Source organism: Micromonospora alfalfae, assembly GCF_022230925.1.
Taxonomy (GTDB): Bacteria; Actinomycetota; Actinomycetes; order Mycobacteriales; family Micromonosporaceae; genus Micromonospora; species Micromonospora alfalfae.
This window is the reverse complement of sequence record NZ_JAKKFH010000025.1, coordinates 1-56,107: the sequence shown is the minus strand read 5'-3', so window position 1 is coordinate 56,107 and position 56,107 is coordinate 1. Positions and strand designations below refer to the sequence as shown.

Below are 56,107 nucleotides of genomic sequence, written 5' to 3'. Positions count from 1 at the left end.
ATGGGCGTGCTGGCCCGCGCCCCACTGACCGGCGACGGGGTGAGCCTGGCGGCGGTAGCGAACCTCGTCGTCTGGGCGCTGCTCTTCGGCGTCGGCGCGGCCCGGCTGTTCCGCCGGGACACCGCGCGGGTCTGACCGGCCGCGACCGCTAGCGTGAACACGATGGACCTCTCGACCGGGCAGCCCTGGCCGGTGAGCCGCCACTGGCGGGTCACCGGCTGGCTGCTGGCCGCCGTCTGGCTGTTCTTCCTCAACGTGCCGCTCGCCACCGCGCTGCACCAGCCGGAGCTGTGGCGGCGGGTCCTCGGCGTGGTGGCCCTTGTCGTCTTCAGCGTCGGCTACGTGCTGCTGTTCCAGTGGGCCCGCAAGCTGCGCCAGTCGCTGGTGCCGATCCCGGTCGGCCGGGCGCGGGCCGGGCTGGCGCTGCTGCTCGCGGTGGGCCTGGCCAGCCTCCCGGGCACCGAGGGGGACTGGCTGGCCTGCCTGGTCTACGTGGCCGCGGCGGCGGTGTTCCTGCTGCCGCCGTGGGAGGCGTTGGCCGCCGTGGTGCTCTGCGCGGTGACCCCCGTGGTGGCGTCCTGGCTGGTGCCGGGGTGGGAGGCGGAGAACGGCATCGTCTTTGCGGTGCTGCTCGCCTCGTTCGCCATGTTCGGGGTGTCCCGGTTGGCCCAGCGCAACAGCGAACTCCGCGCCGCCCAACAGGAGATCGGTCGGCTCGCGGTCGCCGAGGAGCGGTCCCGCGCCGCCCGCGACCTGCACGACATCCTCGGGCACTCGCTGACCGTGGTGGCGATCAAGGCCGAATTGGCCGGGCGTCTGATCACTGTCGACAGGGAGCGGGCCGCCGCCGAGATCGCCGAGGTGGAGGCACTGGCCCGGGCCGCGCTGGCCGACGTACGACAGACGGTCGGGGCGTACCGCGAGGTCAGCCTGGCCGCCGAGCTGGCCGGAGCCCGCTCCGCGCTGGCCGCGGCGGGCATCGCCGCTGACGTGTCGGCCGAGGTGCCGGAGCTGCCGGAGGAGTGGGACCGGTTGTTCGGCTGGGCGGTACGGGAAGGAGTGACAAACGTGGTCCGGCACAGCGGGGCGCGGTGCTGCGCCATTCGGGTGCACGCGGATCGGGTCGAGATCAGTGACGACGGTCGTGGCCCGTCCACTCCCGACCCGAGCGGGCACGGGTTGGTGGGCCTGCGGGAGCGGGCGCGGCGGCTGGACGCTGTGGTGACCGTCGGCCGGCGGCCGGCGGGCGACGGTTTTCTGTTGCGGGTGCACGCGCCGGGGGAGGCCCGATGAGCGGCGGCTCCACGCCGATCCGGCTGTTGCTCGCCGACGACCAGGCGCTGGTCCGGGGTGCACTGGCCGCACTGCTGTCGCTGGAGGAGGACCTGACGGTGGTCGCCGAGGTCGGCCGGGGCGACGAGGTGGTGCCCGAGGCCCGACGCAGCGCTCCCGACGTCGCTCTGCTGGACGTGGAGATGCCCGGCCTGGACGGGATCGCCGCCACAGCGGCGTTGCGGGCCGCGCTGCCTACCTGCCGGGTGCTGGTGGTGACCACCTTCGGCCGACCCGGCTACCTGCGCCGGGCCATGGAGGCCGGTGCCAGCGGTTTCGTCGTCAAGGACACCCCGGCCCGGCAGCTCGCCGACGCGGTCCGCCGGGTGCACGCCGGCCTGCGGGTGGTCGACCCGACGCTGGCAGCGGAGACCCTGGCCGCCGGGGTCAGCCCGCTGACCGAGCGGGAGACCGAGGTGCTGCGGACCGCCCGGGGCGGTGGCAGCGTCGCCGATCTGGCCAGGGCGTTGCACCTCTCCGAGGGCACGGTACGCAACCACCTGTCCGCGGCGATCGGCAAGACCGGTGCCCGCAACCGGGCCGACGCGATCCGGGTCGCCGAGCAGAACGGCTGGCTGCTCGGCGAGTGACGGTGTGCGCCGGTGTTCAGGCGGTCGGCGGTGGGGTGGCCAGTTTGTCGACCACGACGACGCTGCTGCCGGGACGGACCTCGGCGAGCAGTTCCCGCTGACCGCTGCGGGTCAGCCGGATGCAGCCGTTCGTGGTGTTCTCGCCCAGCTCGCCGTCGTGGCTCCAGGTGTGCACCCCGATGTGCGCGCCGCGCAGCCCGGACGGCACCGACTCCGGGTCGTCGGGCACCGAACCGAGGGCGTAGATGTCCACCCCGCCGTAGACCTCCTCGGGCGGTGGGGTGCGGCCCAGGATGAAGGTCCGCCCCAGTGGAGTTTCCTGCCCCGACTGGCCGAGGCTGACCTCCCAGGAGCGCACCGCCTTGCCGGCCCGGTACCAGGTGAGCCGGTGGACAGCGCGTTCCACAACGATCTGGTCGCGCAGCGGCACCGTCTCGAACCCGCCCGGCGGCAGCCAGGCGAGCTGGCGGTTTGCCGAGGGCAGCAGAACGGCCGTCCAGCCGGCGCGTCGCTGGGCGATCGGCATGGTCAGTTCGACACCGCTGATGGTCGGTTCGAGGAAGGCGCGCGGGCGACCGCCGGGCGCGTCGTACGCGGCGATCCGGCTGGTCGGGTGCAGGCCGTCGGTCAGCGGTGTGACGTCCATGGTGAACGGATCGGCCGGGAAGCCTCCGGGCGCGGGGTCGTAGTCGACCACCGGCAGCCCGTCCGGGGCGGGTGCGGCCGGGGGGATCGGCTCCTCCGGGCTCTGCTCCACACTGCTCGGAGTGGGGTCGGCTATCACCACGTTGCGGTCGTCGGGGGCCGTCGAGCTGGGGGTGAGGGCCTGGCCGACCAGCAGCGCGGTCACCAGCAGCGCGGGTACGCCGATCGCGGCGGCCACCCAGACGCCCCGGCGACGGTACGGATTCTTTCGGTCAAACGGCACGAAACCACTCTATGGTGGCGAGTGCTCCGGGGCCCCCGGTTCGGCGAGACCCGCCGTCCGGGGGCCCCGGCCGAATCAGATTCGTGCGCCGATGTGGATGGCCACGGCGTCGTGCGCCGGCACGTTCGCCGCGAACCAGCCGCTACCGTCCACGGTGATCACCGGTCCGCTGCACGTGCCGTTCGCGTAGGTGCCGTGGATGACGTCGCAGTATCGACCGGCGGGCAGCCCCGTGTAGTAGGAACGGCCGTTCACCGCGGCGTCCTCGTCGTTGACGGTGAGGAAGCCCTTGCCGCTGCGGCTGAACGCGATGTGGTTGTTGCCGTTGTCGTACCAGTTGGCCACACCGGCACCCTCGGTGGCGTTGCGGAAGCCGACCATGTTGGCGATCACCGGCCAACGGTGTTCGCACTCCCAACCGGAGTAGCAGGTGGTGTTGAGCGTCTTGTTGGCGCCGTCCGACGGAGGGCCGGCGTCCCGGTTGCTGAAGGTGTAGCTGGACATGACGGTCGGGGAGCCGTACGGCCAGGCCAGCATGAAGGCGTTCGCCAGCGCGTAGATGCCCCGGTCGCGGTAGGTCAGCACCCCACCGGAGTCGCGTTGGGTGTCATGGTTGTCCACGAATACCGAAGCCGGGCCGGTGGGCAGGTGTCCCCAGCCCTCGCCGAAGTTGCGCAGGTACGCCAGCCGCTCGGAGCGGAACACCCGGGCCAGGTCCTTGCCGTAGCGGAACTCGTGCACGTCACCGTTGCCGGTGTACTCGGTCGGCTGCACCGGCTCGCCGGCGCCGTAGATGACCTCCTGCACGATGTACGCCGAGCGGGAGAGCTTGCCCCTGATCGCGGCGATGTCGGCGGCCGGCATGTGCTTGCTGGCGTCCATCCGGAAACCGTCGACGCCGAGCGAGAGCAGGTCGTTGAGGTACGAGGCGATCTTCGTGCGGACGTAGTCCGACTCGGTCCTCAGGTCCGAGAGGTTGACCAGCTCGCAGTTCTGCACCTCGTACCTGTCGTTGTAGTTGGCGATGTCGTCGCCGCCGCTGCGTCCACAGTGGTGGAAGTCCTGGGTCTGGTACATGCCCGGGTAGTCGTAGTGCGAGTAGGACGAGCCGGCCCAGCCGGTGCCGCCGTTGTCCTGACCGGACATGTGGTTGATCACCGCGTCGACGATCACCTTGACCCCGGCCGCGTGGCAGGTGTTCACCATCGACTGGAACTGGGCCCGGGTGCCCTTGCGGGACTCGATCCGATAGCTGACCGGCTGGTACGCCAACCACCACTGGTTGCCCCGCACGTGCTCCTGCGGGGGCGAGACCTGCACGTAGCCGTAACCCTTCGGGCCGAGGGTGCTCTGGCACTCACTGGCCACCGAGGGCCAGTTCCACTCGAAGAGCTGGACGATGACCTTCTTGCCGCCGGAGGGGGCGGCGACGGCCGGGGGTGTTGTCACGGCGGTGGGGACGAGCAGGCTGGCGATCAGGCCGAGGGCGAGGAGCGCCGAGCCGCGTCGACGTCGGTGCATGGGGACTCCTGACGGGAGCGGGGGGTGGTGGTGCGGTGGGGGAGTGCCGGCTTGCCGGAATCTTGCAAGCCTGGCTGAAATTTGCTGAAAGGTTACAAGCGTGTTGCAGCGACTGTCAATGCATGGACATTTGTCACTGTCCGGGTCGGTGGGTGAGGTGGGTACAACGCACGGCCCCGCCCCTCGGTTCGATTTCCGCCCAGAAATTTCCGTCGGCGGGTGATCCGCGCGCCCCGCCGGTCCGTACTGGATGGGGGAGCAGGGGTCGGCCGGTGGTACGCCGCCGCGAGACGATCGAGGAGCAGATGGCCCGGGCACAGCAGGACAAGAAGGCGGCGACGGTCCGGACCAGCGAGAGCAGTCGGGGGGTGCGCACCCCGTCACGGTCGGCGAGCGCCCTGCTGATCGCGTCGCTGCTCGCCGCGCTCTGGGCGGCGGTCATGCTGACCGGTACCGGCCAGAAGGCGTACGCGTACGGCTTCTTCTTCACCGAGTTCTTCGCCGGGGTGGTCTCCCTGGTGGCGTTGAGCCTCACCGTGATGCTCGGCCTGCTCGCCACCGACCGGCTGGTGCTGCGCATCCCGCACCGGGTGCTGATGCAGTCGGCGCACCGGGCCACCGGCGTGCTGGGCGTGGCCGGGCTCGGCTTCCACGTCCTCACCAAGATTGCCACCGGGCGGGCGGCGGCGACCGACGCGCTGGTGCCGTTCGTCGGCGGCCGAGGGCTCTACGTCGGGCTCGGCACTGTGGCCGCGCTGCTGATGGTCAGCGTGATCTGGACCGGCATCATCCGGGCCCGCTTCGCCGGCGTCGGTCCGAAGTGGCTGTGGCGCACGTTGCACTCCACCGCCTACGTGGCCTGGCCGTTCGCCATCGTGCACGGCCTCAACGCCGGTCGGGCCGCAGCGCCCTGGGTGATGTTCAGCTACCTGGGCTGCATCCTGCTGGTGGTGCTGGCCCTGCTGGTCCGGTTCTCGGTCAGCATCGGTCGGCGCAGCCGCGAGCAGCACCAGGCAGCGGTGCGCAACGCGGTGATGGTCGGCCGGGCCGAGGAGGCGAAGACCGCCAGATCGCTGCTGGCCGGGTTGGGTCGGCGCAGCAAGGCCGCCGACAAGCGTCCCGCCTGGGCGGACACCACCACCGCCACCTGGGCCGCGCCTGCCGCGCGACGGGACCCCGAACGGTTCACCGTCCCGGTGGTGCCCGAGCCCGGTTCGCTCGTCGAGCCGACCCGGCCCAGCCGACGTCGGCGGGAGGAGGAGCCGGCAGCCCGCCGCGACACCGAACGGTCCTCGCGCAGCCGGCGTGCCGAGGAGAGCACCACCAGCCGATCGGCCCGCCGCAGCGTGGAGGACACCGGCACCCGCCGACGCGACGAGGAGGAGTTGGAGCCGGTGACCCGGCGGCGCGGCTCCCGCACCCGCGACGAGGCAGTGCCGACCGGCCGGCGACGCGCCGACGAGCAGACCTCTGAGCGGTCCCGTCGCCGGTCCCGCAGCGAGGACGACGGCAGCCGTTACTCGGCGCCGCCGCAGCCGACCCTCGACGAGGCCGAGGAGCCGTGGGACAGCCCGCGCCGGTGGCAGGCCGCCGAGCCGATCTCCGCCAGCCCGGTCTCCGCCGAGCCGATCTCCGCCGGCCCGGTCTCCAGCAGCCCGATCTCGTCGGCGCCGCGCAGCGGCAGCGGCCGGCACAGCGCCGACGGCGATCTGCCCGAGGAGCCGGACTACTGGCGTCCGCCGGCCCGGTACGTGCCGGACGAGGTGGCGCCGCCCGTCGACGACACCCCGACCCTCGTCGACCTGGCGTCCCGCCGCGCCAAGCGGGCAGCCGGCGAGGGCAAGTCCAAGCGCCGCAAGGCCAGCGCCGACGCGGTGGACGGGGCGTACTGGGCCGGGCTGCGGGGTGAGGCGAAGTGATGCGGACCGCCGTGCCGCCTGTCGCCTGTGTGGGTGAGCCCCGGCTCACCGCCGGCTTCGCCGAGTACGGCCGACTCGACCTGCGCGCGCACGAGGAGGTGCACGGACCGATCGGCCCGATGGAGCCCGCGCAGCTGCTCCAGCTCGCCGAGGGCATGCAGCTCAAGGGCAAGGGCGGGGCGGGGTTCCCGTTCGCCCGCAAGATGCGCGCGGTGCTGGAGTCCTGCGAGCGGCAGGACCTCGCCGCCGTGGTGGTCGTCAACGCCACCGAGGGGGAGCCGGCCAGCTGGAAGGACAAGGTGCTGCTGACCCGCGCCCCGCACCTGATCCTGGACGGGGCGGCGCTGGCCGCGTACGCCCTGGACGCCGACGAGATCGTGATCGGCGTGGCGGACGACGGGGTTGGCCGGGACTCGCTGATGGATGCGCTCGACGAGCGCCGGATGCCGGTGCAGACGACGATCGTCACGGTGCCGCACCGGTTCATCTCCGGTGAGGGCGGCGCACTCGTCAACGGCATTAACGGGCTGCCGCACATCCCGCCGGGCACCAAGAAACGCTCCAGCGACTCGGGAGTCAGCGGCCTGCCCACCCTGCTGTCCAACGCCGAGACGTTCGCGCAGCTCGCCATCGGTGCCCGACTGGGCCCGTACGAGTACGCGGCGCTCGGCACCGACGACGAGCCGGGGACCGTGCTGCTCACGGTGACCGGCGCGGCGGGCCGACCGGCGGTGGTCGAGTGCACAGCCGGTATGCCGCTGCGCGACGTCCTCGATCTCTGCGAGGTGCCGGACGTCCAGGGCATCCTGATGGGCGGCTACCACGGCAAGTGGATCACCCCGGAGGCGGCGGAGAAGGCCGAGGTCTCCCGCAAGGGGCTGGCCGCCGTCGGCGGCACTCTCGGCGCGGGCATCATCGTCCCGCTCGGTGTCGACACCTGCCCGCTCGGTGAGGCCGCCCAGGTGGTGCGCTACCTGGCCGGCGAGTCCGCCGGCCAGTGCGGGCCGTGCAAGATGGGCCTGCCGGACCTGGCCCGCGCGGTGGACCTGGCCGTCGCCGGCAGCCAACCGGCGGACGTGGTGCGCGCCGCCGCCGGCGAGGTGCGGGGCCGGGGCGCGTGCAGCCACCCCGACGGCACCGCCCGGTTCGCGCTCTCCGCGATCGAGGTCTTCGCCGATGACCTGCGGCTGCACAGCACCGGCGACGGCTGTGGCCGACGGGTCAAGGGCGTGATGGGGCTGCCGGGAGCACCCGACGCGAACCCGCAGAAGCTCACCCTGGACTGGTCCCGCTGCGATGGGCACGGTCTCTGCGCGCACGTCGTACCGGACTTCATCCGGCTCGACGCGAACGGATACCCCGCCTTCCCGGCCACCCCCGTGCCGACCTGGCTGCGCGAGGGCGCGCTGAAGGCGGTCAAGGTCTGCCCGGAGCTGGCTCTCCGACTCGCCAAGGCCGAATAGCGAAGCGTCAGGCCCAGCAGGGGTCCCTTCCGGACCGGAACGGAGAAGCGGATGCGGATCAGCAGGGCGTGGGCAGGGGTCGGGCGGCTTCGCGGTGCCGCCACCGTCGGCGTGCTAGTGGTGGCCCTGTTCGGCGGTGCCGCCTGTACCGGGACCGCGCCGGGTGGGCCCGCCGCCGCCGGATCGGCCCCGGCCTCGACCGGCGCCGAGCCCACGCCGAGCGACGCGACGACCGACGGACCACCTGCCGCCCCGGCGCAGGTCCCGGACGTGCTGCGCTTCACCGGGACCACGCTCGGTGGGGCCGTGTTCGACGCGGCACAGCTCGCCGGCAAACCGGTGGTGTTGTGGTTCTGGGCGCCGTGGTGCGCCACCTGCGCCAGCCAGGCCTGGACGGTGGCCGAGATCGAACCCCGGTACCGGGACACCGTGCCGATCATCGGCGTCGCCGGGCTGGGCGAGCGGAAGGCCATGAAGGAGTTCGTCACCGAGTTCGACCTCGGCGCAGCGCCGCAGATCGCGGACACCACTGGCGCGCTCTGGAAGCGGTTCAAGGTGACCGAGCAGAGCATCTTCGTGATCATCGACCGGAACGGCGCTGTCGTCCACCACGGCTTCCTCGACGGTGAGGCGCTCACCGCCAAGGTCGCCGCACTGGCCGGGGCGTGACCGCCACACTGCTGCTCGCGCTGACCGCCGGCATGCTCGGCGCTGTCAACCCGTGCGGCTTCGCGTTGCTGCCCGCGTACCTCTCGCTGTTGGTCGCCGGGAAGTCGGACACCCGCGGCGCGGTCGGCCGCGCGCTCACCGCGGCGGCCGGGCTGACAGTGGGGTACGTGCTGGTGTTCGGCGCGTTCGGCCTGGCGCTCGCGCCGCTGGCCGGCTGGTTGCGACCCCGGCTGCCGTGGCTGACAGTGGCGCTCGGCGTGCTGCTGGTGGTGGCCGGCTGCTGGTTGCTCGCCGGTCGGCGGCTGCCCGCCCCCGGCTGGTCCGCGCGGGCGCCCCGGCTGACCCGGTCCTGGCCGTCGATGGCGCTCTTCGGCGCGGTGTACGCGCTGGCGTCGCTCGGCTGCGCCATCGCGCCGTTCCTGGCCATCGTGGTGACCAGCCTCCAGGCCGGCTCGACCGGTCGGGGGTTGGCGCTGTTCGGCGCGTACGCCCTCGGGATGGGTCTGGTGGTAGCTGTCGCCGCGCTCGGGGTGGCGCTGCTGCGCGACGGCCTGGTGGCCCGGCTGCGCGTCGTCGGCGCGCTGGTGCCCCGCCTCAGTGGCCTGGTGCTGCTGGTCGCCGGCGGTTACGTCGCCTGGTACGGCTGGTACGAGCTACGCCTGGCCGCCGGCCGCCGCGACGCCCTCCAGGACCCGGTCATCCGAGCAGCGTCCCAGCTACAACACACACTGGCCACCGCCCTAGACACCATCGGCCCAGCCCTGCTCGTAGCCGCCCTGGCAGCCCTGCTGCTAACAGCAACCCTGACCCACCCCCGCCGCCCCCGCCCCCGCCCTCGCCCCCACCCCCGCCCCCGCCCTGTTGATCATGAAGTTATTGCCACGACACGCCGAGGCGAGGGGCAATAACTTCATGATCAACAGGGCGGGGGTGGGGTGAGGTGGGTGAGGTGGGGTGGGGTAGGGGCCCGGTCAGCGGGGGGTCAGGCGGTCGGTGCCCAGGCGGTCCTGGAGGACCTTGGGGATCAGGACACTGCCGTCGGCCTGCTGGTTCTGCTCCAGGATCGCCGGGAAGAGCCGGCTCGTTGCCAGCGCCGAGCCGTTGAGGGTGTGCACGAAGCGGGTCTGCTTGCCGCCCGGCTCGCGGTAACGGATGGCCGCCCGACGAGCCTGGTAGTCGCCGGCCCAGGAGACCGACGACACCTCCTTGTACTTGCCGGTGCTCGGCATCCACACCTCGATGTCGAGGGTCTTCTTCATCGAGGCGCTGGCGTCACCGGCCGAGAGCAACGTGCGCTGGTAGTGCAGACCCAGCCCTTCGACCAGGCTCTCGGCGTGGGCGAGCATCTCCTCCAGCGCCGCGTCGGCCTGCTCGGGCAGGGTGAACTGGAAGATCTCCACCTTGTTGAACTGGTGCCCCCGCACCGTGCCGCGCTCGTCCGAGTGCGAACCGGCCGACTCCCGCCGGTAACACGGGGTGTACGCGAACGCCTTCAGCGGCAGCTTCGGGGTCTCCAGGATCTCGTCCTGGTACGCGCCGAGGATCGCCGTCTCCGACGTGGGCAGCAGGAACTGGCCACGCGGGGCGGACGCCGAGTCCAGGTGGTAGACGTCGTCGTAGAACTTGGGGAACTGCCCGGCGGCGAAGCCGGCCGAGTCCAGCAGCAGGTGCGGCGGGAGCAGGAACTCGTAACCGGCCCTGATGTGCTGGTCGACGAAGTAGTTGAGCAGTGCCCACTCCAGCCGCGCGCCGACCCCGGTGTAGATCCAGAAACCGGACCCACCGAGCTTGACCCCACGCTCGTAGTCGACCAGGCCCAACGCGCGGCTCAGCTCCACATGGTCGCGGACCTTCTCGATAACCGGCGGCTCGCCGAAGGTCTTCACCACCCGGTTGGCTTCCTTGCCACCGGCCACGACGTCGTCGCTGGGCAGGTTGGGCAGCTCACTCATCGCGTCGCGCAGCCGGGCCTGCACCTCGTCCAGCTGGGACTCCAGCTCGGCGAGCTGCTTACGCTCCGCCTCCGGCGCGGCGGCCTGCGGCTCCTCGCCGGCCCGCTTCGCCTGCGCGTACGCCCGGGCCTCGGCCTTGCGGCGCTGCCGCTCGGCGTCGATCTCCGTGATCAGGGCGCGGCGTTCCTGGTCGAGCCGCTGGATCTCGTCCAGGGCACGGGTGACCTCGGCGGGATCCAGACGCTTCGCCAGCGCGGTCGCCACCGCCTCGCGATCCTTCCGGATCAACTCCATGTCGAGCATGCTGCTCCGTACGCCTCCGTCCGGGGTCACAGGTGAACCACCAGATGCTACCGTCGCGGGCTTTTCCTCCCGGGACGGGGAGTGCTGGCCGCCGGCTCAGAGCCGGATCGGCATGAGCACCGAGTAGGTGTCCGCGTCGTCCGGTCGGCGTACGGCCAGCGGTGCGATCGGCCCATCCAGCTCAAGCACCAGTTGCGAAGCGCCGGCCGCGTTCAGCGCGTCCAGCAGGTAACGACCGTCAACCCCGACCCGCAGCGCGTCGGTGCCCGGGTCACCGGCGGGAAGCAGCCGCAGCCCGCCCTGGTCGTCGACGCCGAGCACTGTGACCTCCCGGGTCGTGCCGTCGTGGTCGAGGGCGACTGTGGGGGCCGCAGGGTCGGCCAGCGCGGCGCGTAGCGCGGCCACGTCCACCGGGATCCGGCGCGCTGTCGGCCGCTCACCGACGGACTTGCGCAGCAGCCGGTGGTAGTCCGGGAAGTCGTACGGCAGCGCGGCGCCGGCCACAGTGCGCTCGGCCACCCGCACCCGCAGGTCCGCGCCCGCCACCGTCAGCCGTACCGGCCAGGTGTCGGCGGTGTCGAGCAGCGGCCGGAGCTGGTCGACGAGGGCCACCGGCACGAACACCCGCACCGGCGGCCCGTCGACGTCGGCCCCGGCCCGAGCCAGCGCGAGCCGGTACCGGTCGGTGGCGACGAGCCGGACGCCGTCGGCCTCCACGTCGAACAGCACGCCGGCGAGCATCGGCAACTCCCTGTCGACGCCGACGGCGAAACGCACCGCGTCGAGCGCGGCGGCCAGGGCGGCGGGGGCGACCAGGAGTGTGGTGGCGGTCGGCGGGGCCGGGTCGACCAGGGCGCGAAGCCGGTCGACCTCGCGGCGGGCGTCGCTGAGCCCGTCAGCCAGCCGGCGCAGGTGCGCGTCGAGCAGTTTGTGCACCACTGCCGGCTCGGCGCGTACCGCGGCGGCGATCTCCGGCACCGGCATGCCGATCCGACGCAGCCCGGCCACCAGCCGGGCCGGGGCGATCTGCCCCTCGGTGTACCAACGGTAGCCGGTCACCGGGTCGACGAGGGTCGGCTCCAGCACCCCCGCCGAGTCGTAGAAGCGCAGTGCGCTGACGGTCAGGCCGCTGGCCCGGGCCAGCTCGCCGATGCTGTGCAGGTCGCTCACGCTGGGCATCCTGCCCCCTCGACCCGGTCGAGGGTCAAGCCGCGGGCTCCCGCGTCTCCTGCGTGAGCACCCGGAAGGTGAGGCCGGCCCGGACGAGCCGGTCGAGCAGCGCGTCACCCATCGCGGCGACCGGGGTGAGCTGGCCGGAGATTGACGGCAGCTCGTCGAGCGCCAGGCACAGCGCCGACTCGGCCAGCATCTTCGCCGTCTCGTCGTAGCCGGGGTCACCGCCGGCGACCTCGGTGACCACCCGCTGCCCGCCGCCGGTGCCGACGAACCGGACCCGGAACCAGGACGACGCTCGCTGCTGGGCGGTGGGCCCCTGCCCGGACGCGAGCCGGCCGAGCAGCCAACGTCGGCTGGGCGGCAGCTTCACCAGCCCGATCAGCGCGCCGAGCCCGGCCGCGCCGGCCAGCACCGTGGGCAGCCGCTTCACTGCGGCGAAGTGCCGGTAGCGGAAGTCCGGGCCGTACTCCGGGCGGGCCGCGGCCGAGCGGCGGACCACCTGCGGGTCGATGGTCGGCAGCGGCACCGTCCAGATGCCCAGCTCCGCCGAGCGGGCCAGCCGGCCGGGCACCGCCCGGACCCGCCGGTCGGTGGGGCGCGGCTCGACCGCCCGGCGGTCCCGGGCGGCCCGGCTGGCCTGCCCGGTACGGGAGAACGCGGTGAGCGCCGAGTGGTAGGTGCCGGCGGAGAACCGGCCGCCGGCGCGCACGTACCCGTCGACGGTGATCGGGACGTCGGCGGGCAACTGCTTGACTGTGAACCAGACGCCCAGGTCGTGCGGGACGGAGTCGAAGCCGCAGGCGTGCACCAGCCGCGCGCCGGTGCGTGTCGCCTCGGCGTGGTGACGTACGTACATGAGGTCGACGAACTCCGGCTCGCCGGTGATGTCCAGGTAGTCGGTGCCGGCCCGGGCGCAGGCCGCGACCAGCGGCTCCCCGTGGTGGATGTACGGGCCGACAGTGCTGGCCACCACCCGGGCGCTCCGGGCCACCGACCGCAGGGAGTCGGCGTCGGTCACGTCGGCGGTGAGCAGCGGCAGGTCGGCCAGGCTCGGGTCGATCGCGGCGAGCCGGTCCCGTACGGCGGCGAGGCGCTGCGGGTTGCGCCCGGCCAACGCCCAGCGCAGCTCGGCAGGCGCGTGTCGGGCCAGGTATTCAGCGGTCAGGCCGCCGGTGAACCCGGTCGCTCCGAACAACACCACGTCGTACGTTCGCTCCACGGCCATCCCCGGAGTCTGCCATCCACCGCCGACGATGACGTGATCACCAGTGGGCAGTCAGGGCGTGAACACCGCCCGTACGCAACCGTCGGCCCGGTCCCGGAACAGCGCGTACCCCTCGGGGCCCTGCGCCAACGGCAGCCGGTGGGTGGCCAGGTGTTCGGTCCGCAGCTCGCCGCGGGCCATCCGGTCCAGCAGCATCGGCACGTCCCGCAGATCCGGCCGACCGGCGCCGCGCAGCGTGAGCCGCCGTTCGGTCAGCGCGCCCAGCGGGAACGCGTCGACGAACCCGTCCGTCCCGCCGAGCACCACCACCACCCCGCTCTTGCGACACGCGTGCACCGCCTCCCGCAGCGCGTCCGGCCGGTCGGCGTGCTGGCCACCGAACCGGTCGGCCCTCGACCGGGCCGGCGGCGTGCCGACCGCCACCACGCACACGTCAGGCCCGCGCCCACCGCTACGGTCGCGCAGTTCGGCCGCGACGTCGGTGCGGCGGTAGTCGAGCGGCTCGGCGTCGGAGTGCCGCTCGGCCATCCGCAACCGCTCCTCGTGCCGGTCCACCACCAGCACCCGGGCGGCGCCGCGCAGCACCGCCGCCCGGGCGGTCACCTGGCCCACCGCCCCGGCGCCCCAGATCGCCACCACATCGCCCTGGCGTACCGCACCCAACTCGGCGGCGAGCCACCCGGTCGGCGCCACGTCCGCCGCGAACACCGCCCGGACGTCGTCGACGGCGTCCGGCACCCGGAAGGCGCTCACGTCGGCGTACGGCACCCGCACGTACTCGGCGTGGCCGCCAGCGAAACCGCCCGCCGCGCGGGGCCGGCCGAAACAGCCGGCGTCGGAGCGGACCCAGTCGGGGTCGGCGCTGGGCAGGTCGGCATGGGCGTTGTCGCAGCAGGAGTGCAGGCCCTGGCGGCAGTACCAGCAGCCGCCGCAGGCCACGCTCGCGCCGACCACCACCCGATCGCCGGCGCGGTGTCGGCGGACCCCGGGGCCGGCCTCCACCACCTCGCCCAGGAACTCCGCACCGAGCACGTCGCCGGGCCGCAGCAGCGGGTGCCGGCCGGCCAGCAGCGGCAGATCACCCCCGCCGGTGGCGCTGCGCCGAACCCGGACGATGACGTCACGCTCGTTGCGCAGCTCCGGGTCGGGGACCTCGCGTACGGCCAGCTCGCCGGCTGCCACCCAACAGAGCGCTCTCACCCGTGGACCTCGGGGCGGTCCAGCGCGGACCGGTCCGCGCGGAGCACCTCACCGGCCTCCGCCCGCTGCTTGATCTGGCGCAGGGTGCGGCGGACCAGCAGACCCGGGTCGTCGCCGACCAGATGCGCGGCCAGCCCGGTGGGCGGGGTGACGCCGGCCAACGGTCGGGCGGCCAGCTCGGTGCCCCGGTCACCGGGCGCCGGGCGCACCCGCACCTCGACCGCCCCGTCGAGGCGACGCAGCGGCTCCGGCCAGCGGCCCTCCGGCAGCACCTGCTCCGCCGGCCGGTCGACCGTCACCACCTCCCACCGGGCCGGCGCGGCAGCGTCGCCGTCCGCGCCGGGCCGGGCACCCCGACGGGGTACGCGCAGCAGGCGCGCCGCCCCGGCCAGCGCCGCCCCGCCGAGGGCGGGTCCCGCCCGCGCCAGCCGTCCCATCGGTACCACCCGTCCTCCCGGTTCACGTCCCCCGATCGTCTGTCGCACCCGGGTGAAGCGCGCTCGCCCGGAAGGGGTGAACCGGCCTGTGCCGGGTAACCGCTCGCCGACCGGGGGCGGAGCGTGTGGTGGGGGTGGGGCTGGGTGCCGCAACAGGATCACGTACGGGTCGAACCGGCACCGGGGCCACCACTGTTGGCGTCCCGGCTGACGCCGGCAGTGCCGCCGGAGCCGGTGGTCGCCCGGCCCCGCCTGCTGCGCCGGTTGGACGAGGGCAGCGCGGGACCGGTCACCCTGGTGGCCGCCCCCGCCGGCTGGGGCAAGACCACACTGCTCGCCTCCTGGATACGGCTGGGCGGCGCGCCACCCGACGTGCAGCCGGGCGCGACAGTGCCGGACTCCGGCGACCTGTCGGTCTCGTCGGCTGACGTCCCGGTGTCGGCGTGGATGTCGGTGGAGGCCGGCGACGACTCCGACCGGCTCTGGGCGTACCTCGCCGCGGCGCTGCGCTCGGCGACCGGGGCGACGGAGGGCGGCCCCGTGCCCGACCGACCGCCGCGCCCCGACCAGTTGGAGGCGCTGGCCGCCACGCTCGCCGACGCCGACCGGCCGGTGCTGCTGATCCTGGACGACCTGCACCGGGTCGCCGACCCGGCGGCGTTGACCGGCCTGGAGTTCCTGCTGCGGCATGCCGGGCGGCGGCTCCGTCTGGTGATCGGTGCGCGCGCCGGACTGCACCTGCCGCTGCACCGGCTGCGCCTCGCCGGCGAATTGACCGAGATCGGCCCGGACGAACTGGCGTTCACCGACGACGAGGTGGCCGACCTGCTCACCGCCCACGCCGCCGCGCTGCCGGCGACCGCCGTGCACCGGCTGCGGGAGCGCACCGGTGGCTGGCCGGCCGCGCTGCGCATCGCCGCACTGGCGGTACGCGCACAGCCCGACCCGGAGCGCTGGGTGGGGCAGTTCGGCGGCGACCAGCCGGAGATCGCCGGCTACCTGCGCGAGGAGGTGCTGGCGACGCTCGACCCGGCCGAGGAGGACCTGCTGCGCCGTACCGCAGTCGTCGACGCCGTCTGCGCCGACCTGGCCGAGGCGTTGACCGGCCGCGCCGACGCCGGGCAGGTGCTGGCCGACCTGGCCGGGACCGGTGGTCTGCTGCACCGGGAGGACACCCGGCCACCCTGGTACCGGTGCGAGTCACTCCTCGCCGACCTGCTCCGCGCCGACCTGGCCCGGTTGCCCACCGACGAGCTGCGGGAGCTGCACGTCCGGTCCGCCGACTGGTACGCGGGTGACGGCCGGCCCGCCGACGCTCTGCGGCACGCCCTGGCCGCCGGCCGCTGGGACCTGACCGGTGACCTGTTCGTCGCGCACTGGCCGGAGCTGACCCGCTACGACCGGGGCCCGGTGCACGCCTCGGCGCCCACGCCGCCGCCTGCGGAGGTGATCCGCGCCGACCCGGAGGTGGCGTTGGCCTGCGCCGCCGAGCGCGCGTACGCCGGTGACCTGCCGGCCGCCACCGGTCACCTGCGGGCCGCCGCCGAACACGCCACCGGCCTGCCGGTGCCGCGCCGGGACCGGTTCCTGCGGTTGGTCACCGCGCTGGAGCTGACAGTGGCCCGGCTCGCCGACGACCGTGTCGAGGTCCGGGCCGCCGCCGCTCGCCTGCTGCGCACCCGCCCCGCGGAAGCCACCCCGACCCGGCTGCCGACCGGGGTGACCGGTTCCGCCCCGACGGCAGGTGGCGGCGCCGCCGCCGACGACCTGGACCTGCGGGCGTTCACGGGCACCGCGCTGGGGCTGGTCGAGTTGGCCGACGGGGCGCTGCCGACCGCCCGGTTCGTGCGGGCCCGGGCGGCCGCTCGGGAAGCCGGCCGGCCTCGTACCGAACTGGTCGCCGCGAGCCGCGCCGCGCTGCTGCTCGCCGTGCGCGGCGAGCTGCGGGCAGCCGAGCAGGCGGCCAGGGACGCGCTCGGCATGCCGCAGGGTCGGGGCTGGTCCTGTCGGCTCGACTGCGCCCACGCGTACCTGGCTCTCGCCGTTGTGGCGCTGCTGCGCGACCAGCCCGAGGAGGCCAGTGCGAACCTCGCCCTCGCCCTCCCGGGGCTGGACGTGACCGGCGGCTGGCCCGGCGACGCTGAGGCGGGCGTCGACTCGCCGGCCGCCGCCTCCGACGAACCGGTGGCGGCGGCGGTGGTCGCGCTGTGCCGGGCGCAGCTACACCGCGACTCCGGCGACCCGGCGACCGGCCAGCGGCTGCTCGTCCGGGCCCGGGAGGCGCTGGCCGACCGGCCGTCCGCCACCGAGCTGACCGGTCTGCTGCGGGCCGCCGAGGCCGACCTGCGGGCCGCGCGCGGCGACCTGGACTCCGCCCGAGACCTGCTGGCCGGTGCCACCGACGAGGGTGCCGACCCGGTGCTCGCTGTGACGTTGGCGAAGGTGCAGCTGCGGGCCGGCGACGCCGCCACCGCCGAGCGGACCCTGCCGGACTGGCAGGCGCCGGCCGCCACCGCCTGGCCGCTACCGGTACGCCTGGACGCCGGTCTGCTCGACGCGGTGCTGGCCCAGCGCTCCGGGGACGGGCGTCGGGCCGGTCGGATCCTGGAGCAGACGTTGGACCTGGCCGGCCCGCAGGGCTGCCGCCGGGTCTTCACCCGCGCCGAACCACAGGTGCGGGACCTGCTGGCCGTGCACCTGGACGCGGGCACCGCCCACTTCACGCTGGTCAGTGACCTGGTGCGGGGCGCGGTACAGGATGCCGACGGGCCGTCCGCCGGGCCGAGGGGCGTACTCGACGAGCCGCTCACCGAGCGGGAGCTGACCATCCTGCGCTACCTGCAGAGCATCCTGTCCAACGTGGAGATCGCCAGCGAGTTGTCCCTCTCGGTGAACACGGTGAAGACCCACGTCCGCAACATCTACCGCAAACTCGACGCGACCCGCCGGCGCGAGGCGGTCCGGCGGGCGCGCGAGTTGCGGCTGATCTGAGCGGGGTCAGGCGTTGGCGGCCGCGTCCGCCGCAGTCAGCAGGTCGGGCAGGTCGTACCCGCCGTCGTGCCTGATGCCGTTCACGAACAGGGTCGGGGTGCCGTTCACCCCGCTGCGGATGCCCCCCACGAAGTCCCGACGCACCCGGTCCGCGTGCGCACGGTTCTCCACCTCGGCGTTCAACTCGTCCGGCGGCAACCCGACCTGCTCGACGCCGAGCGAGAGGTGCACCGGGTCGAGCTGGTCCTGATGCTCGTAGAGCCAGTCGTGCATCTCCCAGAACCGGCCCCGGACCCCGGCGGCCTCAGCCGTCTCGGCGGCCCGTTCGGCGTAGGGGTGCACGTTGGCGATCGGGAAGTAGCGGTAGACCAGCCGTACGGTGTCGGCCCGCTGCCGCAGCAACTCGTGCAGGTTCGGGTAGGCGGCACCGCAGAACTGGCACTGGAAGTCGCCGTACTCGACGATGGTCACCGCCGCGTCGGCCGGCCCCCGGATGTGGTCGTCGGTGGTCACCGGATCTCGAAGTCGGGCGGTGACCTGCAGTGGAGTGCTCATCCGGCCATCACCTTCCGATCGGCGGCGAGTTGGTCCAGCGCGTCGAAGATGCCGTCGGCGCCGGGGTTGACGTCCGGCGGTGACAGGTAGCTCCAGGTCACCGTCCCCGCCGGGTCCAGCACCACCAGCGCGCGGGCCGCCTCACCGTTCGCCATGTACGCGCCGTAGCTGCGGGCCACCTCGCCCTTGGGCTCGAAGTCGGCCAGCAGGGGGAACTCGATGCCCCGGCTCTCCGCGAATGCCCGGTGTGACCAGATGCTGTCGACCGACAGGCCGAGCACCACCGCCCGGTACTGGGCGAAGACGGGTGCCGCCGACTGGTAGAGCGACATCTGGTCACCGCAGACCGGACTCCAGTCGGCGGGGTAGAAGGCGAGCACGACCGGCCGGCCACGGAACTGCTCAGGCCCCAGCAGAGCCCCGTCCGGGGTGGCCGGCAGTGCGAAACCGGGCGCGGCGCGCCCCGGCTGGATCAGCCCGTTCGGATCACTCATGCCACCAGCCTGCTCCCGGGGTGGGTGAGACGGACTCACCCACCCCGGGTGGTTGCGCGCCCGTTCAGCGCCCGCCCAGCGGGCGCCCGCCCCCGCTCAGCGCAGTCCCGGGGCGACAGCGATGTGGTTCTGCACCTCCCGGATGCCCGGCGCGGACCAGGCCACCTGCTCGACCTCGGCCCGTTCGGGCATCGAGTGCACCAAGCCGGCAAGTATCGCGGTGTCGCCGTGCACCCGGACGCTGATCCGTTCGGCCTCGGTCGCTCCGGCCCGGGCGAGGGCGTCGACGATCCGGTCGGCCACGTCGCGGGCGTCCGGCGCGGTGGCCGGTCGGACGGTGATGCCGTTGCTCACCCCGCGTACGCCGGTCAACCGGGCGACAGCGCGTTCGGCGGCGCGGCGTTGGTACTCCCACTCGACGTCGCCGTGCAGCGTCACCCAGCCGGCCGAGACGGTGACCTGGAGCTTCTCGATGGGCACGAACGCGTCCCACTCCAGCCCGTGGCTGGCCGCGGCGGCCAGGTCGCTGTCGCCGCGCTCGGTGCCGTTGGTGAGCTGTACGGCCACGTCGTTGGCGACCGCCCGGACCGAGGCGACCCGGTGGGTGGCCCGTTCGGCGGCCCACTTCTTCGCGTAGCTGTCCACGCGGCCGGTCAGGGTGACGACGCCCTCGGCGACAGTCACGCCGATCTCGTGCGGCTGCACCCGCGGTTCCCAGGTCAGCTCGTCGAGAACGGCGGACTGGATGTCCTGGTCGGTGCGGTTGATCTCCGCGATGGCCATCTGTCCCTCCTCCGCTGTTCCGATGGCGGACCGTGTGGTGGCCGCGGCCGGAGGTCCGCCGTGCTGCGATGGTGCCGCCGCCCCGGGTGAGCTGCCCTCGCCCGGACCGGGTGACGGCGCGGCCCGACCTGGGCGGCACGGCTGGGGAACGGGGACGAACGTCGATGATGGGAGCGCTTCCAAAGCGAGCCGATTTCGGTTACGGTAATCGCGTTCCTCGATCGCGGGAGCCGTCGCGTCGGGTGGTGGAGCCAGGGCAGCTCTACCCGTCCCCGTCGTCGTGCTCGTCCCCCGGGCCACGGCGTCACCCAGGCGATCGACCCCGTCCCCCGGGGCTCCATCCCGAGAGGAACCTTAGATGCGGAGAAGTCTCGCCGGCACTGTCGTGTCCGTGCTGGCCGCCGCCACAGCCGTCGTGGTGGTCCCGTTCACCGCCGCCGGGTCGACCCCCACCCCGGCCGCGGCGGAGGCGTACACCTGGCGCAACGTCCCGGTGGGCGGTGGCGGCTTCGTACCCGGCATCGTCTTCAACCCCACCGAGAAGAACCTCATCTACGCGCGCACCGACATCGGCGGGGCGTACCGCTGGGAACAGACCAGCCAGTCCTGGACGCCGCTGCTCGACTGGGTCGGCGCCGACCGGTGGGGCTACAACGGCGTGGTCAGCATCGCCACCGACCCGGTGCAGACCAACCGGGTGTACGCCGCGGTCGGCATGTACACCAACGGCTGGGACCCGAACAACGGCGCGATCCTGCGCTCAGCCGACAAGGGCGCCACCTGGCAGGCCACCGAGCTGCCGTTCAAGAACGGCGGCAACATGCCGGGCCGGGGAATGGGGGAGCGGCTCGCCGTCGACCCCAACCGGAACAGCATCGTCTACTACGGCGCCGAGGGCGGCAACGGGCTGTGGCGCAGCACCGACCACGGCGTGACCTGGGCCCGCGTCACCGCCTTCCCCAACGTCGGCAACTACCGGGCCGACCCCAGCGACCTGAACGGCTACAACGGGCAGAACCAGGGCCTGACCTTTGTCAGTTTCGACAAGAGCACAGGCACCTCCGGCTCCACCACGCAGACCATCTACGTGGGAGTGGCGGACAAGCAGAACCCGGTCTACCGCAGCACCGACGGCGGCGTCACCTGGGCACGCATCCCCGGTCAGCCCACCGGCTACCTGGCCCACAAGGGGGTCGTCGACCCGGTCGGTGGCCACCTCTACATCGCCACCAGCGACACCGGCGGCCCGTACGACGGCGGCAAGGGCGACGTCTGGAAGTTCACCCGGTCGACCGGGGCCTGGACGCGGATCAGCCCGGTGCCCTCCACCAGCGCCGACGCCTACTTCGGCTACAGCGGGCTGACCATCGACAGGCAACGCCCGAACACCCTGCTGGTGGCCACTCAGGTCTCCTGGTGGCCGGACGCGATCTTCTTCCGCAGCACCGACGGCGGGGCGACCTGGACGCGGATCTGGGAGTTCAGCAACTACCCGGAGAGGTCCCGCCGCTACACCATGGACATCAGCTCGGTGCCCTGGTTGACCTTCGGTGTCAACCCGGCACCCCCGGAGGACTCGCCAAAGCTCGGCTGGATGAACGAGTCGGTGGAGATCGACCCGCACGACTCCAACCGCATGATGTACGGCACCGGCGCCACCATCTACGGCACCACCGACCTGACCCGGTGGGACACCGGCGGCCAGTTCACCCTTCGACCCATGGTCAGAGGGCTGGAGGAAACGGCAGTCCTCGACCTGATCAGCCCGCCCAGCGGCGCACCCCTGATCAGCGCGCTCGGCGACGTCGGCGGCTTCCGACACACCGACCTGGACACGATTCCGTCGATGCTGTTCACCCAGCCGGTGTTCACGTCCACCACCAGCCTCGATTACGCCGAGAGCAAGCCCGCGGTGCTGGTGCGCGCCGGCAACTTCACCGACGCCGACCGGCCCAACGACAGTCACGTCGCCTTCTCCACCGACGGCGGCGCCACCTGGTTCCAGGGCACCGAACCGTCCGGGGTCAACCTCGGTGGCACGGTGGCCGCCGCGGCCGACGGCAGCCGCTTCGTCTGGGCACCCGGTGACGCGGGCCAACGCGTCGTCCACTCGGTCGGTTTCGGCAACTCCTGGGCAGCGTCAACCGGCATCCCGGCGAACGCCACAGTCGAATCCGATCGGGTCGACTCCACCCGGTTCTACGGCTTCAGCGGCGGGCGTTTCTACCTGAGCACCGACGGCGGGGCCAGCTTCACCCCGACCGCGGCGACCGGGCTGCCCAGCACCGACGTACGTTTCAAGGCCCTGCCGGGCCGGGCCGGCGAGTTGTGGCTGGCTGGGCCGGGTGGCCTGTGGCGCTCCACAAACGCCGGCACCAGCTTCACCAGGCTGGACGGCGTCAGCGCCTCCGGCAACGTCGGTTTCGGCAAGGCGGCACCCGGGCGGACCAACCCCGCCGTGTTCCTCTACGGCACAGTGAACGGTCAACCGGGCGTGCACCGCTCCGACGACACCGGCGCGACCTGGGTACGCGTCAACGACGACCGCCACCAGTACGGCAATCCGACCGAGGCGCTGACCGGAGACCCGCGTGTCTACGGTCGGGTCTACCTCGGCACCAACGGTCGCGGCATCCTGGTCGCCGACCGCAGCGGCGGCGAGCCCCCGACCACGCCACCTCCGACGACCCCACCCCCGACCACGCCACCGCCGACCACGCCACCGCCGACCACGCCACCTCCGACGACGCCGCCCCCGACCACGCCGCCGCCGTCCGCCGGTTGCGCGGCGACCTACCGGGTGACCGGCTCCTGGTCCGGCGGTTTCCAGGCCGAGTTGGTGGTCCGCAACGCCGGAAGCGCCCCCATCGCCGGTTGGACCCTGAGCTGGACCTTTACCGACGGCCAGCGGATCGACCAGCTCTGGGGCGGCACCCACACCCAGACCGGGGCCGCCGTGTCGGTCCGGGACACGGGCTGGAACGGTGCGCTCGCCGCCGGGGCCAGCACCACCGCCGGCTTCCTCGGCTCGTGGGCCGGTAGCAATACGCCCCCGGCCGCCATCACCTGCACGAGCCGCTGAGCGGGCGATCCGGGGCGGGACCCCGGATCACCACGAAACACCGGTCCGCCGGGCCGCCTGAGGGGTCCGGCACCCGGCGGACCGGTCCACCCCGACACCACGCCGGGCCCCGCTCGACCTGAGTCGATCGGGGCCCGTGGTGGCGCTGTCGTTCAGACGGCGGGGGAGTTCGGGCGGTCGACGTCGACGAACTCCACGTCGTCGACGGCACTGTCGTCCCGGCTGCCGGCGGCCCGTGCGGCGGAGCCGACGGCCCAGCCGACCGCCGCACCGACGAGCGCGGCGCCGATCAGGAGCGTCCAGGGCAGTGCCGGCTGACGGCCGGCGAGCGCGTCGAAGGCCAGCGAGGCGCGGCGTCGCGCCTCCTCGGCGGCGGATCCCACCAGGTCACCAGCCCCGTCGGCGAGATCGCTGCTGTTCTGGCGGGCCGAGCGGGCGGTGTCCCGCACACTGTCTCCGGCGTAGCTGACGGCTGAGAGCAGGTGCTCCCAGGCCTGGTCCGCGATCCGCTCCGGCTTGCTGCGGCGGTCCAGCAGGTTGGTTCCGAACATCGTGGTTACCTCCTCGGGTGCCGAAGCCGCCGGCCACTTCGGACTTCGGCGTCTTTCCAGCGCGTCACGGTGTCGCCTATCCCGCAGTGCCCCGCGTCAGCCGGACGCAAACCCCGACCTCCGCGGCGCACCGGTAGCCCGGTGCGCCACCGAATCAGCGCACCGCTGACACGGCGACACCTCTGGCGAAGTCGTCGTCATCGTCGTCATCGTCGTCTCCGCCACCGAAACCGCAGGCCAGGACGAGGGCGAGCAGAACACCGACGCCGGCCAGCCCGGCAAGTCGCTTGATCATCGAAGATCCTCTCCGTCGTGGTGGTGTCCCGGCCGATGCTAGGGCGCGTCGGCAACCGGGGGCGCGGGTCGCGCCGGCCGGGGGTGGGCGACACGCCGACGGCACACGGGGCAGGCGTACGTCATGGGCCGGTTGTCGGGCGCGCCGGGCCCGGACCGCTACCCTGGTTCGGCGGCGGGCCGGTCACGACCGATCGTCGATGGTCAGATAACGAAAAGTCTTGAGTAATCAGATGCTGAAAAGTACGGATATGGGTGCCTTTGTGGGCCCGGATCCGCGAATTGCTCATCCCGAGGGGTGGCGACCGAGGCCGTCGGAGGAATACTCTCGGTCGCGGCCCGCGTACTGATGAGGCGCCCGGGGGACGGGCGGGTGGAGGTGCTCGCGTGAGCCTGTCGATCGTGAAGTCGGTCCTGTCCGGTGGTGTCGTGGAGATCGCCCCACGGGGTGAGATCGACGTCGACACAGCGTACGAGGTGCGCGAAGCGATCGCTGAGGTGCTGGCCAAGGGCCGCCCTCTGCGCATCGAACTCAACATGAGGTTGGTCACCTTCATCGACTCGGTCGGCATCAGCGCCATGGTCGCCGGCTTCCAGACAGCCGAGGTCAGCGACGTCAAGCTGGTGGTCACCGAGCCGAGTCGGTTCGTGCACCGACAGCTCTGGGTGACCGGCCTGCTCGGTCTCTTCGGCGCCCCGGAGCCCTACTTCGCCGGTGCCGCCACCCCCGAGGTGCTGCCCGGCGCCTGAGCGCGCCGGGCGCCCCCGTCAGGGCTGCTCGTCCAGGCCGGTCAGGTCGATGTCGGTCGCCTCGCTGACCGCTCGGATGGCCGTCACCGACGCGTACCCGGCGGCCAGCAGCGCCACGTCCGTGCCCGGCTGTGCGGCCTGCCCTGGCTCCTCCAGCGAGGTACGGACGAACCCGTGGCCGGATTCGGCCACAGTCATCTGCACCTGACCGAAGCTGGCCAGGGTGCCGCGCCGCACCCCGCGCAGTTGCCCGTGCGGCAGGTCCGGAGTGTTCACGTTGAGCACGCTCTCCATGGGCGCGGAGGTCAAGCGGGGGAGCAGGTCCAGGGCGACCCGCGCGGCGGTGCCCCAGTGCCGCTCGGCGTCGCGTACCCGGGCGGCGGCGTCCACGGCGACGCCACCGCTCGCGGCCGTCGCCTCGCCGGCGGAGAGCACGTCCAGGGAGACCGCCATCGCCCGGCAGCCGTTGGTGGCGGCGGTGAACGCGGCGCCAACGGTCCCGGAGTGCAGCACAGCCCGGCCGGCGTTGGCGCCCCGGTTGACGCCGGAGAGCACCACCGACGGCGGTGGGCCGAACGCCCCGTGCAGGGCGATCAGCGTGATGAACCCCGGGGACCCGGCGACCCCGTACGCCGGCACACCCGCCAGGTCCGGCAGCGGGTGGTCGTTCACGACGACCCGCCCGTCGCGCTCCATGGCGCTCATCGCGGCGCTGGTGCCGCTCGCCTCCTCCATCGGCGCGGCCACCACGACGTCCAGGCCCCGCTGCTGGGCAGCCCAGGCGAGCGCCTGGATCCCCGGCGCGGCGATCCCGTCGTCGTTGGTGATCAACACCCGCACCGTCATCGCTCGACCACCCGGCCGGCCAACTCATCAGGGGTGGTCCGCTCCTGTTGCCGGCTGTCCGCCGGCACCAGCCGGACCCGGTCCACCAGGCCGGTGATCGAGTCCAGCCGCCCGGTGCCCAGGCCGTGCCGGGTCACGTTCAGCGCGCCAGCGGCGGCGCCGGTGCGGATGGCGGTCCGAATGTCCCCGCCCCTGGCCACGACGGCCGCCACCCCGGCCGTCATCGAATCGCCCGCGCCGCGTGGGTCGGCGGCCTCCAGCCGGGGCATCTCGACCTGGAACAGCTCCCCGTCGATGAGCGCCAACGCCGGCTGGTCGGCGCGGCTCACCACCACCGTCTCAGCGCCGCCCGCGTGCAACTCGTACATGGCCCGGGTCAGCTCCTCGGTGTCGTCGCTGCGGGCGCGGCCGTCGCGGATCAACTCCTCGTGACTCACCTTGAGGAAGAACACCCCGCTCTCCAGCACCGAACCGAGGTGGTCGCCGGAGAGGTCGACCACCACCCGCCCGCCGTTCGCGCCGAGGTCGGCGGCGAAGCGCCGGTACAGGTCGGCCGGTACGAGCCATGGTTCGTTCGGCCCACTGAGGATGCTCACCGAGGCCCGCAGGCCCTCGCCGAGGGCGAGGTTGTACAGCTCGTCGATCTCGTGCCGACTCAGCGGCTGCCCGGGCACGTCGGCGATCTCCTGCCGGGAGCCCTCGCGCCGATCGTGCACGTACCCGCCGCTGCCGGAGTCACGGACCACCACCTTGAGGTCGACGCCCTCGCTGACCAGCAGCGGCTCCAGCACCTGGCCGATCTCACCGCCGAGGGCGGCGCAGAGCACCACGTCGACACCGAGGGAGATCACCATCCGGGCCTGCCAGACGCCCTGCCCGCCAGGGTGCAGGTGCAGCTCGGGGTGGTCGTTGGGCTGGTCCACAGTCACCGTCAGCTGCGGGGTGGGCGCGAAGACCATCACGTGTCCACTCATCGGTCGTCGCCGTTCATGCTGGCCGCCCTCCGGCACTTTCGGAAGATTTCGCACTAACCGACCTTAATGGCGCAGGTGGTGGCAGGTCGTCGCATCGGCCCGGTCCGGCGCGGCGCTGAAAGCCCGGGGCGTTGCCAGCCAGACATCGGTACGGGACGATCGGGCGACAACCGACGGCGGGAGACGGTGTGCTCAGCAGCGATACCTTCAGCTACACCGTCCAGGCCCGGTGCTCACCCGCCGAGGCGGCAGCGTTGCTCAGCGACCTGACCCGGCAGGGCGAGCTGCATCCGCTGATCGTCCGGGTTCGCCGGGTGCCAACCCGGCCCGGCGCCCAGGCCAGCTACACGATCAACGATCGGTTGGCGGCCGGTCCGCTGCGCTTCCGGACCACCTACCACGCGGACGTGCTGATCAGCGACGCCGACGAGATCGTCATGGTGGCCCGCCAGTGGCCGGCCACCACGGTGCGAAACCACACCCGACTACGCGCCGAGCCGGACGGGCTGGTCCGCATCGACGTCGAGATCACCCTGGCCGCGCCGACGCCACTGTTCCGGTACGCGTTCCGCCAGGCCCAGGCCGCTCACCTCGCCCTCGCCACCCGGCTGGGCGCCGCCCTCGACCGCACCAGCAACCCCCCAGACCCGACCTGACCTGACCTGACCCCCCGCCCCCCGCCCCCCGCCCCCCGCCCCGCCCCCGCGCCGCTCCGCCCCGCCCGCTGCGTCGATCTTGCAGTTTCGATTGTAGATATCAGCGGAATGCCCCATGTGTCGGGACATTAAGTGCAAGATCGCGGGGCCGGGCAGGCCACTCGCGGGGCAGGGCACGCCACTTGCGGGGCAGGGCACGCCACTTGCGGGGCAGGGCACGCCACTTGCGGGGCAGGGCACGCCACTTGCGGGGCAGGGCACGCCACTTGCGGGGCAGGGCACGCCACTTGCGCTTGGGGCTATGGCCTTGACCTGCTGCCGGCGTGCAGCGGGGGAGGAGCCTAGATCGTGGTTGCGGCGCGATCACGGGTTGTGCGGGCCGGTCGGGCGGCGGGACGTCGACCCCACGGCTTGTAGGTGGACAGCACCGTCGCGATGATCATCAGGCTGGTCGACACCGCTGGCGCGATGACCAGGTCGGCGCGATCCCGTGCCGGCAGGGCGGCGCCGACCGCTCCGGCGTGGCGCAGGTTCGGGGTGAGCAGGAACAGCACCAGCCCGACCATCACGGTGGTGAGCACGAGCTTGACCAGCACCCAACGGTGGCGCAGCAGGCCCCACGGGGTGAGCAGCGAGCTGGCGACTCCGATCAGCCAGACCAGGACGCTCAGCGGCGCGAACAGCACCGTGCCGACCAGGGCCGTGACCGGATAGACCACCGCCGGGTCGGCGCCCCGCTGCACGGCGATGCCGAGGGTGAGCAGCACCAGGTCGGCGCCGAGCCAGCCGAGCGAGGTGACGAGGTGCAGTGCGAGCAGCGCCTTGCGGGTGGTGGGTCGGATCCGAGGCATACCGCGATGCTGCCCGCGAACCGCGGCCGGGTCGTCCGACGAGCGACGACATCACGGGTACGCCCGGCGACGTAGCCCGGCCCCCGGACGCACGTGATGCCTGTGAGTCATCACGATGACTCACAGGCATCACGACGGCTGGGTCAGTAGACCGACAGGTGGACGTGGTTGGTGTGGTCGGTCGACGGGGTGCCGTGCGCCCCGCTGTACGACTTCCACCCGCTGCTGGGCAGCCAGATCTGCCGGTACCAGATCACGTAGAGCACGGCGAGCCGGTCCGCGTTGCGGATGAAGTACGCGGCCAGGTTGTTGCCGTAGGTCTTGTCGCCGCCGGTGGCGTTCCCGCCGAAGCCGCCCTTCTGCGCCGCGAAGTCGCAGGCCCTGCCCTTCGGGTGTTCACCGGAGCCGCTGGGGCGGTGGCACGAGACGTACCGGGTGAAGCCCGCCGCCTTTGCCTGGTTGAGCGCGTGCAGGGTGCGCGGGGTGATGCAGCCGCTGGCCGGCGTGGGGTCGTTGACGCTGCACGACTCGGAGGGCCAGGAGCCGTCGGAGTTGCGCGGCGCGGCAGTCGCGTTGGCGCTGGAGGTGCCCCGGTTGGAGCCCGCGTCGGCCGTGGTCTGCGGTCTGGGTGTGGTGGCCACGGTCAGGGCCCGTTCGGCCTGCTCCTTGCGCTTGGCCATCACCGCTACCTGCTTGCGCTGTTCGTTGATCTCGCCGTCCAGGGCGACCCGGGTGCGGTTGGCCTTGTCCTTGCTGTTCAGCAGGTCGCGCAGCACCCGGTCCTCGTTGGCCGCCACCGCGTCCAGCGCCGCCGCCCGGTCCATGAAACCTTCGGGGGTGTTGCTGTTGAGCAGCGCCGACATCGCACCGAGCCGGCCGGTGCGGTAGGCCACTTCGGCGATCTCGCCGACCTTGCCGTTGCGCTGCTCGATCTCGACCTCGATGGTCTTCAGCTGGGTGGCGAGCTGCTTCTGCCGTTGCACTGAGGTGTCCAGGGCGCGCTTCGCGTCCAGGTAGCCCTTGCTGGCCGCCTCGAGTTGGGCGCGCAACGCCGGGGTGCCGCCCTCTTCGTCGGAGTCGGGCGCGGCGGCCCGCAGGCCGGTCGGGGGAGCGGCCGAGGCGGTGCCGGCCGGAAGCGCGACGCCGAGGGCGAACATCGCGACGATCAGGGCCGCCAGTCGGGCGGCGGGTGGTCGTGCTGGTGCCACTGCGCATGTCCTTCCGTCAGCCGCCGACCGGGTTAGCTGACGGGTTCGGGACGGAAGATCCCTACCGCTGACGCGGATGCACCCCAGGAACATGGTTCCCCGGTTCGCCCAGCTGGGCGATTAGGCGGCGACCGCCACCGGCGCCGGGAGGGCGCCGCCTGGTGGAGGCCGGGACCGAGCCTACCGGTGCCGGTGGGGCTGCTGCAGCCAATGTGACGGACGGTGCGTGCGTCACCACGGAAAAGTACGACTCCGTCACCATTCGATGGAGCCGCAGGCTCCAGAAGCGGCACCGGGCTCGATCTGCAACGTCGCGTGCTCGATGCGGAAGTCGTCGTGCAGGGCCGTACGCGCCGCGGTGAGCACCGCGCCGACCTCCGCGCCGGGTGCCATGGTCAGGTGGGCGGAGGCCACCTCCATGCCCGAGGTGAGCGTCCAGACGTGCAGGTCGTGCACCTCGACGACCCCGGGGACGGCGGCGAGCCGGTCGTGCACGGCCGTCACCTGGAGGTGCTCCGGGGCGGCCTGCACGAGGATGCGGATGGCGGCGCGGGCGAGCCGCCAGGTGCGCGGCAGGATGAACACGCCGATGGCGACCGCGACCAGGGGGTCGGCCCACCACCAGTCGGTGACGGTGATGAGCAGGGCCGCGCCGATGACGCCGAGCGAGCCGAGCAGGTCGCCGAGCACCTCCAGGTAGGCGCCCTGGAGGTTGATGCTCTCCCGGGCCCCGGCGCGCAGCAGCGCGAAGGCGGCGATGTTGGCGAGCAGGCCGAGCACTGCCACCGCGAGCATCGGGCCGGCGATGACCTGGTGCGGGTCACCGAAACGGCGGATCGCCTCGATCACCACGTAGATCGCGACGCCGGAGAGCAGGACGGCGTTGGCCAGCGCGGCGAGCACCTCGAGCCGGTAGAGCCCGAAGGTGCGCTGCGGGTCGCCGGTGGCCCGCCGGGTCGCCGTGATGGCGGCGAGCGCCATCCCGATGCCGAGCACGTCGGTGAACATGTGCCCGGCGTCGGAGAGCAGGGCGAGCGAGCCGGTGTGCAGGGCGACCACCGCCTCGACCACCATCAGGGTGGCGAGCAGGCCGAATGCCGCCCAGAGTCGACCTCGGTGCTGGTGTGCGGCATTGGCGACGGACCCATGGTGGTGGTCATGACCTGCGCCCACGAGAACCACCTTCCGCCGCCGGCCGGGACCCGGTCAAATGTATGCTCACATCGCTATGTGTGCAAGTGTATGGCCACCACCTTCCGCTGGCGGCAGTCCGCACACGTCAGCCGGTCGGGTCGATGGTGGTGAGCCGCTGGGTGGCCCGGGAGAGCGCCACGTACAGGGTGCGTACCCCGGCCCCCGGATCCGCCCGGATCTCGCTCGGGGCGACAAGCACGACCCCGTCGTACTCCATGCCCTTGGCCTCCAGGCTGGTCACCACCTGCAACCTCGGCGCGCCGAGCGCGCCCAACCACCCGGCGACCTCGTCCCGGCGGGGGACCGGCGTGATCACGCCGACCGTGCCCTCCACCTCGGCCAGCAGGCCGGCGGCGGCCTCCACTGTCGCGGTCTCCAACCCGGTCGCGGGCACCACCAGCTCCACCGGCTCGACCCCGGTGGAGCGGACGGCGGTCGGCAGCGGCAGGTCCGGGTAGAGCCGACGGATCTCCGCCGCCGCCACCGCGAAGATCTCCGACGAATTGCGGTAGTTGGTGGTGAGCGTGAAGTCGTGCCGCTTGCGCCGGCCCAGGGCCTGGTCGCGGGCTCGGGTCAGCTCTTCCGGATCGCCGGTCCACGCGGTCTGGGCGGGGTCGCCCACCACTGTCCAGGAGGCCAGTCGGCCGCGCCGACCGATCATCCGCCACTGCATCGGCGAGACGTCTTGCGCCTCGTCCACCACCACGTGCGCGTACTCCCGGTAGTCCTCCGGGCGCTCCCGGGCCGCCGCGCGGGCGGCCCGCTGCCGTTCACCGAGGGTGCTCAGCTCACGGACGCCGCCGGCGAGCTGGAACGGATCGCGTCGCGCTCGGGCCGGCTGTGCGGGCTTACCGAGCAGCGCGTCCAACTCGTCCAGCAACGCCACGTCGGCGATTGTCAGCCCGGCCGAGTCCAGGTTCCGGTACGCGGCGTTGAGCAGCCGGATCTCCGCCGAGGAGAGGATCCCCCCGGCGTACCGGCGCAGCCGGTCCGGCTGCGCCAGCCAGCCGAGGACATGCCGGGGGTGCAGCCGGGGCCACCACGCCTTGAGGAACTCCCGGAACTCCGACCGCTCGGCGATCTCCGCCTCGAAGGCCGGTTGCTCCGGCAGTCGACCGCTGCTCAGCTCACGGGCCTGCGTCCAGAGCGCGGCGAACACCCCGTCGAAGCCGGCTCGGCGCACCTCGTTGCGTCGTGCGCCGCGTTGCAGCGCGCGGTCCCGGATCCGGTCCAGCGCGGTCCGGTCCAGCCGCAGCAGTGTGCCCCGGTAGAGCAACCGCAGCTCACCCGGGCCGCCCGGCACCGCGTCGCGGGCCGCCCGCTCCAGCACCCGGCGCATCCGCAGCGAGCCCTTCACCGCCGCCACCTCGGGCGGGTCGGGTCGGGTGGCGGTCATCCCCGGGAAGAGGGTGCCCAGCGAGTGCAGGGTCGCGGTGTCCTCACCGAGCGACGGCAGCACGGAGCCGATGTACTCGACGAAGACTGACGACGGGCCGACCACCAGGATGCCGCCGCCGGCGTAGCGGCTGCGGTCGGAGTACAGCAGGAACGCGGCCCGGTGCAGGGCGACAGCGGTCTTGCCGGTGCCGGGGCCGCCCGCGACGATGGTCACCCCGGAGCCGGGCGAGCGGATCGCCTCGTCCTGCTCCCGCTGGATGGTCGCCACGATGTCGCGCATGCCCCGCCCGGTGGCCTTGGACAGGGTGGCCAGCAACGCGCCGTCACCGACGACGGTCATCCCCTCCGGAGCGGCCGTCGGGTCCAGCAGGTCGTCCTCGATCCGGGTGACCCGCTCGGCGCGGGACTGGATGGTGCGGCGCCGCACCACGTCCAGCGGCTGCGCCGGTGTGGCCTGGTAGAAGGCGGCGGCGGCCGGTGCGCGCCAGTCGACGACGAGCGTCACGGCGTTCTCGTCGCGGATCCCCAGTCGCCCGACGTGCAGCACCTGACGGTCGCGCAGGTCCAGCCGGCCGAAGACCAGCCCCTCGTGCTCGGCGTCCAGGGTGTGCCGCCGCTGCGCCGCGTGGAAGACCATCGCGTCGCGCTCGACCAGGGCGCCGTGCGTGCCCACCCGGGCCATCCGGTAGCCGTCACGCTCGGCGCGGACGGCCGACTGCCGCAGCTCGGCCAGTCGGGCGTACACCCGGTCGAGGTGTCGTTGCTCGACGGCGATCTCCTGCTCCAGGCCGGTCTGGTCGGTCAACGCACGCTCCTTCAGAGGTCGCCGGCAGGCGGCGGGAACCGCGCGAGCCAACCGAGAAGAGTACGGCCTCGGAGCCGACCCGCCGCGCCCGAGGTGCGCGAACGTGCTCAGGCGCCCGTCTCGGCAGGGGCCGCGTCACGGTGAGCCGGCGGCGATGCGCCACGGTGAGCCGGCGGCGATTCGGCGAGCATCCGCCGCACCACGCCGGTGAGCGCGGCGTTGACCTCGTCCGGACGCTCCATCATCAGCATGTGCCCGGCACCGGGGCAGACGGTCAGCTCGGTGGCCGGCAGAGCCGCCGCGATCGACTCGGCGCACGGTGGCGGGGTCAGCCGGTCCCGGTCGCCGACCAGGGCGGCGGCCGGCAGGTGGGCCAACGCGGCGAGGGTGTCCAGCCGGTGCTGGGCGCCGATGGAGGCGCGGAACCCGCCGATCGAGCGCAGCGAGGCCCGAGCCACCGCCGACGTCACCAGGCGGATGTCGGCCGGCTCGCAGCGGTCACCGAAGAGCATCCACCGGATGCTCGGTTGCAGCGCGTTCAGCAGTGCCCGGGGCGCGCGCCACGAGCCACACCGGGCCAGCACGCCGGCGCCGGTCGTCTCGGCCAGCCGGATCAACCGGGCGATCCGCGGCGAGAGGCCGTAGACGGTGTGCGTGTGCCCCTCGGCGGTGGTCGAGACGAAGACCAGGCCGGCGGTACGGGCGGCGAAGTGCGCGGGGTGGCGGTGCGCGTACTCCATGATCGTCATGCCGCCCATCGAGTGCCCGACCAGCACCACAGGGCCGGTCGGCGCGACCGCGTCGATCACCGCGGCCAGGTCGTCACCCAATTGGGCCACTGTGGCAGTGGGCAGCGCCATGCAGCTGGACCGGCCGTGCCCCCGCGCGTCGTAGGCCACCACCCGCACGGCAGCGCCGAACGGCGGTGCCGTGAGCGCGTCGACCTGCCGGCGCCAGGCGCGCCCGTCCAGCGTCCAGCCGTGCAGCAGGATGGCGGTGACCTGGGCGTCCGTCGGACCCGTCGCCTCGACGTTGAGCCGTACGCCGTCCGGCAGACCGACCTCGAACCGCTCCGGCATCGCCACCTCCCCAGGGCCGCCCGGTACCACCAGCACCTCCGATACCCGGCGGTAACACCGGCTACCCGCCATGACACCACGCCAATCGCACCGTCGCGAACATTCCCGACCTCGCCCGTCCCGGACGGCGGCGGGCCAAGCTGAACGGCATGGGGTCGTCGGGAGCACCCATGGGCGCGACGTCGGGGCAGGGGCGCCAGGCCGGCGGTACGCCCCGCGCCGCGCTTGCCGACCTGCTCGCCGGCAACCGGCGGTTCGTCAGTGGCCAGCCGGTGCACGGACACGACGTGACGGCCGCCGCAGCGGCCTCCGGCGACCAGCAGCCGTACGCCGTGGTGCTGGGGTGCATCGACTCCCGGGTGCCGTTGGAGGCGATCTTCGATCAGACCTTCGGCGCGATCTGCGTGATCCGTACCGGCGGGCACGTGCTCGATCGCGCGGTCTGCGGCTCGATCGAGTACGTGGTCGGGCAGCTCGGCGTACCGCTGGTGATGGTTCTTGGCCACGAGCGGTGCGGCGCGGTGCAGGCCACTGTGGAGTCGCTGCGCACCGGGCAGCGTCCCGGCGGGTCGCTGGCACACCTGGTGGACGAGATCGCCCCGGCGGTGACCGAGGCGGGGCTCGACGATCCGGCGGTGCAGCCGCTGGCGATTCGCCGGCACGTCCGGCGCACGGTGCGCACCCTGCGCGAGGACGATCTGCTGGCCGGGCCGGTGGCTGCCGGCCGGGTGGCAGTGGTCGGCGGCCTCTACGACCTGGCCACCGGCGAGGTGGCCCTGCTCGATCCAGGCTGACCCGGCCTCCGGACACGCGAAACCGCCCGCCGGGAACTCCCGGCGGGCGGTTTCGGTGGTGCGTGGGGGAGGGCTCAGCCCTCGAAGACGCCGGCCGCGACCAGGCGCTTCTCGGTGGCCTCCCAGCCGTCACCCGGGTGGGTGGCAGCCAGGTTGTTGATCTCCGCCCGGATCTTGGCGGCGTGGCCGGCGGCGGCCAGAACGCGGATCTCCTCGACGAAGGCGTCGGAGTCCGTGCGCAGGTGCGCCGTCTTGCCGTTGGTCAGGTTCCGCACGTAGGCGTGCTTGCCGCCGTTGAGCGGGATGAGGTACTTGAACTCGCCCAGCACGCTGAGGGCGCCACCCTGGCCAGCCTGGCCGGCCCGGACGGACGCGCGCGCGGTCTTAGAGGTGTTGCTCGCCACGGAGGTACTCCTTGCAAGACGTACGGGAGGACTGGACGTCCGGGGGCTGTGTGCGGGTCGTACGTGACTCGACCCGCGAAGGTGTAACGCGGCATAAGCCGCCGGTGGAACTGTACAGGACCACGACATCATGCTGGTCGTCGCGGTGTCCTGAGAGGCAACGGCGACCACCCGTCCGGCTATTCCACCCGGCGTTTTTTCCGATTCTCTGGCGCACCATGCGTCACAGGAGTCATCATGTGTTGCAGCAGCCACCTGGGTGGACGAGGTCGTAGGGGAAGACGCACCTCGCTCTCCGGGAGGTCACCGTGCCAACGCGTGGCGTCGTATACGTCCATTCGACCCCGCTCGCCGTGTGCTCACACGTCGAGTGGGCGATCGCGCGCGTCCTAGCCGCGCCGGTCAACCTGCAGTGGACGGCTCAGCCCGTCGACCCCGGCGCACGCCGGGCCGAGTGCGGGTGGACCGGTCGTCCGGGGACGGGCGCCGAGCTGGCTGCTGCCCTACGGCAGTGGCCCATGATCCGTTTCGAGGTCACCGAGGAGCCGAGTCCCGGCGCCGACGGTGAGCGCTTCATGTACGTGCCGGCCCGTGGCCTGTTCCGGGCAACGGTCGGCGTGGCCGGCGACATTCAGCTCGGCGAGGACCGCCTTCGAGCGCTGATGGCCGCCTCCCGGGCCCCCGAGGCGCTGGCGCACGCCCTCGACAAGGCGCTCGGCACGGCATGGGACGCTGACCTGGAGCCCTACCGGTACGCCGGCGACGGAGCCCCGGTGACCTTGCTCACTCGGGTCGGCTGACCCGGCCGGCGGGCCGCTGGCCGGACGCCGTCGCAGCGGCGACGACCGGTAAGGTCAAGTTGCCCCGATAAGGGAGAAGCTGGTGGGATGGGCGGCGTGTCGAATCGCCCGTGGCGCGCCAGTGTCGCTGTCGCAGCCCTGACCGCCCTGCTCGTCTCCGGCTGCTCCGGTGACCCGGAGCGCCCCACGCCGACGCCCAGCCCGGCCGGCACGTCCGCGGGCCCGAGCGTCCCGGCCGCGCCGCCGGCCGGCGACCCCGCCAGCCGCGCCGCCGCGCTGGTGGCGACGCTGGCCGACGAAGACCTCGTCGGCCAGGTGCTGATGCCGTACGCCTACGGCGACTCGGCGACGAAGGTCTCCGCCGGTTCGGCGGCCGGTAACCAGGCCCTGGCCGGGGTGGACACCCCCGCCGACATGATCGCCAAGTACCGACTGGGTGGCCTGATCCTGGTCGGCTTCAGCGCCGACGACCCGACCAAGGGCAATCAGGAGACCACCAACGTCGACAACCCCAAGCAGGTGCACGAGCTCACTGCCGGGCTGCGGACCGCCGGCGGTCGGCTCGCCGCCGGTTCGGCGCCGCTGCTCATCGGCACCGACCAGGAGTACGGCGTCGTCACCCGTGTGTCCGACGGGGTCACAGTGCTGCCCAGCGCCCTCGCGGCCGGCGCGGCCGGTGACCCGAAGCTCACCGAGGCGGCCTGGCGGGCCGCCGGCACCGAGTTAGCCGCGATGGGCATCAACATCGACTTCGCCCCGGTGGCCGACGTGCTGGCCACCCGGAGCACCGTGATCGGCTCCCGGTCGTACGGTGCCGACCCGAAGCAGGCCGCCGCGCAGGTGGGCGGCGCGGTCCGCGGCCTCCAGGCGGTCGGGGTCGCGGCCACCCTGAAGCACTTCCCCGGGCACGGCCACAGCGCCGACGACTCGCACCAGGACCTTCCGGTGCTCACCCAGTCCGCCGCGGCGTTGCAGAGCGGCGCGTGGCCGCCGTTCACCGCCGGGATGGACGCGGGGGCGATGGCAGTGATGTCCGGTCACCTGGACGCGCGCGCGATCGACCCGGGAACCCCGGCGACGTTCTCGCACAAGCTGCTCACCGACGTGCTGCGCGGCCAACTCGGCTTCAAGGGCGTGGTGATCACCGACGGGATGAACATGCCGCCCGCGATGCGCTGGGCCCCCGGCGAGGCCGCGGTCCGGGCGCTCAACGCCGGTAACGACCTCATCCTGATGACCCCGAACGTCGGTCAGGCGTACGACGGGCTGCTCGCCGCGCTGCGCGGCGGATCCCTGCCCCGGCCCCGGCTGGTCGAGGCGGTCACCCGGGTGCTGACCATGAAGTTCCAGCTCGCGGAGCTGCCGGCGGCGCAGATGTCCACGCTCAACACCCCGGCGCACCGGGCGGCGGCCGACGCGCTGGCAGCCGCCGCCGTCACCGTGCTGAAGGGCGCCTGCGGCGGAGCGGTACGCGGACCGGTCACCGTCACCTCGTCCGGCGGTCGGGACGGCACCCGGGCCACGCTCACCGCCGCGCTGACCGCCGCCGGGGTGCAGGTCAAGCCCAGCGGCGGCACGGTCGTGCACCTGGTGGGCTACGGCGACGGCGCCAAGGACCTGAGCCCCGACGCGGCGGTGACCGTCGCCATGGACACCCCGTACGTGCTGGCCGACGCGAAGTCACCGACGCTGCTGGCGACCTACTCGTCCAGTCGGGCGTCGATGACCGGCCTGGCCGCCGTGCTCGCCGGCAAGGCCCGGCCGGGCGGCCGGTCCCCGGTGGCCGTCCCCGGACTGCCCGCCACGACCTGCGGCACCTGACCGTCCGGCACGGCCCGGTCACCGCCCACCTCACTCGCCCTTCGCGAGCCCCCGCACCGCGAGCCGGTACGCCGGCAGCACGTCGGTCCGTTCGGTGATCAGCCCCTCGTTGACCGCGAAGACGAGGGTCTGCCCCGCCGACTGGACTGCCAGCGCCCAGTTCCGCGACTGATCCTCCTCCTCGACCAGCGGGTTGGTGGCGAGCCAGGTCATCTCGGTGGCGTCGAAGCCGCCGGCGCGGAGGTCACGGAACTGTTGGCCGGCGACCGTCTCGCCGGCCCCGGCGGCGAAACTCTCCAACGCGGCGCGCGGCGTGACAGTCGGTGAGTCCGCCGCCCAGATCCGCAGGAATCCGCCGCCGGCCGGCCGGCCGTCGACCTCGCAGCGGACGGTGGTGCCGCCGCGCTTGGTGAGCGCCTCGCCGACCAACTCGGCCAGCTCGCCCTTGGGCGGCTCGATCGCCTTCGCCGTCCACCCGTCGGCCAGCGGAAACGTCACCGGTACCGGGCAGGGGGAACCGGTGCCGCCGGCCGTGCCGCCGGGTGACGCCGGGGCCACCTCGTCGTACCAGGGCTCGCCAGCGGCCTGTGGTGCCGGGCTGCCGGCCGCGGGCCCGGCCGGAGCGCCGGCGTCGTCGCCGCAGCCGGCCAGCAGGCCGAGGGTGAGCGCCGCCGACACGGCGACGCGGGTACGAACGTCCATAGTGGTGATCCCCGTCAGTCGATCTTCAGTCGGCCCATCTAAGCCGTGCGGTCTCTCGACGTCAATCGGGATCGTGCGCCCGGCACGACGGAAATCGGGTCGCCCCCCGCCCGGTCGGTCTGACAGCCTCACCCCATGGGAACGGCAGCAGGATTCCGGCACGTGCAACGGGCGGACGGCACTGTGGTGATCACCCACCACGGTCGGGTCGCCGGCACGCTGCGCGGCGCTCGGGCCGCGGAGTTCCTGGCCGAGGTCGACGACGACCCGCAGTTGGTGATGGCCCGCTGGACCGGCAACTACCGCCACGGCAACGAGCGCACCGCCAAACAACACCCCCGCAACCGAGGCTGAACGACGAAAGGGCCCCTCCTCTCGACGAGGAGGGGCCCTTTCGCAGGATCTCAGGGGCGGGCGAAGACGAGAGCCACGTTGTGGCCGCCGAAGCCGAACGCGTTGTTCAACGCGGCCGGGATCTCCATGTGGCGGGCCTTGTGCGCGGCGACATCCAGGGTGAGGCCTGGCTCCGGGTCGTCGAGGTTGATCGTCGGAGGGACGACACTGTCGCGGATCGCCAGGATGGTGGCGATCGACTCCAGCGCGCCGGCCGCACCGAGCAGGTGACCGGTCATCGACTTCGTCGCGGACAGCACCGGGTGGTCGCCGAGCGCCTTGTGCAGCCCACCGATCTCCAGCATGTCCCCGACCGGGGTCGACGTGGCGTGCGCGTTGACGTGCACGATGTCCCGCTTCGCCACGTCCGCGTCGGCGATCGCCTTGGCGATGGCCCGGATGGCGCCCTCGCCCTCGGCGTGCGGCTGCACGATGTCGTACGCGTCGGAGGTGATGCCGGCGCCGGCGAGGCGCGCGTACACCCGGGCACCCCGGGCCGCGGCGTGCTCGGCCCGCTCCAGCACCACGATGCCGGCGCCCTCGCCGAGGACGAAGCCGTCCCGGCCCCGGTCCCACGGGCGGGAGGCCCGCTCCGGGTCGTCGTTGCGGGTCGACATGGCCCGCATCGAGCTGAATCCGGCGATCGGCAGGGGGTGGATGACCGCCTCAGTGCCGCCGGCCACCACCACGTCGGCCCGGCCGGAGCGGATGATGTCCAGGCCGAGGGCGATCGCCTCGGCGCCGGTGGCGCAGGCGCTGGCCACCGAGTGCACGCCGGCCTTGGCGCCCAACTCCAGCCCGACCCAGGCGGCCGGACCGTTCGGCATCAGCATCGGGATGGTGTGCGGGGAGACCCGCCGTGGCCCGGACGCCTCCAGGATGTCGTCCTGGGCGAGCAGAGTGGTGGCACCGCCGATGCCGGAGCCGACGCTGACGGCCAACCGCTCCCCGTCCAGGTCGGAACCGGCGAGGCCGGCGTCCGCCCAGGCCTGCTGCGCCGCGATGATCGCGATCGCCTCGGAGCGGTCCAGGCGGCGCAGGCGGACCCGGTCCAGCACCTCGGACGGCTCCACGGCCAACTGGGCGGCGATCCGGACCGGCAGTTGCTCGGCCCACTCCTGGGTGAGGGCACTCACCCCGGAGCGGCCGGCGAGCATTGCGTCCCAGGTCGACGCGACGTCCCCGCCAAGCGGGGTCGTCGCGCCGAGCCCGGTGACGACGACGTCTGGACGACTCATGATCAGGACTGCGCCGCGATGTAGCTGACTGCGTCGCCGACGGTCTTGAGGTTCTGCACCTCGTTGTCCGGGATCTTGACGCCGAACTTCTCCTCGGCCGCGACCACTACCTCAACCATGGAGAGCGAGTCGACGTCGAGGTCGTCGGTGAAGGACTTCCCCTCGGCCACGTCGTCCGGGTTCACCCCGGCAACCTCTTCGAGGATCTCGGCGAGGCCGGTGGTGATCTCGTCACGGGTCATTGCGGTTGGTTCCTTTCATCGGGGTTCTCCGGCGGCCGGCGTCGCCGACCGCCACTCCTGGACGCGTACGCGCCCGAGGGGGTCATCAGGGGCAGCGGACGACCTGACCTGCATAGGTCAGGCCACCGCCGAAGCCGAACAGCAGCACCGGTGCGCCGGAGGGCACCTCCCGGCGCTCGACGAGCTTGGACAGGGCCAGCGGCACGCTCGCCGCGGAGGTGTTGCCGGACTCGACGATGTCCTTCGCGATGATCGCGTCGGGGATGTTGAGTCGCTTGGCGATGCCGTCGATGATCCGGGCGTTGGCCTGGTGCGGCACGAATGCGGCCAGCTCCGACGGGTCGACCCCGGCCCGCTCGCAGGCCTGGAGCGCGAGCGGCGCGATCGCTGTGGTGGCCCAGCGGAACACCGCCTGCCCCTCCTGCTGGATGTACGGGCGCCAACCCTCGATGCGGACCGCGTCGCTCTTGTCCGGCACCGAACCCCAGACGACCGGGCCGATTCCGGTCGGCTCGTCGTCGGCGGTGGCGGAGACCACCGCGGCACCGGCTCCGTCCGCGAAGATGATGCAGGTGGAGCGGTCGGTCCAGTCGGTGAAGTCGGACAGCTTCTCCGCGCCGATGACGATCGCGTTGCGCGACGCCCCGGCCCGGATGGCGTGGTCGACGGTGCCCAGCGCGTACGCGAAGCCCGAGCAGGCGGTGTTGAGGTCGAACGCGCCCGGCGCGGTGATGCCCAGCTTGCCGGCGACCCGGCAGGCCACGTTGGGGCTGCGGTCGATGGAGGAGCAGGTGGCGACCACTACCAGGTCGATGTCGGCGGCGGTCAGGCCCGAGTTGGCCAGCGCCTTGCCGGCAGCCGCGGCGGCCATGTCGGCGACCGTCTCACTGTCGGCGATCCGCCGGCTGACGATGCCGACCCGGTCGCGAATCCACTCGTCGTTCGTGTCGACGAGCTGGGCGATGTCGTCGTTGGTCACCACCCGGGAAGGCTGGTAGTGCCCCATCGAGACGATGCGACTGCCAGTCATGAACGACCTCCGATACGGGCGATCAGGTCCCGTGCGGCCGGCAGGTCGTCCGGGGTGTTGAGGGTGACGATCTCCGGGGCGCCGTCGCCCTTGAGTTCCCGCTTGACCAGGCCGGCGATGGTGCCGGCCGGGGGCAGCTCGATCACGCCGGTGACCCCGAGGTCGGCCAGCGTCCGCATGCACAGGTCCCAGCGCACCGGCGCGGTGACCTGACGAACGAGGCGCTGCACCATTGCCGCGCCGTTGTCGACAGCGGTGCCGTCGAGGTTCGACAGCAGGGTCCGAGCCGGGTCGGCGGGGGTGATCCCGGCGGCCTCCGCGGCGAGCGCGGTCTCGGCCGGAGCCATGTACGGGGTGTGGAACGCGCCGGCCACCTGGAGTCGGATGATCCGGGTCCGGGCGGGCGGCGCGGCGGCGAGCTTGTCCAGCCCGTCCAGGGCGCCCGCGGCGACGATCTGCCCGGCGCCGTTGCGGTTGGCCGGGTAGAGCCCGTTCGCCTCGATCGCGGCGATCACCTCGTCGGGGTCACCACCGAGCACCGCGGCCATTCCGGTCGGCTCAAGCGCGCACGCGGCGGCCATCTCCCGGCCGCGAACGCCGGCCAGTGTGATCGCGGCGTCGGCCGAGAGCACACCGGCCAGGGCGGCGGCACCCAACTCGCCGACGCTGTGGCCGGCGGTGAGTGCGACGCCGTCGAGCGGCAGGTGCTCGGCCGCGAGCAACGCCGCGGCGACCAGCAACGGCTGGGTGCGGGCGGTGTCCTTGATCTCGTCGGCGTCGGCGGCGGTGCCCAGGTGCAGCAGGTCGACCCCGGCCAGCGCCGACCAGTGGCGCAGCCGCGCCTCGGTGCCGGTCAGGTCGAGCCAGGGGGTCAGGAAGCCGGGTTTCTGAGAACCCTGGCCGGGACTAAGTACGGCGAGCACGTCTATGACTCTCCCGGATAAAGGCGGGTAACGCGGTGCCGCCTTCGACCAAACCACACTAGGACCTTTAGAGGTTTCCTACAAAGATCGGCGGGGATCATCCTCTGTTTGGGCGGATTTCCGGGTAGCCGGGGTCATTGTCTGAGTCGGGACCGCCGAGGCCAGCGGGGCGACCGGATCCAACCGACCCACTGTCAGCGCGACCTGGAGGGCGAACGCGTCGCGCGGCGACAGTGGCGAGAACCCGGTCACCTCGGCGATCCGCCGCAACCGGTAGCGGACAGTGTTCGGGTGCACGAACAGTGCCCGGGCCGCGCTCTCCAGCGTGCCACCGGCGGCCAGGAAGGCGTCCAGGGTCGCCAGCAGTTCCCCACCGGCACGCACCAGCGTCGCGTACACATCGTGACGCAGCCGCCGACGGGCCTCGGCGTCGCCGGCGAGGGCCCGCTCCGGCAGCAGGTCGGCGGCCGGCACCGGCCGGGGCGCGCTCGGCCAGGCCGGTGCGGCCCGAAAGCCGGACAGCGCGGCCCGCGCCGACTCGGTCGCCTCGTCGAGGCTCGGTACGGCGGGACCGACCACCACCGGGCCGTCCCCGAACGCGCTCAGCAGCTTCGCGGTGGCGGTCAGCGGGTCAGGCGCGCCGCCCAGCACGATGACCAGCCGGTCGCCGTGGACGCCGCCGATCACCTCCACGCCGATCCGGCGGGCCTGCCGGTAGACCACGTGCAGCACCGCCGAGACCTCACCGCCGGGCGACCGACCGACAGCCACCGCCACCGGCGGCGCGTCCGCCCAGCCGAGCGCGGCGGCCCGACTGGCCAGGACGTCCGGCGAGTCACCGCGCAACAGCGCGTCGACAAGCAGCGCCTGCAACCGGGCGTCCCAGGCGCCGCGCGACTCGGCGGCCCGCGCGTACACCCGGGCGGCGGAGAACGCGATCTCCCGGGAGAAGCGCAGCACCGCCTCGCGTAGCTGCTGCTCCTCACCCTCGGCGGCCAGATGCGCCACCTGCTCCTCGACCACGTCGATCGTCACCTTGATCAACGCCACGGTCTGCTGGAGGGTGATCGACCGGGCCAGCGCCTGCGGGGCGGCGGCGAAGACCTCGTCCGAGACCTCCTGGGTGCTGTCCGCCGTTCCGCCGCCGTCGCGCAGCCACTGCACCAGCGACCTCGCGCCCGCCTGGGCCACCAGCATCACCCAGGAGCGCTGGTCGGCCGGCAGTGCCCGGAACCAGGGGAGCGTCTCGTCCATCCGGGCCACGCTGGAGGTGGCCAACGCCCCCGCCGATCGTTCGATCCGGCGCAGCGTGGCCGACAGCTCCCCACCGCCCGGCGTGCTCACCGCCCTAGCCTGACACGTCGTGAGCAGGCCAACCACGCCGGCACCGGTCCGCCGACCACTGTCGGCGCGCCCAGCGGGCCCGTCTCACGGCTGCGGGGGAGCGGGCAGGCCCACCTCCTGGGCCAGGATCGCGGCCTGCACCCGGCTGCGCAGGTCCAGCTTGGCCAGGATCCGGCTCACATGAGTCTTGGTGGTGCTCTCCGCCAGCACCAGTCGATCGGCGATCTGCTGGTTGGACAGGCCCAACCCGAGGCAGGCCAGCACGTCGCGCTCACGCGGAGTGAGGGTGCCCAGCGCGGCCCGGGCGTCCGCCGACGCGCCCGGCGCGGTGGCCGCGAACGCGGTGATCAACCGGCGGGTCACAGTGGGTGCGATGAAGCCGTCACCCCGCGCCACCGTCCGCACCGCGCTGACCAGGCCGTCGGCGTCGGTGTCCTTGAGCAGGAACCCGGCCGCGCCGGCCCGCAACGCCCCGAAGACGTACTCGTCGAGGTCGAAGGTGGTGAGCACCAGCACGTCGGCGAGCCCGTCGCTGACGATCGCCCGGGTCGCGGAGATCCCGTCCCGGCGCGGCATCCGCACATCCAGCACCGCCACGTCGGGGCGCAACTCCCGGCACAGGCGCACCGCGGCGTCCCCGTCGGCCGCCTCGCCGACCACCTCGACGCCCGCCGAGCCGTTCAGGATCATCGCCAGTCCGGCCCGTACCGCCGGCTGGTCGTCGGCGAGCACCACCCGAACCGTCGCCGGGCCCGCGTCGTCCGGTGGCCCCGCCGGCCCGGTCACCCGCCCTCCCCGGTGGGCAGGGCCGCCCGCACCTGCCAACGGCCGTCGTGCGGTCCGGCGGTGAACCGGCCGGCCAGCAGTGTGGCTCGCTCCCGCATGCCGATCAGCCCGGCCCCGGCGCCCGGCAACCCGGCCCCGCTCCAGCGCACCGGGTTCTCCACGGTCAGCACCACCTCGGCCGGCCGGTACGCGATCGTCAGCTCCGCCTCACCCGTACCGTGCTTGAGCGCGTTCGTCAGCGACTCCTGCACGATCCGGTACGCGGCGAGGTCCACCCCCACCGGCAACGCGCCCGGCGTGCCATCGGTTCGGACCCGCACCGCGAGGCCGGCCGCCCGGGCCCGGTCGACCAGTCCGTCCGCCTCGGCCAGCCGCGCGGTGACCACCTCCGGCGTGGCCGGGTCGGCGCTGGTCCCGGGCTCGCGCAACACCTCGATCATCTGACGCATCTCGGCGAGGCCCTGCACGCTGCTCTCCCTGATCACCCGCAACGCCGACTCCACCTGACCGCGATCCAAGCCGGGCACGGAGAGCACGGCGGTGGCGTGGATGGCCACCGCGCTGAGGTGGTTCGCGACCACGTCGTGCAGCTCCCGGGCCATCCGGGCCCGTTCGGCGCTGACCGCCTGCCGACGGTCCAACTCGACCAGCCGGGCGGTCTGCTCGGCCCGCGCCCGCTCGGCGGCGGCCTGATCGCGGTACTGCCGCACACTGATGCCGGTCAGGACCGGCAGCAGCCCGGCGAGCACCACCAGCACCCCGAGCGCCGCGCCGCGCCACTGGCCGTACCCGAGCACGCCAACGACCACCCCGAGCAGGCTCAGCGCCACGGTGATCCGCAGCAACCACCGCCACAGCCGGGGCGGGCCGTACACGCAGGCGTCGTAGAGCACCTGGGTGTAGACCAGGACCGTGCCCAGCGAACTGCCCAGCGCCGTGTCGACCACCAGCGCGCCGGTCCCCACGGCCAGGCTGGCGCGTGGTGCGACCCGCCGTAGGCCGACGGCGACGCAGACCGCCACCAGCGGCGGCAGGAACAACGCCGACGGCACGTTCGCGTCCGGACGGACCTGTGGTTGCCAACCCAGGGCGTGCAGCACCAGGCCACCGGCCAGTGACGCGCAGGCCAGCACGAGGTCGCGGCCGAGGGTGCCAGAGTCGAGCCACGGTGGCGCACGCATGCTCCGATCCCACCACAGCCGTCGCCCGTCGAACTCCCACCGAGGGAGGACCTCGACCGCACCGCCATGCGCCGAAAGGGGTATGCGGACCCTTACCGACCGTCGGAGCGCCCTCGGCCGTGACGCCCCTGGTGAACGGCGCCAGAAGAAGCTGTGAACTGCGTAACCGGCTCCCGCGCTCAAGCGGCGTCTAGCAGGACCGGCCGGTCCGGACCCCGGGTACGCTGCGCGCGGCCCGTCGGTCCCGGCCAGTACGGTGACAGGGCACCTCGGGGAGAGCATCCGAGGGTGAGGCGAGCGTGAGGAGACCGGGGATGGCGCACGGGGAGGCCGAGCACGGCTGCGCCCAGGGCGAGCCCTGCCGGCCGGGGCACCACGACCCGCAGGCGGCTGGCAAGCACCGCCGGCCGGTCGGTGGCGCACCATCGCACCCGGTGGAGCCACTGCACGGGCGCGTCGATGACGAGCCCGTGCTGCCGCGTCAGCGCTCTGCCGAGCCCACCGGCCTCGCCGAGCCCGACTCGGACGTTCCCGCTGGTTGCCTCAGCGAACTTCCCGGCTGGGCCGGGGCACATCGGCACGGCGCGGTCCGACCGCGGCCGAGGGCCATCCGCCGGGAGCGCCCACCGCGCCGCTGGTGCTGAGCACCGCCGACGTACTCGCTGATCGGCGAGTACGTCGACGTCAGTTCAGCGAGTACGTCAGCTCAGCGCGTGCGGCGGCGGATCAGCAGGGCGATCCCGGCGAGGCCGACAGTGATGGTCAGCATCACGCCGACGTTGAGCAGCAGCAGGTGTTGCAGGTCGCCGAGCGCCTCGTCGAGGTCCTTCGCCGGGTCGAGCGTGTCCTCCGGGAGGACTCGCTCGCCACCGCCCGCGCCGCCGCTGACCGTGTCGAACTGCCGCTCCAGCGGCACACCGGCGGTGCGCAGTGTCTCGGACATGCTGAGCCGACCCAGGAACCAGCCGGCGCTGGTCTTGCGACCGTCCGGCTGCTTCGCCGGCCGGAAGACGCGGGGGCCGCCGATCGCCTTGGGATAGAGGTCGTAGGTCTGCTTCGGCGTCTCGCCGGCGAGCACCACGACGGTGTATTTCGGACCGAGGTTGGCTGCCTTCGGACCGGTCGGCATGCCGGTGCGGGCGAGGAAGTTGACCTGGTCGATGACCGCGCCCACGAGGGCGGGCTCCTTGTCCGCGTGCAATCGCAGCGGCGCGGACAGCCCGGTGCCGGTGATGTCCACTCCGGCGGGTGCCGGCTTCGGCGCCGCCGAGGCCGAGCCGGCGGTGCCAAGCGCCAGCAGTGCCACCGCCAGCGTGCCCGCCAACGCGGCGACCAAGCGCCTCATGTGTCGGAGCATCCCGCCTCCTCGCCCCGTTCGATGGATGGCTTCGTCGTGACGTCTGGACCGATCTGCCGGTGCGGCATCGACCGGATGGTCGCGTCCACTCCTACAGACTCCGCAGAACGTCGATGAGTTGCAGCTTTCAGAACAGTAATTGGAACTATCTGCGATCTCTGCTCGACTAATGAGGAGCCGTTTGATCAGCGGGCGGATCGTACCCTTACGGAGGGGTTCATGGGGGGCAGGGTTACACGTACGGTGCGGGTCATGCCAGTGGTGTTCGGCGTGGCGTTCGGTGTGTCGTTTCTGGTGCCGGCGACTCCGGCTGCCGCCCACAACCAGCTGACCGGCAGCAACCCGCGCGACGGCGCCCGCGTGGCGTCGGCGCCAGCCCGGGTCGAGCTGCGGTTCCTCGCCAAGCCGTCGCCGACTACGACGAAGATCACAATAACCGGACCGGACAATGTGGTCGCTGGCGGGACTCCCGCCTTCGACGGCAGTCGGGTGCGGGTGCCGTTCAAGCCGGCCGCCGCCGGGCTCTACATCGTCGGCTACCAGCTCGCCTCGTCCGATGGGCACCCGGTGAAGGGCGAGGTGCGGTTCACCCTCACCACCGGCACCGCCGCCGACCCGTCCGCCTCGCCGTCGGCTGCCGCCGGCACCAACCCGGCCGGCTCGCCCTCGGCTGCCGCGTCGGCCGAGGGGGCACCCTCCGCCGGCCCCGCGTCGGCGACCCCCGGCAGCTCGACGGCCTCCACTGTGCCGGCGGCGTCGGAGCGGTCCGATTCGGGCAGTCGCTGGTGGTTCTGGGCGCTCGGTGGTCTGGTGCTGCTCGCCGCCCTCGCGGCCGGCCTCGTGTTCCGCCGCCGACGCGGAGCCCGGTGACCACCGGGCTGGCCCTGCTCCGCGATCTTGCGCTTACTGTCCCGACACAAGGGGCATCCCACTCATGTCGACAACCGAAACCGCAAGATCGGCGGAGGGGTGGTGGGTCAGACCAGGCGCAGGCGGGCGGCGCGGATCCGGGTCAGGGTGCGCTCGCGACCGAGCACCTCCAGCGACTCGAACAGCGGCAGACCCACGGTGCGGCCGGTGACGGCTACCCGCACCGGCGCCTGCGTCTTGCCCAGCTTGAGGCCCCGCTCGGCGCCGACCGCCTCCAGCGTCGACTTCAACGACTCGGCGTCCCAGGACTCCAGCGCCTCGAACGCCGCGACGGCGTCGTCCAGCAGCTCGGCGGAGCCGTCCTTCATCGTCTTGGTCCAGGCGGCCTCGTCGATCAGCGGTGAGGCCAGGAAGAGGAAGTCGACGTTCGGCACGATCTCGCTGAGCACCGCGATCCGCGTCTGAGCCAGCGGCGCCACGGCGGCGAACGCGTCGGCGTCGAACTCCTCCGGCTGCCACGGCGGCGGCGCGATGGTCCCGGTGCCGGTCAGCCACGGCTGGCAGGCGTCGATGAACTCGGCCACCGGCAGCGCACGAATGTACTCGCCGTTGAACGCGCGCAACTTCTTCTCGTCGAAGAACGCCGAGGAGAGATTGACCTCGTCCAGCCGGAACTCGTCCTCGATGACCGACCAGGGAACGATCTCCCGGTCGCCGGAGGGGGCCCAGCCGAGCAGCATGAGGTAGTTGCGCATCGCGCCGGCGAGGTAACCCTCGTCGCGGTACGCCTCCAGGGCGACCTTGTCCCGGCGCTTGGAGAGCTTCTGCCGCTTCTCGTTGACCACCACCGGCACGTGCGCCCAGATCGGCGGCTTGACCCCGAGGGCCTCCCACAGCAGTTGCTGCTTGGGAGTGTTGGGCAGGTGCTCCTCAGCCCGGATCACGTGCGTGATCCCCATGGTCATGTCGTCGACGACGTTGGCCAGCAGGAAGACGGGTGAGCCGTCGCCCCTGGCGATGACGAAGTCCTCGATGAGCTTGTTCTCGAACGTGGGCTCACCACGGATCAGGTCGACCACCACCGTCGCGCCCTCGTCGGGCGTACGGAAGCGCAGCGCGTGCCCCGGGCCGGGGCCGAGGCCACGGTCGCGGTGGTAGCCGTCGTAGCCCTGGTACTGCGAGCCGGTGCGGGCCTGCACGTCCTCGCGGGTGCAGTCGCAGTAGTAGGCGCGGCCGGACTCGAACAGGCGCGCGGCGGCAGCCCGGTGCTCGCCGGCGTTCGCCGACTGGAAGTACGGGCCCTCGTAGCTGCCCCGGGAGATCCCGATCCAGTCCAGCGCGGAGAGGATGCCCTCGGTCCACTCGGGCTTGTTGCGCGCCGCGTCGGTGTCCTCGATGCGCAGCACGAACACGCCGCCCTGCTGCTTGGCGTAAATCCAGTTCTGCAGCGCCGAGCGGGCGCCGCCGACGTGGAACATGCCGGTCGGGGAAGGGGCGAAGCGCACACGTACTGTCACGTCCCCCAGCCTACGGCGGTACGCGACTGCTTTCCGCCACGGCCCCCCAGGGCGTGCGTCAAAGCCCCTGGCTCACGGGACCGAGCGGATCTTGACGACCAGCGCGCTGCCGAGCAGGGTGACCACGGCGGTGACCGCGTAGAGCGTGGGATAGCCACCCAGGTACACCACGAGCGGGGCGGAGAGCGCCGGGCCGAGCACCTGCGGCGCCGAGTTGGCGATGTTGATGACGCCCAGGTCCTTGGCCCGGTCGGTGGCCCGGGGCAGCACCTGGGTGATCAACGCGGCGTCCACCGAGAGGTAGACGCCGTAGCCCGCGCCGAGCAGCAGCGCCGCGACGATCGCCATCGGCCAGACCGGCGCGACAGCGAGCAGCAGCGCCGCCACCGCCATGATCAGCCCGGAGACGATCACGTAGATCTTGCGACGACCGGAACGGTCGGACATCCGGCCGGCGACCACAGCGGTCAGCATCATCCCGAGCGTGTAGAGCAGGATCAACACCAGCAGGCCGCCCTCAGGGTCGGGGTGGCGCACCCCGTCGCTGAGGAAGTACAGCAGGTAGAGGGTGCCCAGGGCGTTGCCCAACTGGACCAGGAACCGGGTGATCCAGGCCCAGGCGAAATCCGGGTGCCGGCGAGGGCTGATCCACATCGAGGCCAGCAGCGCCCGCGTCCGGATCGCCGGCCGATGGGTACGCGGCAGCGGTTCGTCGGGGGTGAGCAGCGCGAACGGCAGCGACAGCAGCAGGATGGCCACGGCGATGGCCAGGTAGCCGGCGGCGTTGCCGGTGACCACGGCGGTGACCAGCACCGCGCCGAGCACCAACCCGAGCGCCTGCGGGATGCCCACCCACCCGGAGACCCCGCCGCGCTGGCGCACCGGGACCCGGTCCGGGATGGCGGCGGTGAGGCTGGCCAGCATCGCGTTGAAGCAGACCTGCGCGGCGACCCAGCCGAGGGCGACGCCGAGGATGGTCCGTTGCTGGGCCAGCAGCACCAGGGCCGCAGCGCCGAGCACCGCCCCGCCCGCCGTCCAGACGTGCCGACGACCGAACTCGCGGCCGGCGATCCGCAGGCAGGTCCGGTCGGAGAACGCGCCCGCCAGGGGGTTGGCCAGCACCGCGGCCAGCGCGCCGAGGCCGGTGACCACGGCCAGCATGTTCTCCTTGTCGCCGGGCGCGATCTGCTCGATCTGTTGCGGCAGCAGCACCTGGATGGGCGTGAAGAACGCCATCCACACGCCGAGGTTGGCCGCGAAGATCAGACCGATCCAGCCGCGCCGCACCGGCACCGTCGGCTCAGCGAGCGCCGCCGGCAGCGACGACGGCGTCGGGTCGAGGGTGGTCACCGCGCCGACCCCGGCCGGCTGGCCGCGATCACGTCCCGCAACCAGGTGTACGACGACTTCGGCGTACGGGTCTGGGTGGCGTAGTCGACGTGCACCAGACCGAAGCGCTTGGTGAACCCCTCGGCCCACTCCCAGTTGTCCAGCAGCGACCAGACGAAGTACCCGCGGACGTCCACCCCGTCGTCGATGGCGGCTCGGACGGCCCGCAGGTGCCCGTCGAGGTACGCGATCCGCTCCGGGTCGGCCACCTGCCCGTCGGTGTCGGGAGCGTCGTCGTACGCGCAGCCGCTCTCGGTGATCTCGATGGGCGGCAGCGCGTCGCCGTAGGTGTCGCGCAGCCAGCCGAGCAGCTCGCGTAGCCCGTCGGGGTCCACCGGCCAGTCGAAGGCGGTGCGCGGGTAGCCGTCCAGCGGCACGAGGTCGAACGGCAGGGGAGAGCCCTCCTCGGCAGCCCGTACCCCGGTGGGGTTGTAGTAGTTCACACCGAGCACGTCGATCGGCGCGGCGATCGTGTCGAGGTCGCCGGGGTGGATGACGCTCGGGTCGAAGCCGGGCAGCTCCGGGTAGCCGCGGCCGAGCAGCGGGTCGGTGAAGAGCCGGTTGTGCAGCGCCTCGTACGCCGCCCCGGCGGCCCGGTCGGCGTCGTGGTCGCCGAGCACCCGCACCGGCGAGTAGTTGTTGGCGATCGCCACCGGGCTGGCGGTGTGGGTCCGCAGCGCGGCGACCGCGAGCCCGTGCCCGAGCAGTTGGTGGTGGGCAACGGGGAAGGCGTCGAACAGCAGCATCCGTCCGGGGGCGTGCACACCCATGCCGTAGCCGAGGCTCATGTGGATGAACGGCTCGTTGAGGGTGATCCAGAGCCGGACCCGGTCGCCGAGGCGGGCGGCCGTCTTCTCGGCGTACTCGGCGAAGCGGGCGGCGGTGTCGCGGTGCATCCAGCCGCCGGCGTCTTCGAGGGGTTGCGGCAGGTCCCAGTGGTAGAGGGTGGCCACCGGGTCGACGCCGGCGGCCAGCAACTCGTCCACCAGGCGGTCGTAGAAGTCCAGGCCGGCCGGGTTGGCCGGGCCGGCGCCGGTGGGCTGGACCCGGGGCCAGGCGATGGAGAACCGGTACGCCGTGACGCCGAGGCCGGCCAGCAGAGCCACGTCCTCGGTGTGTCGGTGGTAGTGGTCGCAGGCCACCTCGCCGCTGCTGCCGTCGCTGATCCGCCCGGGGGAGCGCGCGAAGGTGTCCCAGATGGACGGAGCGCGGCCGTCGGCAGTGGTGGCGCCCTCGATCTGGTGGGCCGATGTGGAGACGCCCCAGCGGAAGCCGGTGGGGAACTGGGGCATTGGTGCGGTTGACATGCGCCCTCCCGGTCAACGTGAAACGTGCTCGGGACTTTAGGGCGCTCTCGATGAATGCGCCATAGGCCGGCCTGACGCAATGCGCAATGGTTGATCGGCGTGTCTTTTTCCGAACCCGTCCAGGTAAGTCCGATTTAGCGCATAGAGTGCCGATATCGTGGGATGTCCTCACCGGAGGAAAGACGGAAATGATCCTCGTGGAACGCAGTGCGCACGTGGCGGCGCCAATTGAAGTGGTCTGGGATGTCGTGCAGCGGGCCGAGCAGTTGCCGGCCTGGCTGGCCGGGGTCCGAGCGGCCGAAGTGCTCTCGGGAGAGGGCTTCGGGCGGCGACAGCTCGTCCAGGCGGGGCGCGGCTCGGCGCATGAGGCCGAGGTGATCGCCTACCAGGAGCCGACGCTGATCGGCTGGCGGGAACGGGCAAAGGGTGCCGGTGCTCGTGCGGAGGCGCGCACCGAGATCTACGTCCAGCTCACCGGGGACGAGGAGGAGGGCGGGACCGTCGTGCGCCTCATAGTGGTCCGCTGGCCGGCCGGCCCGGTCAAAGCGGCCATGCTGCGCCTCGGACTGCGTCGGGTCGGCGCCGACCTGGAGGACTCGCTGGCCCGGCTCACCGACCTGGCCGCCGTCGGCTGACGAGCGCCCATCCTCCCGGCGTCACCCGCGACGGCGGTGGTCCGGATCCCCGCCAGGGCCCCCGGACCACCGCCGCTCCCGTCCCTTGTAGGCATCGATCATGGACTTGTGGTGCCTGGTGCGCGGTGATGTGCCCCCTTCGTCCACCACCACAACTCCTTGATCGACCCGGTACGGGTGTGGTGTGGGGAACAGCCAGAAGGGCCCGGCGCGTCAGCGCCGGGCCCTTCTGGGGTCGTGCTCTGTCTAGCTGTCGCCGCCGGTCTCGCCGACCGGAGCGGCGTTGACGTCGTCGATCGCGTACTTCTTGGCGGCCTCGGCCGGCACCGTCGCCGCCACCGCGCCGCTGCGGGCGAGCTGCCGCAGCGTGGCCACCACGATCGACTCCGCGTCGACGTGGAAGTGCCGGCGCAGCGCGTGCCGGGTGTCCGACATGCCGAAACCGTCGGTGCCGAGCGACGTGTAGTCGCCGGGTACCCAGCGGGCGATCAGGTCCGGTACCGCACGCATGAAGTCGCTGACCGCGATCTTCGGCCCGTCCGCCTCGGCCAGCTTCTGCTGGATGTACGGAACCTTCGCCTCGGCGCCCGGGTTGAGCAGGTTGTACTCCTCGGTCTCCACCGCGTCGCGGCGCAGCTCGGTCCAGGAGGTCACCGACCAGACGTTGGCGCCCACCCCCCAGTCCTGGGCGAGGAGCTGCTGGGCCTTGAGCGCCCACTGCATCCCGGTGCCCGAGGCGAGCAGGTTGGCCTTCGGGCCGTCGACCTGCGGCGCCGGCGAGTAGCGGTAGATGCCCTTGAGCAGGCCCTCCACGTCCACGTCGGCCGGCTCGGCCGGCTGCAGCGTCGGCTCGTTGTAGACGGTCAGGTAGTAGAAGACGTTCTCCTGCGCGTCCCCGTACATCCGGTGCAGACCCTGCTCCAGGATGTGCGCGATCTCGTACGCGAACGCCGGGTCGTACGCGACCACCGCCGGGTTGGTGGCGGCGATCAGCAGCGAGTGCCCGTCCTCGTGCTGAAGGCCCTCACCGTTGAGCGTGGTCCGACCCGCTGTGGCGCCGAGCAGGAAGCCCCGGGCCATCTGGTCGGCCGCGGCCCACAGCCCGTCGGCGGTCCGCTGGAACCCGAACATCGAGTAGAAGATGTACATCGGGATCATCGGCTCGTCGTGCGTGGCGTACGCCGATCCGGCCGCCGTGAACGAGGCCACCGAACCGGCCTCGTTGATCCCCTCGTGCAGGATCTGCCCGGTCGTCGACTCCTTGTACGACAGGAACAGCTCGCGGTCGACCGAGGTGTAGCGCTGGCCGTGCGGCGAGTAGATCTTCGCGGTCGGGAAGATCGAGTCGAGACCGAAGGTGCGGGCCTCGTCCGGGATGATCGGCACCCAACGCTTGCCGAACTCCTTGTCCTTCATCACGTCCTTGAGCAGACGGACGAAGGCCTGCGTGGTGGCCACCTTCTGCTTGCCCGAGCCGCGCTTGATGTCGGCGAACCGCTCCGGGCCGGGGATGGCCAGCCGCTTCGTGCTGGTCCGCCGGGACGGCAGGTACCCGCCGAGCTGCTCGCGCCGCTCCTTGAGGTACGCCATCTCGTCGGACTTCTCACCCGGGTGGAAGTACGGCGGCAGGTAGGGGTTGTCCTCCAGCGCCGAGTCCGGGATGTCCAGGTAGAGCCGGTCGCGGAAGGTCTTCAGATCCTCCAGCGTCAGCTTCTTCATCTGGTGGGTAGCGTTGCGGCCCTCGAAGTGCGAGCCGAGCGTCCAGCCCTTGATCGTCTTCGCCAGGATGACAGTGGGCTGACCGGTGTGCTCGGTGGCCGCCTTGTAGGCCGCGTAGAGCTTGCGGTAGTCGTGCCCACCCCGCTTGAGGTTCCAGATCTCGTCGTCGCTGAGCGGCTCGACCATCTTGCGGGTCCGGGCGTCGCGGCCGAAGAAGTGCTCCCGCACGTACGCGCCCGACTCCGCCTTGTAGGTCTGGTAGTCGCCGTCGGTGGTGGTGTTCATCAGGTTGACCAACGCGCCGTCGGTGTCCGCGGCGAGCAGCGGGTCCCACTCACGGCCCCAGACAACCTTGATCACGTTCCAGCCGGCACCCCGGAAGAACGCCTCCAGTTCCTGCATGACCTTGCCGTTGCCCCGCACCGGGCCGTCCAGCCGCTGCAGGTTGCAGTTGATCACGAAGGTGAGGTTGTCCAGCTCCTCGCGGGCGGCAACGCCGATGGCGCCCAGCGTCTCCGGCTCGTCCATCTCGCCGTCGCCGAGGAACGCCCAGACGTGCTGCTGGGAGGTGTCCTTGATGCCGCGGTGCTGCAGGTACCTGTTGAACCGGGCCTGGTAGATCGCGTTCAGACCGCCGAGACCCATCGAGACGGTGGGGAACTCCCAGAAGTCCGGCATCAGCCGAGGGTGCGGGTACGAAGGCAGCCCACCACCGGGGTGCGACAGCTCCTGGCGGAACCCGTCGAGCTGGTGCTCGCTGAGCCGCCCCTCCAGGAACGCCCGCGCGTACATGCCGGGGGAGGCATGGCCCTGGTAGTAGATCTGGTCGCCACCGCCCGGGTGGTTCTTGCCCCGGAAGAAGTGGTTGAAGCCCACCTCGTAGAGCGACGCCGAGCTGGCGAAGGTGGAGATGTGCCCGCCGACGCCGATCTCCGGGCGCTGAGCCCGGTGCACCAGCATGGCGGCGTTCCACCGGACGTACGCCCGGATCCTCCGCTCGACGTGCTCGTCACCCGGGAACCAGGGCTCGCGCTCCGACGGGATGGTGTTGATGTAATCGGTGGTGGTCAGGGGCGGAACCCCGACCTGGCGCTCACGGGCGCGCTCCAGGAGGCGCAGCATGACGTAGCGGGCGCGTTTGGCCCCGCGTTCGTCGATGACACCGTCAAGCGACTCGACCCATTCGCTGGTCTCTTCAGGGTCGATGTCCGGAAGCTGGCTCGGTAGGCCGTCGCTGATCACCGGGCGCTTGCGTTCCGTAGCCACAGGCGTTCCCTCGGTTGTGTGTGGGATAGGTCTCTAGCGCCATCCTGCCCCCTGGTGGCACCCGTCGTCACGTCTAGGTCCCCCCGACGCGATGCTGAACACAGGTACTCGCCAGTAACTTAGCGCGACGACCCGGTGAAACCCGACCGGTTTGACCGCTACTCCTACCGTTACCGCCATGAACGGACGCCGTGTCGCGGTCGCCGCGAGCATGATCGTTGTCGGGGTGGTTGGCCTGGTCATTGGCGCTGTCGGCCTCGCCTCCGGCAACCTGCCGATGGTCGGATTGGTGGCCCTGGGCGCCCTGGTGGCCGTGCTCGGCGCGGGCCTGCTGCGCGACGCGATCCGCGCAGCCCGTCTGAACGGCCACGATGGCCGCCGCCGCCGCCGCCGTCCGGACTCGGACGCCGCCGGGTACGGCTTCTACCCGATGCCCGCCGGGGACGCCGGGAGCGGGCACGTCGGCCACCAGCGCGACGGCGACCACGACCGCTCCGACGGTACGGAGCCGGCCGGCGGCAGCGGCGACTCCGGGGGAGGCTGGTCCGGCTGGGGCTGGTCCAGCGGTGACTCCGGCGGCGGCTGGTCCGGCGGTGACTCCGGCGGCGGCTGGTCCGGTGGCGGCGACTCCGGTGGCGGTGGCGGCAGCTCCTGACCCCACCCTGCGGCAGAATGCGACGTATGCGCAGCGACGTGATCACCGTCCAGACCGGGTCCCGGCCGACCGTCCGGGACATCACCGCGGAGGCCCAGCAGTTCGTCTCGGGCGAGGGCGACGGCCTGCTGCACGTCTTCGTGCCGCACGCCACCGCCGGCCTGGCGATCATCGAGACCGGGTCGGGGTCCGACGACGACCTGCTCAGCGCCGTGAACGACCTGCTCCCCACCGAGGACCGCTGGCGGCACCGACACGGCTCGCCCGGCCACGGCCGCGACCACGTGCTGCCGGCGTTCATCCCGCCGTACGCCACGCTGCCGGTGCTCGGCGGTCGACTGGCGCTCGGCACCTGGCAGTCGATCTGCCTCGTCGACACCAACGGCGACAACCCGACCCGCCAGGTCCGCTTCTCCTTCCTCCCCGCCTGACCTCGCCCGCACCTCCCACGCCCGCCCCGAACTCCGCGCCGCCCGCGCCTGCACCCCGCACCGCCCGCGTCCCGCGC

General features: G+C 72.6%; 51 protein-coding genes, 2 pseudogenes and 1 riboswitch (1 of these 54 cut by a window edge). Of the genes and pseudogenes, 20 read left to right on the top strand and 33 right to left on the bottom strand.

Annotated elements, in window-relative coordinates; genetic code table 11:
* The 3 genes in view from MED01_RS20135 to MED01_RS20125 are tightly spaced (at most 27 nt apart) and all read left to right on the top strand, a layout consistent with a single transcriptional unit that may run on beyond the window.
* Positions 1–135: the end of an ABC transporter permease gene (locus tag MED01_RS20135; protein ID WP_238670098.1), read on the top strand. It extends 666 nt beyond the left edge of the window; only the last 135 of its 801 coding nucleotides appear in the window; its start codon lies off the left edge, out of view; the stop codon is at positions 133–135.
* Between the two features lie 27 nt (positions 136–162).
* Positions 163–1,293, top strand: coding sequence for a sensor histidine kinase (locus tag MED01_RS20130; protein WP_238670097.1), 1,131 nt, complete (start codon positions 163–165; stop codon positions 1,291–1,293).
* Positions 1,290–1,922: a response regulator transcription factor gene (locus tag MED01_RS20125; RefSeq protein ID WP_238670096.1), complete on the top strand. Its 633-nt coding sequence runs from the start codon at positions 1,290–1,292 to the stop codon at positions 1,920–1,922. Before MED01_RS20130 ends, MED01_RS20125 begins: the two co-directional genes overlap by 4 nt.
* A 16-nt stretch (positions 1,923–1,938) precedes the next feature.
* Here MED01_RS20125 and MED01_RS20120 read toward each other — a convergent pair whose 3' ends face one another.
* Together MED01_RS20120 and MED01_RS20115 are read right to left on the bottom strand one after the other, a co-directional pair.
* Entirely contained in the window at positions 1,939–2,850 is a 912-nt protein-coding gene (locus tag MED01_RS20120; protein WP_238670095.1) for a L,D-transpeptidase, read from the bottom strand.
* A gap of 75 nt (positions 2,851–2,925) precedes the next feature.
* On the bottom strand, positions 2,926–4,371 hold the full coding sequence (locus MED01_RS20115; RefSeq protein WP_238670094.1) for an alpha-amylase: 1,446 nt from the start codon (positions 4,369–4,371) through the stop codon (positions 2,926–2,928).
* A 272-nt stretch (positions 4,372–4,643) separates the two neighbouring features.
* Here MED01_RS20115 and MED01_RS20110 point away from each other — a divergent pair, with 272 nt between their 5' ends.
* From MED01_RS20110 to MED01_RS20095, 4 genes are read left to right on the top strand one after another with little or no spacing between them, the layout of a single operon-like run.
* Complete coding sequence (locus MED01_RS20110; protein WP_238670093.1) at positions 4,644–6,290, top strand: ferric reductase-like transmembrane domain-containing protein; 1,647 nt, start codon at positions 4,644–4,646, stop codon at positions 6,288–6,290.
* Positions 6,290–7,753, top strand: coding sequence for an NADH-quinone oxidoreductase subunit NuoF family protein (locus MED01_RS20105; RefSeq protein WP_238670092.1), 1,464 nt, complete (start codon positions 6,290–6,292; stop codon positions 7,751–7,753). The genes MED01_RS20110 and MED01_RS20105 overlap by 1 nt, the downstream gene beginning before the upstream one ends.
* Before the next feature lie 51 nt (positions 7,754–7,804).
* Complete coding sequence (locus tag MED01_RS20100; protein WP_238670091.1) at positions 7,805–8,422, top strand: TlpA family protein disulfide reductase; 618 nt, start codon at positions 7,805–7,807, stop codon at positions 8,420–8,422.
* Complete coding sequence (locus tag MED01_RS20095; protein ID WP_238670090.1) at positions 8,419–9,330, top strand: cytochrome c biogenesis CcdA family protein; 912 nt, start codon at positions 8,419–8,421, stop codon at positions 9,328–9,330. Before MED01_RS20100 ends, MED01_RS20095 begins: the two co-directional genes overlap by 4 nt.
* A gap of 63 nt (positions 9,331–9,393) precedes the next feature.
* On the opposite strand, the gene serS is transcribed toward MED01_RS20095, so the two are convergent.
* The 5 genes from serS to MED01_RS20070 form a co-directional block, all read right to left on the bottom strand.
* A complete protein-coding gene (gene serS / locus MED01_RS20090) occupies positions 9,394–10,677 on the bottom strand; it encodes a serine--tRNA ligase (RefSeq protein WP_238670406.1) in 1,284 nt (427 codons plus the stop codon).
* A gap of 96 nt (positions 10,678–10,773) precedes the next feature.
* Positions 10,774–11,856 carry a DNA polymerase III subunit beta family protein gene (locus MED01_RS20085; protein WP_238670089.1) on the bottom strand — a complete coding sequence of 361 codons (1,083 nt, stop codon included), beginning with the start codon at positions 11,854–11,856 and terminating at the stop codon, positions 10,774–10,776.
* 25 nt (positions 11,857–11,881) lie between these two features.
* A complete protein-coding gene (locus MED01_RS20080; RefSeq protein ID WP_238670088.1) occupies positions 11,882–13,078 on the bottom strand; it encodes a saccharopine dehydrogenase family protein in 1,197 nt (398 codons plus the stop codon).
* A 51-nt stretch (positions 13,079–13,129) separates the two neighbouring features.
* Positions 13,130–14,278 carry an alcohol dehydrogenase catalytic domain-containing protein gene (locus MED01_RS20075; RefSeq protein ID WP_238670087.1) on the bottom strand — a complete coding sequence of 383 codons (1,149 nt, stop codon included), beginning with the start codon at positions 14,276–14,278 and terminating at the stop codon, positions 13,130–13,132.
* Complete coding sequence (locus tag MED01_RS20070; protein ID WP_238670086.1) at positions 14,275–14,715, bottom strand: hypothetical protein; 441 nt, start codon at positions 14,713–14,715, stop codon at positions 14,275–14,277. Before MED01_RS20070 ends, MED01_RS20075 begins: the two co-directional genes overlap by 4 nt.
* 76 nt (positions 14,716–14,791) lie before the next feature.
* On the opposite strand from MED01_RS20070, the pseudogene MED01_RS20065 reads away from it, so the two are divergent.
* A pseudogene (locus MED01_RS20065) lies at positions 14,792–17,706 on the top strand (winged helix-turn-helix domain-containing protein).
* A gap of 6 nt (positions 17,707–17,712) precedes the next feature.
* On the opposite strand, the gene MED01_RS20060 reads toward MED01_RS20065, so the two are convergent.
* The 3 genes from MED01_RS20060 to MED01_RS20050 all read right to left on the bottom strand — a co-directional run bounded on the left by MED01_RS20060 (position 17,713) and on the right by MED01_RS20050 (position 19,538).
* On the bottom strand, positions 17,713–18,261 hold the full coding sequence (locus tag MED01_RS20060; protein ID WP_091409221.1) for a DsbA family protein: 549 nt from the start codon (positions 18,259–18,261) through the stop codon (positions 17,713–17,715).
* Complete coding sequence (locus MED01_RS20055) at positions 18,258–18,755, bottom strand: redoxin domain-containing protein (RefSeq protein ID WP_238670084.1); 498 nt, start codon at positions 18,753–18,755, stop codon at positions 18,258–18,260. Before MED01_RS20055 ends, MED01_RS20060 begins: the two co-directional genes overlap by 4 nt.
* Before the next feature lie 96 nt (positions 18,756–18,851).
* Positions 18,852–19,538 (bottom strand): BON domain-containing protein, encoded by a 687-nt coding sequence (locus MED01_RS20050; RefSeq protein WP_238670083.1) that lies wholly within the window; start codon positions 19,536–19,538, stop codon positions 18,852–18,854.
* Positions 19,539–19,896: 358 nt separating this feature from the next.
* Here MED01_RS20050 and MED01_RS20045 point away from each other — a divergent pair, with 358 nt between their 5' ends.
* The gene (locus MED01_RS20045; RefSeq protein WP_238670082.1) at positions 19,897–22,620 is read left to right on the top strand and encodes a cellulose binding domain-containing protein; all 2,724 of its coding nucleotides are present in this window, start codon (positions 19,897–19,899) and stop codon (positions 22,618–22,620) included.
* A gap of 152 nt (positions 22,621–22,772) precedes the next feature.
* Here MED01_RS20045 and MED01_RS20040 read toward each other — a convergent pair whose 3' ends face one another.
* Together MED01_RS20040 and MED01_RS20035 are read right to left on the bottom strand one after the other, a co-directional pair.
* The gene (locus tag MED01_RS20040; RefSeq protein ID WP_238670081.1) at positions 22,773–23,171 is read right to left on the bottom strand and encodes a hypothetical protein; all 399 of its coding nucleotides are present in this window, start codon (positions 23,169–23,171) and stop codon (positions 22,773–22,775) included.
* A gap of 154 nt (positions 23,172–23,325) precedes the next feature.
* Complete coding sequence (locus tag MED01_RS20035) at positions 23,326–23,466, bottom strand: hypothetical protein (protein WP_238670080.1); 141 nt, start codon at positions 23,464–23,466, stop codon at positions 23,326–23,328.
* A gap of 386 nt (positions 23,467–23,852) precedes the next feature.
* Between MED01_RS20035 and MED01_RS20030 the strand changes: the two genes are divergently transcribed.
* Positions 23,853–24,215: an STAS domain-containing protein gene (locus MED01_RS20030; protein ID WP_030330302.1), complete on the top strand. Its 363-nt coding sequence runs from the start codon at positions 23,853–23,855 to the stop codon at positions 24,213–24,215.
* Between the two features lie 18 nt (positions 24,216–24,233).
* On the opposite strand, the gene surE is transcribed toward MED01_RS20030, so the two are convergent.
* Together surE and MED01_RS20020 are read right to left on the bottom strand one after the other, a co-directional pair.
* Positions 24,234–25,061 (bottom strand): 5'/3'-nucleotidase SurE, encoded by an 828-nt coding sequence (gene surE, locus MED01_RS20025; RefSeq protein WP_238670079.1) that lies wholly within the window; start codon positions 25,059–25,061, stop codon positions 24,234–24,236.
* Positions 25,058–26,035, bottom strand: a complete 978-nt coding sequence (locus tag MED01_RS20020; protein ID WP_181518436.1) for a 1-phosphofructokinase family hexose kinase — start codon at positions 26,033–26,035, stop codon at positions 25,058–25,060. Before MED01_RS20020 ends, surE begins: the two co-directional genes overlap by 4 nt.
* A 188-nt stretch (positions 26,036–26,223) precedes the next feature.
* Here MED01_RS20020 and MED01_RS20015 point away from each other — a divergent pair, with 188 nt between their 5' ends.
* Positions 26,224–26,691 (top strand): SRPBCC family protein, encoded by a 468-nt coding sequence (locus MED01_RS20015; RefSeq protein WP_238670078.1) that lies wholly within the window; start codon positions 26,224–26,226, stop codon positions 26,689–26,691.
* Positions 26,692–27,032: 341 nt separating this feature from the next.
* On the opposite strand, the gene MED01_RS20010 is transcribed toward MED01_RS20015, so the two are convergent.
* The 5 genes from MED01_RS20010 to MED01_RS19990 all read right to left on the bottom strand — a co-directional run bounded on the left by MED01_RS20010 (position 27,033) and on the right by MED01_RS19990 (position 33,226).
* The gene (locus tag MED01_RS20010) at positions 27,033–27,542 is read right to left on the bottom strand and encodes a hypothetical protein (protein WP_238670077.1); all 510 of its coding nucleotides are present in this window, start codon (positions 27,540–27,542) and stop codon (positions 27,033–27,035) included.
* A 143-nt stretch (positions 27,543–27,685) separates the two neighbouring features.
* Entirely contained in the window at positions 27,686–28,750 is a 1,065-nt protein-coding gene (locus tag MED01_RS20005) for a coiled-coil domain-containing protein (RefSeq protein ID WP_372493689.1), read from the bottom strand.
* A 5-nt stretch (positions 28,751–28,755) separates the two neighbouring features.
* Positions 28,756–28,887, bottom strand: a riboswitch (cyclic di-AMP (ydaO/yuaA leader).
* Between the two features lie 118 nt (positions 28,888–29,005).
* Complete coding sequence (locus MED01_RS20000; protein ID WP_238670076.1) at positions 29,006–29,923, bottom strand: cation diffusion facilitator family transporter; 918 nt, start codon at positions 29,921–29,923, stop codon at positions 29,006–29,008.
* Between the two features lie 106 nt (positions 29,924–30,029).
* Positions 30,030–32,147, bottom strand: a complete 2,118-nt coding sequence (locus MED01_RS19995; RefSeq protein WP_238670075.1) for a HelD family protein — start codon at positions 32,145–32,147, stop codon at positions 30,030–30,032.
* Between the two features lie 107 nt (positions 32,148–32,254).
* The gene (locus tag MED01_RS19990) at positions 32,255–33,226 is read right to left on the bottom strand and encodes an alpha/beta fold hydrolase (protein WP_238670074.1); all 972 of its coding nucleotides are present in this window, start codon (positions 33,224–33,226) and stop codon (positions 32,255–32,257) included.
* 170 nt (positions 33,227–33,396) lie between these two features.
* Between MED01_RS19990 and MED01_RS19985 the strand changes: the two genes are divergently transcribed.
* Entirely contained in the window at positions 33,397–34,020 is a 624-nt protein-coding gene (locus tag MED01_RS19985; protein WP_238670073.1) for a carbonic anhydrase, read from the top strand.
* Between the two features lie 74 nt (positions 34,021–34,094).
* Here MED01_RS19985 and MED01_RS19980 read toward each other — a convergent pair whose 3' ends face one another.
* Positions 34,095–34,424: a hypothetical protein gene (locus MED01_RS19980; protein WP_030330285.1), complete on the bottom strand. Its 330-nt coding sequence runs from the start codon at positions 34,422–34,424 to the stop codon at positions 34,095–34,097.
* Positions 34,425–34,732: 308 nt separating this feature from the next.
* Between MED01_RS19980 and MED01_RS19975 the strand changes: the two genes are divergently transcribed.
* Both MED01_RS19975 and MED01_RS19970 read left to right on the top strand, forming a co-directional pair.
* Entirely contained in the window at positions 34,733–35,224 is a 492-nt protein-coding gene (locus tag MED01_RS19975; protein ID WP_091409261.1) for a DUF3145 domain-containing protein, read from the top strand.
* An 87-nt stretch (positions 35,225–35,311) separates the two neighbouring features.
* On the top strand, positions 35,312–37,045 hold the full coding sequence (locus tag MED01_RS19970) for a glycoside hydrolase family 3 protein (RefSeq protein WP_238670072.1): 1,734 nt from the start codon (positions 35,312–35,314) through the stop codon (positions 37,043–37,045).
* Between the two features lie 30 nt (positions 37,046–37,075).
* Here the strand turns inward: MED01_RS19970 and MED01_RS19965 are convergent, their stop codons facing one another.
* The gene (locus MED01_RS19965) at positions 37,076–37,747 is read right to left on the bottom strand and encodes a lipoprotein (protein ID WP_238670071.1); all 672 of its coding nucleotides are present in this window, start codon (positions 37,745–37,747) and stop codon (positions 37,076–37,078) included.
* A 135-nt stretch (positions 37,748–37,882) separates the two neighbouring features.
* On the opposite strand from MED01_RS19965, the gene MED01_RS19960 reads away from it, so the two are divergent.
* On the top strand, positions 37,883–38,101 hold the full coding sequence (locus tag MED01_RS19960) for a hypothetical protein (protein ID WP_238670070.1): 219 nt from the start codon (positions 37,883–37,885) through the stop codon (positions 38,099–38,101).
* A gap of 50 nt (positions 38,102–38,151) precedes the next feature.
* On the opposite strand, the gene fabF is transcribed toward MED01_RS19960, so the two are convergent.
* The 7 genes and pseudogenes from fabF to MED01_RS19925 form a co-directional block, all read right to left on the bottom strand.
* A complete protein-coding gene (gene fabF / locus MED01_RS19955; protein WP_124855678.1) occupies positions 38,152–39,378 on the bottom strand; it encodes a beta-ketoacyl-ACP synthase II in 1,227 nt (408 codons plus the stop codon).
* Between the two features lie 2 nt (positions 39,379–39,380).
* Positions 39,381–39,620: an acyl carrier protein gene (locus tag MED01_RS19950; RefSeq protein WP_030330276.1), complete on the bottom strand. Its 240-nt coding sequence runs from the start codon at positions 39,618–39,620 to the stop codon at positions 39,381–39,383.
* 85 nt (positions 39,621–39,705) lie between these two features.
* Complete coding sequence (locus tag MED01_RS19945) at positions 39,706–40,650, bottom strand: beta-ketoacyl-ACP synthase III (protein WP_238670069.1); 945 nt, start codon at positions 40,648–40,650, stop codon at positions 39,706–39,708.
* A gap of 5 nt (positions 40,651–40,655) precedes the next feature.
* Positions 40,656–41,573: pseudogene (locus tag MED01_RS19940) on the bottom strand (ACP S-malonyltransferase); the annotation flags it as partial.
* Positions 41,574–41,651: 78 nt separating this feature from the next.
* Entirely contained in the window at positions 41,652–42,953 is a 1,302-nt protein-coding gene (locus tag MED01_RS19935; protein WP_308193525.1) for a PucR family transcriptional regulator, read from the bottom strand.
* A 48-nt stretch (positions 42,954–43,001) separates the two neighbouring features.
* Complete coding sequence (locus tag MED01_RS19930) at positions 43,002–43,703, bottom strand: response regulator (RefSeq protein ID WP_308193524.1); 702 nt, start codon at positions 43,701–43,703, stop codon at positions 43,002–43,004.
* Positions 43,700–44,884 (bottom strand): sensor histidine kinase, encoded by a 1,185-nt coding sequence (locus MED01_RS19925; RefSeq protein WP_238670067.1) that lies wholly within the window; start codon positions 44,882–44,884, stop codon positions 43,700–43,702. The genes MED01_RS19930 and MED01_RS19925 overlap by 4 nt, the downstream gene beginning before the upstream one ends.
* 314 nt (positions 44,885–45,198) lie before the next feature.
* Here MED01_RS19925 and MED01_RS19920 point away from each other — a divergent pair, with 314 nt between their 5' ends.
* On the top strand, positions 45,199–45,528 hold the full coding sequence (locus MED01_RS19920) for a hypothetical protein (protein ID WP_238670066.1): 330 nt from the start codon (positions 45,199–45,201) through the stop codon (positions 45,526–45,528).
* A gap of 62 nt (positions 45,529–45,590) precedes the next feature.
* Here MED01_RS19920 and MED01_RS19915 read toward each other — a convergent pair whose 3' ends face one another.
* Positions 45,591–46,241, bottom strand: coding sequence for a hypothetical protein (locus tag MED01_RS19915; RefSeq protein WP_238670065.1), 651 nt, complete (start codon positions 46,239–46,241; stop codon positions 45,591–45,593).
* A 252-nt stretch (positions 46,242–46,493) separates the two neighbouring features.
* On the opposite strand from MED01_RS19915, the gene MED01_RS19910 reads away from it, so the two are divergent.
* The gene (locus MED01_RS19910) at positions 46,494–47,111 is read left to right on the top strand and encodes a copper resistance CopC family protein (RefSeq protein ID WP_238670064.1); all 618 of its coding nucleotides are present in this window, start codon (positions 46,494–46,496) and stop codon (positions 47,109–47,111) included.
* A 107-nt stretch (positions 47,112–47,218) separates the two neighbouring features.
* Here MED01_RS19910 and gltX read toward each other — a convergent pair whose 3' ends face one another.
* From gltX to MED01_RS19895, 3 genes are all read right to left on the bottom strand, one after another.
* Positions 47,219–48,628 carry a glutamate--tRNA ligase gene (gene gltX / locus MED01_RS19905; RefSeq protein WP_308193523.1) on the bottom strand — a complete coding sequence of 470 codons (1,410 nt, stop codon included), beginning with the start codon at positions 48,626–48,628 and terminating at the stop codon, positions 47,219–47,221.
* 72 nt (positions 48,629–48,700) lie between these two features.
* Positions 48,701–49,978, bottom strand: a complete 1,278-nt coding sequence (locus MED01_RS19900; RefSeq protein ID WP_238670063.1) for an MFS transporter — start codon at positions 49,976–49,978, stop codon at positions 48,701–48,703.
* Positions 49,975–51,324, bottom strand: a complete 1,350-nt coding sequence (locus MED01_RS19895; protein ID WP_238670062.1) for a GH1 family beta-glucosidase — start codon at positions 51,322–51,324, stop codon at positions 49,975–49,977. The genes MED01_RS19900 and MED01_RS19895 overlap by 4 nt, the downstream gene beginning before the upstream one ends.
* Positions 51,325–51,512: 188 nt before the next feature.
* On the opposite strand from MED01_RS19895, the gene MED01_RS19890 reads away from it, so the two are divergent.
* Entirely contained in the window at positions 51,513–51,959 is a 447-nt protein-coding gene (locus tag MED01_RS19890; RefSeq protein WP_238670061.1) for an SRPBCC family protein, read from the top strand.
* 246 nt (positions 51,960–52,205) lie between these two features.
* Here the strand turns inward: MED01_RS19890 and aceE are convergent, their stop codons facing one another.
* Entirely contained in the window at positions 52,206–54,944 is a 2,739-nt protein-coding gene (aceE, locus tag MED01_RS19885; RefSeq protein WP_308193520.1) for a pyruvate dehydrogenase (acetyl-transferring), homodimeric type, read from the bottom strand.
* Between the two features lie 178 nt (positions 54,945–55,122).
* On the opposite strand from aceE, the gene MED01_RS19880 reads away from it, so the two are divergent.
* A complete protein-coding gene (locus MED01_RS19880; protein WP_238670060.1) occupies positions 55,123–55,599 on the top strand; it encodes a hypothetical protein in 477 nt (158 codons plus the stop codon).
* A gap of 26 nt (positions 55,600–55,625) precedes the next feature.
* A complete protein-coding gene (locus MED01_RS19875) occupies positions 55,626–56,030 on the top strand; it encodes a YjbQ family protein (RefSeq protein WP_238670059.1) in 405 nt (134 codons plus the stop codon).
* The last annotated feature ends 77 nt before the right edge of the window (positions 56,031–56,107 follow it).

Excerpts from the sequence above, each read along its gene's own strand:
- MED01_RS20130 (WP_238670097.1), top strand. The coding sequence starts at position 163 with ATGGACCTCTCGACCGGGCAGCCCTGGCCGGTGAGCCGCCACTGGCGG.
- MED01_RS20125 (WP_238670096.1), top strand. The coding sequence starts at position 1,290 with ATGAGCGGCGGCTCCACGCCGATCCGGCTGTTGCTCGCCGACGACCAG.
- MED01_RS20115 (WP_238670094.1), bottom strand. The coding sequence starts at position 4,371 with ATGCACCGACGTCGACGCGGCTCGGCGCTCCTCGCCCTCGGCCTGATC.
- MED01_RS20105 (WP_238670092.1), top strand. The coding sequence starts at position 6,290 with ATGCGGACCGCCGTGCCGCCTGTCGCCTGTGTGGGTGAGCCCCGGCTC.
- MED01_RS20100 (WP_238670091.1), top strand. The coding sequence starts at position 7,805 with ATGCGGATCAGCAGGGCGTGGGCAGGGGTCGGGCGGCTTCGCGGTGCC.
- serS (WP_238670406.1), bottom strand. The coding sequence starts at position 10,677 with ATGCTCGACATGGAGTTGATCCGGAAGGATCGCGAGGCGGTGGCGACC.
- MED01_RS20085 (WP_238670089.1), bottom strand. The coding sequence starts at position 11,856 with ATGCCCAGCGTGAGCGACCTGCACAGCATCGGCGAGCTGGCCCGGGCC.
- MED01_RS20080 (WP_238670088.1), bottom strand. The coding sequence starts at position 13,078 with ATGGCCGTGGAGCGAACGTACGACGTGGTGTTGTTCGGAGCGACCGGG.
- MED01_RS20070 (WP_238670086.1), bottom strand. The coding sequence starts at position 14,715 with ATGGGACGGCTGGCGCGGGCGGGACCCGCCCTCGGCGGGGCGGCGCTG.
- MED01_RS20060 (WP_091409221.1), bottom strand. The coding sequence starts at position 18,261 with ATGAGCACTCCACTGCAGGTCACCGCCCGACTTCGAGATCCGGTGACC.
- MED01_RS20055 (WP_238670084.1), bottom strand. The coding sequence starts at position 18,755 with ATGAGTGATCCGAACGGGCTGATCCAGCCGGGGCGCGCCGCGCCCGGT.
- MED01_RS20050 (WP_238670083.1), bottom strand. The coding sequence starts at position 19,538 with ATGGCCATCGCGGAGATCAACCGCACCGACCAGGACATCCAGTCCGCC.
- MED01_RS20045 (WP_238670082.1), top strand. The coding sequence starts at position 19,897 with ATGCGGAGAAGTCTCGCCGGCACTGTCGTGTCCGTGCTGGCCGCCGCC.
- MED01_RS20040 (WP_238670081.1), bottom strand. The coding sequence starts at position 23,171 with ATGTTCGGAACCAACCTGCTGGACCGCCGCAGCAAGCCGGAGCGGATC.
- MED01_RS20035 (WP_238670080.1), bottom strand. The coding sequence starts at position 23,466 with ATGATCAAGCGACTTGCCGGGCTGGCCGGCGTCGGTGTTCTGCTCGCC.
- surE (WP_238670079.1), bottom strand. The coding sequence starts at position 25,061 with ATGACGGTGCGGGTGTTGATCACCAACGACGACGGGATCGCCGCGCCG.
- MED01_RS20020 (WP_181518436.1), bottom strand. The coding sequence starts at position 26,035 with ATGAGTGGACACGTGATGGTCTTCGCGCCCACCCCGCAGCTGACGGTG.
- MED01_RS20010 (WP_238670077.1), bottom strand. The coding sequence starts at position 27,542 with ATGCCTCGGATCCGACCCACCACCCGCAAGGCGCTGCTCGCACTGCAC.
- MED01_RS19990 (WP_238670074.1), bottom strand. The coding sequence starts at position 33,226 with ATGCCGGAGCGGTTCGAGGTCGGTCTGCCGGACGGCGTACGGCTCAAC.
- MED01_RS19985 (WP_238670073.1), top strand. The coding sequence starts at position 33,397 with ATGGGCGCGACGTCGGGGCAGGGGCGCCAGGCCGGCGGTACGCCCCGC.
- MED01_RS19970 (WP_238670072.1), top strand. The coding sequence starts at position 35,312 with ATGGGCGGCGTGTCGAATCGCCCGTGGCGCGCCAGTGTCGCTGTCGCA.
- MED01_RS19965 (WP_238670071.1), bottom strand. The coding sequence starts at position 37,747 with ATGGACGTTCGTACCCGCGTCGCCGTGTCGGCGGCGCTCACCCTCGGC.
- MED01_RS19960 (WP_238670070.1), top strand. The coding sequence starts at position 37,883 with ATGGGAACGGCAGCAGGATTCCGGCACGTGCAACGGGCGGACGGCACT.
- fabF (WP_124855678.1), bottom strand. The coding sequence starts at position 39,378 with ATGAGTCGTCCAGACGTCGTCGTCACCGGGCTCGGCGCGACGACCCCG.
- MED01_RS19950 (WP_030330276.1), bottom strand. The coding sequence starts at position 39,620 with ATGACCCGTGACGAGATCACCACCGGCCTCGCCGAGATCCTCGAAGAG.
- MED01_RS19945 (WP_238670069.1), bottom strand. The coding sequence starts at position 40,650 with ATGACTGGCAGTCGCATCGTCTCGATGGGGCACTACCAGCCTTCCCGG.
- MED01_RS19925 (WP_238670067.1), bottom strand. The coding sequence starts at position 44,884 with ATGCGTGCGCCACCGTGGCTCGACTCTGGCACCCTCGGCCGCGACCTC.
- MED01_RS19920 (WP_238670066.1), top strand. The coding sequence starts at position 45,199 with ATGGCGCACGGGGAGGCCGAGCACGGCTGCGCCCAGGGCGAGCCCTGC.
- MED01_RS19915 (WP_238670065.1), bottom strand. The coding sequence starts at position 46,241 with ATGCTCCGACACATGAGGCGCTTGGTCGCCGCGTTGGCGGGCACGCTG.
- MED01_RS19910 (WP_238670064.1), top strand. The coding sequence starts at position 46,494 with ATGCCAGTGGTGTTCGGCGTGGCGTTCGGTGTGTCGTTTCTGGTGCCG.
- MED01_RS19895 (WP_238670062.1), bottom strand. The coding sequence starts at position 51,324 with ATGTCAACCGCACCAATGCCCCAGTTCCCCACCGGCTTCCGCTGGGGC.
- MED01_RS19890 (WP_238670061.1), top strand. The coding sequence starts at position 51,513 with ATGATCCTCGTGGAACGCAGTGCGCACGTGGCGGCGCCAATTGAAGTG.
- MED01_RS19880 (WP_238670060.1), top strand. The coding sequence starts at position 55,123 with ATGAACGGACGCCGTGTCGCGGTCGCCGCGAGCATGATCGTTGTCGGG.
- MED01_RS19875 (WP_238670059.1), top strand. The coding sequence starts at position 55,626 with ATGCGCAGCGACGTGATCACCGTCCAGACCGGGTCCCGGCCGACCGTC.